The sequence below is a fragment of the Nitrosomonas sp. Is37 genome (genome assembly GCF_033063275.1).
GTDB lineage: Bacteria > Pseudomonadota > Gammaproteobacteria > Burkholderiales > Nitrosomonadaceae > Nitrosomonas.
In genome coordinates, this window is record NZ_JAWJYP010000012.1 from 1 (window position 1) to 57,671 (window position 57,671).

Consider the following 57,671-nt stretch of genomic DNA (forward strand, 5'->3'; position numbering starts at 1 on the left):
CTAACACAGCGACAATTACAACGCAATCGCTTGATCACGAAAGTCCGTTATGTGGTAGAGCGTACCTTTGGCAGTCAAGCGCGCTGGTTTGGAGTCAAAATCCTGCGATACCGTGGTCTAGCCAAAGCACATGCCTGGCATATTTTGCAAGCCATGGCATACAACCTAAAAAGACTACCAAAATTGTATGTCAATAGCCTATTTTCACGACTCTCACAGGAGAAATGTGCCTTTTGAACAAATAAAATGCGCTAAAGCAATCATTTCCCGGAAGAATTGGAAGTAATTCGCAAAAATATTGTCCAGTTGTTTATGAAAAATATGAAATTACAGACTTCCCTCAGAAAATAGGGAGTTTTGCAAAGGTCTCATATAATATAAAAATACAATTTTTCGTTGAAATGAAATGTATATAAAGCCAGTTATTTAGTCAAACTGGCTATTGATCGATCAACAAAATAACCAGTTTTTGCTTAAAGCAGTATTAACTTAAAAACCTCAACTAAGATTTTAAGAAGGCAATAACTGTAACTTCCTATTCCATATTGATGGTCGTTTTGACGTGGTCAACATGATACTTACAGTCCCATGTCGTATGCACCAAATTCTGATAATCTCTCATTTGATTCTCCTAGCTCTTGATCAAGCTAAAAAAATTAGGGTGACCGTATCACACGGTCAAACCTTTAATAATCCCCCGGCATAGCCGAGGGATTACCTTATTTATTGATTAATAAATTAAATGAATAGAACTGAAGATATTCTCCAGGCAGGCAGTAGCTCCGATCTAATTGAATGTGGTGTCATCCCGCATCAGGTACCTTTACAAGAACGTCCTATTCTCACTGTGTTGGCCAGTGTGCATTTCATTCATATCATGGATTTCATGATGATGCTGCCTTTGGGCCCGCAATTCATGAAGTTGTTCGATTTTACGCCGCAACAATTCAGTACGCTGATTTCAGCCTATGCATTCAGTGCGGGTGTCTGCAGTTTCTTTGCTTCGTTTGTTATTGATCGGTTTGATCGTAAGCACGTATTGATTTTTCTTTGTGCAGGTATGGGGATCGCCACACTGATCTGTGCGCTGGCAACAGATTACACAACGCTCCTACTAGGACGTATTGTGGCAGGTGGTTTTAGCGGGATGCTGAGTGCCATTATCTTTGCGGTTGTTGCAGATATCATTCCGGAGCATCGGCGGGGGGTAGCGACAGGTACTGTCATGTCTGCTTTCTCAATGGTGGCAGTGGTAGGCATGCCAGTAGGGATGTTGCTTGTTAATCTGATCGATTGGCGCGCACCGTTTTTTCTTCTGACAGCTGTAAGCAGCTTGATAATTTTCGTTGCATTACGAATACTTCCGTCTCTTTGTGGTCATCTGATTCATTATCAGGAGCGTCACCCGTTCCGGCAGTTGCGCACAATCTTTTGGGTGCGGAATCATCTCTATGCTTTTGCTTTAATTGCAATGCTGATGTTCGCTGGATTTTCTGTGAGTCCTTTCATTAGCACCTATATGGTGATCAATGTGGGTATGGCAGAAATCGATTTGCCTTATCTTTATTTTTTTGGCGGACTGGCAACATTTTTTGCGGCACGCATTCTTGGGAAGCTTGCTGACCTTCACGGCAAAAGAAAAATATTTGGTGTGACTGCCGCACTTTCTGTTTTCCCCATTCTGCTACTGACGCATTTATCACCGGTACCGACAGTCTTTGCAGTCGGGATTACAACATTATTCATGATGCTGGTTTCTGGTCGGTTTGTTCCTGCCATGGCGTTGGTGACTGCAAGCGTGACGCCTCGTTTGCGGGGCAGTTTTTTAAGTTTCAATATATCGGTTCAACAGTTGTCAGCAGGTTTGGCTTCGTTGCTTGCGGGTTCTATCATGGGAATTTCAGCGAATGGTGTGTTGACGCATTATGATTCGGTGGGAGTGATCGCTGCTATTGCAACCATACTCAGTATTTTACTGGCAGTTAAAGTCGATAGTTATCAGGAATGATGGTTCGTTCTTATTCAAATGAGTGGGTCTCAGGTTTTCTGCAAACCTCACCTATGTTCGAGCCGCTGCGTGAAGCAGGGAAATTATTCGAAAAACTTGATCATTGGCCGGAGATTGAAAGCCTGAATCAATTGAATACAGATCAACTTAGAGTAATTGCGACAAAATCTGGCAAACAGATACGCTTTGTTCCCCAAGCTAAAGCTAAGTGCGAATTCGTGCAACAATATGAGCCTAGGATCTATCTAACAGGAGAAATACATACCCGCGCACATAGTTGGCATGATCTATTCAATGCGCTGGTTTGGCTAACTTACCCCCGTGCTAAAGCAGCATTAAATCAGTTGCATTACCACGCCTTGTTAGAGGAAAGGGAGCATAATCAGGAAGTGCGTAGTCCGTTGCGTGATGCTGCCACACTCATTGATGAATCTGGGGTAATCGTCGTCAGTAGTAACGACTATTTGATTGAACTATTGAAAAATTTTGCATGGAAAACTTTGTTCTGGCAGCAACGTACTGCTATGCTGGTGCAAATGAAATTTTTTCTGTTTGGTCATGGGTTGTATGAAAAAGCACTGCATCCTTATCTCGGTATGACAGGAAAAGGTATCCTCTTTCATGTGAGTGAAACTTTCTTTAATCAGCGTCTGATTGATCAGATTGCCATGATTGATATTTGGCTGGAAGATTATTTAACACGGGAATACTTGACATCGGCTGATCTAGTGCCCGTACCTGTATTAGGGTACCCAGGCTGATCACCAGAGAATACCGATTCATCTTACTATGATAACCAGAGTTATTTTCGTCAGCGAAAGATGAAAAAAGCATCAAGATCAAGCGGTTTTTCTTGAATATGCCTTGTAATGATTCTTCTTGAGAACTTATAAAGGAGGTTGAAATGACAGATATTGCCGGATTATTAGGAGATGAAGCAGATAAACTTCTCAATTATGTATGTCAGGGTATTCCTAAGGCAGGATTACATGTTCCTGGGCCTGATTTTGTCGATCGAATAGTGGTAGGTAGTGATCGCAAACCTGGTGTGTTACGGAATCTTCAGGCTTTATTCAATCATGGTCGCTTGGCAGGAACAGGTTATTTATCGCTTTTACCAGTCGATCAGGGTGTGGAGCATTCAGGAGGCGCTTCGTTTGCGCCCAATCCTATGTTCTTCGATCCGGAAAATATCGTCAGGCTGGCGATTGAAGGTGGCTGTAATGGCGTTGCTTCCACGCTGGGTGTATTGGGAATGGTGGCACGTCGTTATGCGCATAAAATTCCGTTCATTCTTAAAATCAATCACAACGAATTACTGACTTACCCTAATAAGTACGATCAAACTTTGTTTGCCAGTGTAGATCAGGCATTTGACATGGGGGCATGTGCAGTTGGGGCGACAGTATTCTTTGGTTCCGAGGAATCGCGTCGACAGATACAGGAAATTTCCGAGGCATTCGCTCATGCGCATGATCTTGGGATGATAACGATCCTCTGGGCTTATACGCGCAATGCTGCTTTCAAGACTGCAGAAAAGGATTATCACGTTAGTGCTGATCTGACAGGTCAAGCTAATCATCTTGCCGTTACGATCGAAGCAGATATCGTTAAGCAGAAAATGGCAGAAAATAATGGTGGCTTCACAGCGCTTAAGTTCGGTAAAACGAATGCCAAAGTGTACAGTGAACTCACCAGCGATCATCCCATCGATCTGGTGCGTTATCAAGTAGCAAACTGCTATATGGGACGTGTCGGGATGATTAATTCAGGTGGAGAATCTGGCAAGGATGATTTGCATCAGGCAGTGCGTACCGCGGTAATAAATAAACGAGCGGGCGGGATGGGGCTTATTTCTGGGCGCAAGGCTTTCCAGAAGCCTTTTGATGAAGGTGTCAAATTATTGAATGCCATCCAGGATGTGTATCTTTCCAAAGAAGTGACTATTGCCTAAGAGGTTTTAAGGGATAAGACATGCCTGCTAACAATATTCAGGATCGTGCCATGGGGGCCATCATGGGTGCATTCATTGGTGATGCGCTAGGTCTGGGTCCCCATTGGTACTACGATCTCAACGAACTTCGTCGCGATTATGGTGACTGGATTGACGGCTATACTGACCCCAAACCTGATCGTTATCATGCTGGATGCAAAGCTGGTCAGTTATCCCAAGCGGGATTCATTCTGGCGCTTACTCTTCGTTCGCTCGTTGAGTGTGGTGGATATAATGAAGACGACTTCTGCCGGCGGATGGATGAAGAACTTTTTCCGCTGCTCGATGGCACACCCGTGAGCGGACCTGGGGGCTACACCAGTCAATCGATTCGTGAAGCATGGAGACGTCGCGTGCAGCAGAAACTACCGTGGGGACAAACCGGTAGTCATGCAGATACTACCGAGGCGATTGAGCGCACACTGGTGATAGCAGTTCGTTACGCGTTCCAGCCAGATCAGCTTGCTGCAGCCATCACCAATAATACCATGCTGACCCAGAGTGACCATACTGTTGTTTCAATGACGGTGGCCTATGGTGCAGTGTTGGCTCTTTTAGTTCAAGGACATACTCTTGACGCCGGGTTGTCAGGGAAGCTCATGGAATTGGTAAAAGATGGCAAATTGCCTTTTCATGCGGTAACACGCGGTGATTTGCGGCCCCCACGCCTTGGTGACCCCGATCCCTCGCGTGCCGGTCGCTTTGCTTCCCCAGATGCATTGCTTACACCTTCTTATATGGCGGCAGCTGTAACAGATTCAGAAATTCAGATAGAGCCGGCATGGAAAGTATCGATTGTCTATGGTATGCCGTGCGCTATCTATCATCAGTTACCGGCTGCTTACTACTTGGCAGCCCGGTTTCACAATGATTTTGAATCAGCCGTGCTCCATGCGATTAATGGTGGAGGACAAAATCAAGCGCGCGCGATTCTCACTGGGGCACTCACCGGTGCACAAACCGGTTTATCCGGAATTCCCCAGCGCTTTTTTGATGGGCTTGAAGAAGGCGCTGGTCTTCTAAAGTTGGCTGAAGAGCTGGCTTCAAAAGTAAGAGAGCTCTGAAATACGTGACGATAATGACTGCTTGGCCATTTAGTACAGAAACATAAGTCGGCCAATCAATTATTGCAGTTATGAACTCTCTGTAATATTTCTGCGTGGTTTCGTTATAATATCGCTTTGCAAAGGATCGTTAACATGCGACTGATTCAGAAAGCTCTTACCTTTGATGATGTTTTACTCATTCCTGCTCATTCAGCAGTTCTACCTCGAAATGTAGATTTAACTACACGCCTCACCCGCAATATTACACTCAAGATTCCACTGGTGTCAGCAGCCATGGATACTGTTACCGAAGCACGATTGGCTATTGCTATGGCTCAGGAAGGAGGCATTGGCTTTATTCATAAGAATATGCCGATAAAAATGCAAGCTGAACAGGTTTCTAAAGTCAAACGCTTTGAAAGCGGTGTGGTGACAGATCCTATAACAATCCCTCCCAATATGACAGTGCGAGGAGTGCTTGAGTTAATTCAACAACACAGGATATCTGGATTGCCTGTCGTTGAAGGTTCCAAAGTCGTGGGTATTGTGACTAACCGTGATCTCCGATTTGAAACTAATCTGGATCAACTGATCAAAAATATTATGACGCCTAAGAAACGCTTAGTAACAGTAAAAGAAGGCGCTCCCCGTGAAGAAGTCTTGGCTTTGCTACACAAGCATCGGTTGGAAAGAGTTTTGGTGATTAACGATGAGTTTGAGTTACGTGGACTGATTACCGTCAAAGACATTACTAAAACAACAGAGCACCCTAATGCCAGCAAAGATGATCAAGAACGGTTGCGGGTAGGTGCAGCAATAGGAGTCGGTGAGGGGAGTTATGAACGAGCAGAAGCACTCATAGAAGCTGGAGTGGATGTTTTGGTGGTCGATACTGCGCATGGGCATTCGCAGAGCGTGCTTGACCATGTACGGTGGGTTAAAAACCATTTTCCTAAAATCCAGGTTATTGGGGGTAATATTGCTACAGCGGCGGCAGCCAAAGCGCTGGTCGATAGCGGAGCGGATGCAGTGAAAGTTGGTATTGGTCCTGGCTCGATCTGTACCACTAGAATTGTTGCAGGAGTGGGCGTGCCACAGATCACAGCTATCGAGAACGTGGCTAGAGCATTGGAAGGAACAGGCGTGCCGGCAATAGCAGATGGTGGTATCCGTTATTCAGGCGATATCGCCAAGGCGATTGCAGCGGGAGCGAGCACTGTTATGTTAGGTGGATTATTTGCTGGCACGGAAGAAGCACCCGGTGAAATTGAATTATTTCAAGGAAGATCATATAAGAGCTATCGTGGCATGGGTTCACTTTCTGCCATGCAGCAAGGGTCAAGTGATCGCTATTTTCAGGATAGTGAGCTTCAAGATACAAATAAACTGGTTCCAGAAGGAGTGGAGGGACGCGTTCCCTATAAAGGGCCGATTACCTCTGTCATTCAACAGTTAGTGGGAGGAGTGCGTTCGAGTATGGGTTATCTGGGCTGTAGTACTATTGAAGAAATCCATGCTAAAGCAGAGTTTATTGAAATTACCTCGGCTGGCATACGTGAATCTCACGTTCATGATGTGCAGATTACCAAACAAGCACCTAATTATCAGGTCGAATAAAAGCAGATCTCTTTATGCACCAGAAAATTCTTATTCTGGATTTTGGTTCCCAATATACTCAGTTAATTGCTCGTCGTATTCGAGAAACTAATGTTTATTGTGAGCTACATCCCTATGATGTCACACCTCAGTTTATTAAAGATTTTTCTCCCATAGGCATTATTCTGTCAGGTGGACCTGCTTCTGCCTTTATTGAAGACACGCCGCGTGCGCCACAAATCGTTTTCGAGCTGGGCGTTCCGGTGTTGGGTATCTGCTATGGAATGCAGGTAATGGCTGCTCAGTTGGGCGGAAATGTAGAAAGCGCTAAGAAGCGTGAATTTGGCTATGCCGAATTATATCTGCAGAATTGTAAACTCTTTGATGAAATTTATGATCGTACAAGTCCAGAAGGGCAAGCGGTTCTCGATGTATGGATGAGTCATGGCGATAACGTGGTTGGATTGCCTCCCAGCTTTAGCATCATTGCGAGTAACGCTGCAACACCAATTGCAGCGATGGCCGATGAGGTGCGACAATTTTACGGTCTACAATTTCATCCGGAAGTAACGCATACCTTGCAAGGTAAGGTTATTATTAAGCAATTCGTTCATAACATTTGCGCAGCTGGTTATGATTGGAATATGCCAGATTATGTCGAAGAATCGATTAGCAGAATTCAAGCTAAGATTGGCAAGGACAAAGTAATCCTGGGTTTGTCAGGCGGTGTGGATTCTTCTGTTGCGGCTGTACTTATCCATCGGGCAATTGGTGATCAACTTACCTGTGTATTTGTAGATAACGGTTTATTACGTCAGCATGAAGCTGAGCAGGTTATGGAAGTATTTACCAAGAATCTCAATGTGAAGGTAATTCACATTGATGCAAGCAGGCAATTCTTGGAGCAATTACAGGGTGTTACTGATCCTGAGAAAAAGCGCCGTATTATAGGTCGGGAATTTGTCGAGGTATTCCAGCGTGAATCAGAAAAAATTACCGATGCCAAATGGTTAGCGCAAGGCACTATTTATCCTGATGTTATTGAATCTGCGGGCAGTCAAACCAAGAAAGCCCATACGATCAAATCTCATCATAATGTAGGCGGTCTCCCTGACACGCTGCACCTTAAATTACTCGAGCCCCTGCGTGAACTATTTAAGGATGAAGTTCGTGAACTAGGTTTAGTACTGGGTCTACCTCATGATATGGTCTTTCGTCACCCCTTTCCTGGACCTGGACTGGGAGTCAGAATTTTAGGGGAAGTAAAACATGAATATGCCGATCTTTTACGCCAGGCAGATGCGATTTTTATCGAGGAACTCAAAGCTTCCGGCTGGTATGAACGAACCTCTCAGGCCTTTGCTGTATTTTTACCGATAAAGTCAGTAGGCGTAATGGGTGATGGTCGGAGCTATGAGTATGTAATCGCATTGCGTGCCATCCAAACTCAGGATTTCATGACCGCTCACTGGGCAGAATTACCTTATACATTGCTAGGCAAGGTTTCTAACCGAATTATTAATGAGGTGCGTGGCATCAATCGGGTTGTATATGATATCTCTGGCAAACCACCTGCGACGATTGAGTGGGAGTGATATCGGGTTTTTTTAGGATTATCACCAGCTATTGCGGGCAGGGTTTGGCGCTGGTCACCGTCGGTGTGCGTGATTGATGTTGCCGAGCTCAATACCCTGGATGACGGCCGTTTGTGCGACTGTGTTGGTGCGGCGGCGATGCTGAGGCCGTAGGCCGAAGCGGGTTCTAACGCGTAAGGGGGAGCAATGATCCTGACCGACAATGAGACCAAAGTCGATCTGTTGAACAACGAAGCCATTGCGACCACGATCATTGGCCTGCTGTATGCGAAACCAGATCACCCGATAACGATTGGCGTGCATGGCGATTGGGGTGCGGGCAAGTCCAGTGTGCTCGAAATGATCGAGGCTGGGTTTGCCGGCAAGGATGAGGTGCTGTGCCTCAAGTTCAACGGATGGCGCTTCCAAGGCTTCGAGGACGCGAAGATCGCCCTGATTGAAGGAATTGTCACTGGCTTGGTCGAGAGGTGTCCGGTGCCAACCAAGGTTGCAGAAGCCGTCAAGGATGTGTTCCATCGCATCAACTGGCTGAAGGTTGCCAAGCGAGCAGGGGGTTTAGCTGTCACGGCCTTCACCGGGATTCCGACACCTGAGCAGGTGGGTGCCATCATCGGCTCGCTCGAAGGGGTGTTGGGAGATCCAGCCAAACTCGCCACAAGGGAGAACCTCTCGGCGGCTATCGACGAGGTAAAAGCCGTACTGAAGCCCAGCGAGACCAAGAACGTACCTGAGGAGGTGGAAGCCTTCCGGAAAGCGTTCGACCAACTCCTGAAAGATGCGGGCATCAAGCAACTCATCGTCTTGATCGATGACCTAGATCGCTGCTTACCTGATACGGCCATCGAGACACTCGAGGCGATTAGACTGTTCGTATTTACCGCTCGAACCGCATTCGTTGTCGCGGCTGACGAAGCTATGATCGAATATGCGGTGCGCAAGCACTTTCCCGATCTGCCCGACAGTACCGGACCGCGGGATTACGCCCGCAACTACCTTGAAAAGCTCATCCAGGTTCCGTTTCGCATCCCAGCCCTGGGGGAGACCGAGACGCGGATCTACGTCACGTTGTTGCTGACTGGCGCCGAAATCGGCGAGGACAACGCGGATTACGCGAAGCTGATCGCCGTGGCGCGGGAGAAGCTGAAACGTCCTTGGACCAGCGGCGGTCTGGACGCCGCGACCGTCAAAGCGGCGCTCGGCAAGCAGGCCGAGAAGGCGAACAACGCGCTCGCACTCAGCGACCAAATCGGTCCCATCCTGGCGAGCGGCGCGAAGGGCAACCCGCGTCAGATCAAACGCTTCCTCAACACACTGCTGTTGCGCGAGCGCACTGCGACCGCACGCGGATTCGGCGACGACATCAAGCTGCCCGTGCTCGCGAAGCTCATGCTCGCGGAACGCTTCATACCAAGGTTGTTCGAGCAAATCGCGTTCGTGGCAGCGGTCCATCCACAGGGATTGTGCGAAGACCTCGAAGCGCTGGAACAGGGTTTGGCGACGGCTGATGGTAAGGAGTCTCAGGCCGGTGAGCGGAAAGGGCAGAAGGCCGCCGATCCGGCACCCGCATCCGACAACGCCGTGTTGGCAGAGTGGAAGTCGCTGGAGACGGTGTGCGACTGGACGCGCCTGTCGCCGAAGCTGTCGGGGCTCGATCTGCGACCCTACTTGTTCGTGACGAAGGACAAGAAGGACTACTTCGGCCCGGTGTCGGTGCTGGGTCACCTAGCCGGTGTGGTGGAAAAGCTGTTCGGCGGCAAGATGACCGTCCAAGGCTATGAAGCCGAGTTGAAGCAGCTCGTCCAGCCCGAAGCGGAAAAAGTATTCGAGGCCGTGCGGACCAAGATCATCAGCACGGGCACCTTCGACACTAAGCCGGCGGGTGTCGAAGGCCTCGTAGTCCTCGTGAAGGCGCAGCCCGGCCTGCAGAGCCGGTTGATGGACTTCTTGGAGGCACTGCCGAGCTGCAAGTGCGGTCCCTGGGCTGTTAGTGGCTGGCAGGGGGTCATCAAAGATACCGAATGCGCCGCTCGCCTGACAAAGCTGCTGGGAGATTGGAGCAAAGTGACCAATAACCCTGGCCTCAAGGCAAGCGCCGAAGCGGCTCTCAAGGACGTGAAGGGAGGACGTTGATGGGAACCTCGACGGCTTACGGCGGTCCTGGCGGCGGAACACCGCTTGTTCCGTCATGGCTGGGCGGGGCCGATGACGGTGACGCTTCTCCTGCCTCTGCGGATACGGGCGCAGGGCCGGACGGCCAGCCTCCTGCGGATGGCGCTGCGCCGCCGGTGCCGACGAACCGTCCGCCCATTCCTAAAACAGCGGACCCGCAACGCTTTTCAGGCGCGCGCAACAGCTTCACGCGATTCGCCGGTTCTGGCGGCAGCGACCGGTCCAGCCTGGGCCGTGCCATCTCAAGATACGTCTCCAGATCTGCCGGCGGCGCGCGCCAGGCTGCCCAACGCATGGGCGCCTCTCGCGGAGCCGGCGCGCGGTTTTTCGGCTTTCTGGCCGACGCGCAAGCGAGGGGCGTGCGCGAGGCGTTGCGCACGCTGGACTTGGAATCTTTGGCCGGTCGTCCGATCGCCGAGATTTTTGTGGGCTTGGCCGACTACATTTGCCCGGGCGCAGGTACTGTTGATGAAGGCATCGCCCGCGAGGCATACATCGAGACTATCATTGAGCTGGCAAGCGAAGGGCTCACCGATCTGATCACCTTTACGCCGGATCAGATGCAGACGGTCTTCGAACTGTACGCCACTCACGCGATCGAAGCGCGGATATGCAATGACATCGGTACTAAGGCAGTCACCATGCCGGCAGATGCCCAAGCTGCGTACCGCGTTGAACAGCAGTTGCGCGACTTTATCCGTGGCGGGGTGAGCGATGCGCTGACGAGGGCCCGGACGGAGTCACCGAACCTCGCGCCCGAGCGTATTCAAAGCTTCGTGGACGCTGTGTACGAGTCGACATTTGCGATCTTGCAGATCCTGGGGGATGCGGAGGCCAACCAATGAAGCGACAACTCCTGGCGGGCCGCTTCGGCCCTGACGACCGCTTCGATGTTGCGGCTGGCGCCGATGAACAGAGGACTTACTTGCAACTCGTCGCTGGCGAGAAGTCCTTGAATCATGGCATCGGTGGAGCGCTGACCAGCCTGAAGAAGATCGGCGTGTTCCCCTCGGAGATTGGCATCGACCTGCTGGTGCTTGCTGCTCATGTCCATGCGGCGGACACACGCCTTTCTCGCGCCGAGCAGTCGCAGGACTCGTGGACGCGCGAGATACGCCTGGTCGTTCCGGTCAGCGACTCGGCTCGCTGGGAGGCTGCAGCGCCGACGCTGAAAAAATCGCTGGACTTCTTGACGGGCGATCGCTGGACGATCGGGTTCAGGGCGCGTCCGGCACGGTTCGCGACGATCGCCCAGGAAGCGCTTCCAAGCCTGATTGCTCCATCTTTCGATTTCCTCAGCCTGTTCTCAGGGGGACTGGACAGTCTGATCGGCGCCATAAACCTGCTGGAAGAGGGCGCCACGCCGTTGTTGGTTAGCCATTTTGGCGAAGGCGCGACCAGCGACGCGCAGGGCAAGTTGTTCGCGGGTTTGAAGAAGCACTTCGATAAGTCGTCCTTTGAGCGGCTGCGTGTCGGCATGACCTTCAAGAAAGGCCTTGTAGAACGCGTCGGTTCGGAGAACAGCACGCGCGGCAGGTCATTCCTGTTCTTTGCGCTCGGGGTGTTCGCCGGTACTGGGCTGGGGCGCCGCTTCATCCTGCGCGTCCCTGAGAACGGATTCATCGCTCTGAATGTTCCCTTGGACCCTCTGCGGTTGGGTTCCAACAGCACCCGCACGACGCATCCGTACTACATAGCAAGGTGGAACGACCTGCTCGGTGCACTCGGCATAGACGGCGAAATTCAGAATCCCTACTGGAACAAGACGAAGGGCGAGATGGCCGCAGGCTGCCGAAACCTTGCGCTGTTGAAGAAGTTGGCGACGGACTCGTTGTCGTGCTCATCCCCGACCAAGGGCCGATGGCAGGGACTCGGCATCGAGCACTGCGGATATTGCTTGCCATGCCTGATTCGCCGCGCTGCGCTGGTGGCGGCTTGGGGGATTGGAAACGATGCGACGATATACACCGTGCCAGACCTCCGCGCACAGCCATTGGACACGCGTGAATCGACGGGAAAGCAGGTCAGATCTTTCCAGTATGCGATCGAGCGTCTGCGCGGGAAACCGCAGCTTGCAAACCTTCTGATCCACAAGCCGGGCTCCCTCGCCGACGAAGTCGCACACCTCGATGAACTCGCCGATGTCTACCGGCGTGGCCTTGGTGAAGTTGCGCACCTGATCGATGGCGTCGAGGCGAGACCGAGTTGACGAGGAGGCGAGCATGATTGCCACAGCCGGTCTTGTGGACCTCCACTGCCACCTCGATCTCTATCCCGATTTCCCGGCTGCGGTGCAGCAGGCCGAGGAGGCTGGCGTATTCACGCTGGCGGTGACGACAACGCCGCAGGCATGGCCCCGGAACCACGAGCTGGCACAGCGTACGAAGCATGTGCGGGCGGCGCTGGGACTGCATCCGCAGTTGGTTGCCGAGCGGGAGTGTGAACTTGATCTGTGGGATCGTTATCTGCCCGAGGCGCGCTACATCGGTGAAGTTGGCCTTGACGCTGGCCCACGTTTTTTCAAGTCATTGGAAGCTCAGAAGCGGGTATTTCAGCATGTCCTGCAGCGCTGCGCTGAAGCAGGCGATAAGATCATCACGGTCCACAGCGTTAGGTCGGTAAAAGCAGTTCTGGATCACCTTGAAGCTTTCCTACCCTCCGACAAGGGCAAGATCGTTCTCCACTGGTTCACGGGAACGAGGAGCGAGGCCAAGCGAGCCCTGGAATTGGGCTGTTACTTTTCGATCAATACAGCCATGTTGAATAACGAGCGGCATGCGTTGATGGTTCAGGCGATTCCATTAGACAGGTTGCTTACAGAGACGGACGGACCGTTCACGCGAACGGACGACAGACACTCGAAACCGTCCGATGTTGCATTGGTTGTCGAGGAACTTGGTCAGTTGCATCAAGTGTCGGCTGAGCAAATCGCCACCACTGTTCGCGACAACCTACGGAGCTTGGTGAGTGGACAGGGATGACTGTTTTCTTAAGAGGTGGTTGCTCGCTACGTTAGGCTATCAGAAGATCTGGAAAGAGTGAGTATGCTGGGCTCAACTTCGATATGCATGACTGCGATTACTATGGTATCGCTGTCGTCGCCCCGCAAATCGCTCTATCGCCAGCGCCAGTCAAAGCTCTGCGTGGCTGACGGTAAAAGCGACGGTAAGGCCCCATGTCGATCACAGCCATCCTCTTTAACCATGCGGGTTGGGACGGCCTATTGATGAATGGGAGTAATTCCATTTCCAAATCGAATATAACTGACGCAAGAGCGAGCCGCAGACAGTATAAGTAATACGGCAAAGAGAAGCCGACAAAGTCAGATTTGATTTAGAAATAGAATAAGAAAAAAATTACAATTTTATTTTGATAACTGATACCACTTGCTTGATTTTATTGAGACTAATAATTTCATTTTTTGAGCTTTTCTTTTAAGCGTATTCTTCTTTTTTCTTTTGGATCAAGCAGAAGAGGGCGATAGATTTCTACTCGATCGCCATTTTGTAAAATAGTCCCTGGTTGGGTGAGTTTACTGAAAATACCCATTTTTTGCTTTTCCAAATCAATTTCTGTAAATATCTCTCTTATTCCAGATAAGGTAATGGCCTGTTCGATCGTTGTGCCGCTGGGAACATGAAAACGTTTAAGAAACTGACATTGTGGAAGTGCATATGCCACTTCTACCTCGATATGTTCAGTCGCGTGATCCATAAATTGCTTCAGCGCGTTCTACGAAAGCTTCTACTAAACTATTAGCAATAACATAAAACACGGGTCCTACCAGTTTCTCTAACAGCTTGTGAGAGAATGTATAATGCAGGTGAAATTCTATTTTGCAAGCATTCTCCGATAAAGGAATAAAGCGCCATAGGCCATCCAGATGCTCAAACGGTCCATCTAATAAATTCATTTTGATCTGCCCAGGAGTCATGTCGGTCGGTCCTGGTGGTTGACGTTTATTTTCTGTGGTAAAGCTATGCTTGATGTGATGATAATTAATATGGACGGTTGCATGCGCAATTTCGTCACTTTGAAGCTTAACCGATGCGCCATCACACCAAGGCAGAAATTTTGGATAATTTTCAACGGTGTCAACCAAGTTAAACATTTGGCACGCTGAGTAGCCAACTAGTACTGATTTTTCTATTTCTGCCATAAGATTGTTAACCTTTTGTTTTCATCTGAGCCGAAGCTGGAAAAACTGATAAACTAATATAAAAATTTTAGAGTTATTGCCTTTATTCCTGTCATATTTCCAGATGAGTATTGCTCAAAATAAAAAAGCGTTCCATGATTATTTTATCGAGGAAAAATACGAAGCAGGTATTGTACTGGAAGGTTGGGAAGTCAAAGCGATTCGTGCGGGACGAATTCAATTAAAAGAAGCCTATGTTATCATTCGCAATGGTGAATTATATCTTATTGGTAGTCACGTGAGTCCTTTGCCTACAGCTTCAACCCACATTAATCCTGATCCAGTACGTACGCGCAAACTACTACTCCATGCAGAGGAGATAGGACGACTAATTGGTAAAGTTGAGCGTGCTGGATACACACTGGTACCTCTCGATATGCATTATAAAGCAGGTAGAATTAAAGTTGAAATAGGTCTTGCCAAAGGTAAAAAACAATACGATAAACGGGAAACTGAGAAACGTAAAGAATGGGAGCGTGCAAAACAACGTTTGCTACGCGCCCGCTAATATTTTTCTTTGTTCTATCTAGCACACACTGAATTTAAACAATTTTTGATTTAGTCATTATGCAAAAACCCATTGCGATTTGGTTATTTATTTGTTGCGCTCTTATATTTGCCATGGTAGTTGTTGGAGGTGTGACTCGTCTCACCGGTTCGGGATTGTCCATTGTCGAGTGGCAACCTCTCATTGGCGCGATTCCACCACTTAACCAGGAAGACTGGGCAGTACTTTTTGAAAAATATCGCCAAATCCCGCAATACGAAGAAGTTAATAAGGGGATGACATTGGAAGAATTCAAGGGAATCTTCTGGTGGGAATATTTTCATCGCTTATTAGGGCGTGCTATAGGGCTAGTGTATTTTGTTCCTTTTATTTATTTTGTTATCCGTAAGCAAGTTGATCGTATACTCGGTCTCAAATTACTGGGTATTTTTGTATTAGGTGGCCTGCAAGGCCTAATGGGCTGGTATATGGTGATGAGCGGTTTAGTGAATAATATTTATGTCAGCCAATATCGTCTAACCGCTCACTTGGGGCTTGCCTTCATTATTTATGCAGCCATGTTCTGGGTAGCAACAGGGTTATTGTCATCTGGGGAAAATCGCCAGAATAATGGGGTAGGATTGCATGGTTTGCGTCGATTTTCTTTTTTAATTACAACGCTTATATTTATTATGGTATTGTCAGGTGGTCTCGTTGCTGGGATTCATGCTGGCTTAGCTTACAATACCTTCCCTCTAATGAACGGTTTCTTAATTCCACCAGACTTATTCGTATTGGAACCATGGTATCGTAATTTCTTTGAGAACATGACAACTGTGCAGTTTGATCATCGCATGATCGCATGGTTATTAGCATTTCTTGTGCCTATTTTCTGGTTTAAAGCAAGAAAATACTCACTTTCCTGCTCTCAACAATTGGCATGTCATCTTTTTTTGATGGTGTTGATAATACAAATTAGCTTAGGAATTACCACGTTATTATTAGTCGTGCCATTACCTTTAGCTGCAGCTCATCAGGCGGGTGCTATACTATTGTTTACTGCGGCACTCTGGGTTAATCGTAAATTGTCTTAGATTATCTGATTCAGGTGATTGGGCTTCGATATATCAAGGAATAATGAACATACTAAAAAATCTGATAATAGAAAAATAAGCCCAGGAGAACTGTAAAGCTATTGTGATGATTTTAAATATAATTGCTGGTGATCGATGCTGCAAAAATATTTTTTATTTGCAGTAATACTTTCACTTCTTGGAATATGTAAGCCACAATGTGCGCAACAAACCATATCTTCGATTTCATTTTTTGATTTCGTAGATTGCTTTTTTGCTCGTTGAAGATTTCTAAGGCCCCAATAAATTAAAAGTACAACAATAATCAAGATTACCCATTTAGCTATCACAATCTATCCTTACATATAAAGATATGTTGATTTCAACTATCACAAATTTTAATTATATTAAATTAAATTAGAAACTTTATGCCGAGCAGACTGCAGGATGTAAAATTAGTTTACTAACTCAGGCAAAATTATGTAAAAAAGATTGGTTCATAATCAATTAGACGATTTGACGACTATCACTATTTATGATTCATCGATTTTTAAGGGAGGAAGAAGTAAGAATTGTGAGGAGGTGTTAAAAATGAATGGGGCAACTGCGGTGCCTGAAAATGGAACTGCTTGTATAAAATGTACTCAACGCTAAGCGTAAATTGGGGCTTTTTTATTTGTCGTGATTTCCTATTCCTTTATAGCCGATATCATGCCTCATCTGGCATCCTTTAAAATGAATTTTGCTTGCGATATCGTAAGCACGTTGATGAGCCAGTTTGATATTTTCACCTAACGCAGTTACGCACAGTATGCGTCCTCCAGCTGTTAAGATTTCATTCTTACCTTGATTACCAAACACAGTACCTGAATGAAATATATGAAAATCATCTGTAGATGATTGATTGATCATTATTTCAGCTAAACCAGTGATCGCATCATTTTTTCGTGGTTCACCTGGATACCCTTCGGCAGCCATAACAACACCCAATGCTGCACGCCGATCCCATTCAATTTCAACCTTGTCCAGTGTTCTATTCATTGCGTGTTCCAGTAATATAGTGAGATCACTTTTCAATCGCAGCATAATAGGTTGTGTTTCTGGATCACCCAAACGACAGTTAAATTCCAGCACCTTAACTTCTCCCTTTGGAGTAATCATTAATCCAGCATAAAGAAATCCGGTGTAGAGCTCGCCATCACGTGCCATCCCTTGTATGGTCGGTGTGATAATTTCACGCATAATCTTAGCATGTAGCGTGGGGGATACTATTTGAGCAGGTGAATAAGCGCCCATGCCGCCTGTATTTGGCCCTTTATCGTTATCTAGCAAACGTTTGTGATCCTGACTGGTAGCAAGAGGTAACACATTTCGACCATCCGACATAACAATAAAGCTGGCTTCTTCCCCCTCAAGATAATCTTCAATTAGGATTCGAGCGCCTGCTTCACCCAATTTATTTTCTATCAACATAGTATCAATTGCTTCATGGGCGTCTGCGAGTGTCATTGCAATTACAACACCTTTTCCTGCTGCCAGACCATCCGCTTTGATTACAATTGGGCCTTCTTTCTGTTCAATATAATGATGCGCTTCAGATGGGTTGTCAAAGCTTGCAGATGCAGCGGTTGGAATACCGTGGCGTTGCATGAACGCTTTAGCAAAGGTCTTTGATGCTTCTAGTTGCGCAGCCTTTTTAGTTGGCCCAAAGATTTTAAGACCTGCAGCATCGAAAACATCGACAATACCATCAGCTAAAGGAGATTCGGGGCCAACGACAGTTAATGCAATTTTTTCTTTCTGAGCAAATGCCACAAGATCGGATATTGCAGTGAAAGGAATATTCTCTAGTCCTGGTTCGAGTGCAGTACCTGCATTGCCTGGTGCGACATAAACTTTGCGGATACGTGAAGATTGACTCAATTTCCAGGCCAATGCATGCTCTCTACCGCCGCTTCCGATTACGAGTAAATTCATATTCTAAGAAATAGCAACTTAATGAATATTAAAAAATTGGGAAAAAGTAAGGGGGGGTTTGAGGTGTAATTTTAGGATATTCCCATTTAGTGCCTGAAATGCCGCACCCCTGTACAGATCATCACGATACCGTGTTCATCAGCTGCTTGAATTACTTCTTCATCTCGAATACTGCCCCCTGGTTGAATAACGGCTCTAGCACCTGCCTGAACGACAACATCCAATCCATCTCGGAAAGGAAAAAAGGCATCTGAGGCAACAACAGAATCAACTAAACTCAGCCCAGCTTGACTAGCTTTAATTGAAGCGATGCGGGCGCTATCTATTCGACTCATTTGGCCTGCGCCAATACCTAGTGTTTGCCCTTGGGCACAAAATACGATGGCATTAGATTTGACAAATTTTGCGACACGCCAGGCAAATAGGCAATCTTCAATTTGTTGTCGTGTCGGCTGGGCTTTGGAAACTACTTTTAACTGATTTTCTGTGATATTAAGGCTATCCGGTGTCTGTACCAATAATCCCCCGCCTACCCGTTTTAATTCATAGCGGTTGGGCTGTATCTGTAATGGTACCGTTAGTACACGCACATTAGGCTTTTGATTTAGGATACTGCTAGCTTCAAGTGAAATTTCAGGTGCAATAATGACTTCTACAAACTGCTGCGAAATTGCCTTGGCTAATTCAACATCGACGGAGCGGTTAAAGGCAATAATACCTCCAAATGCGGAGGTTGGATCAGTTGCAAAGGCTAGTTTATAAGCGGCGAGGGGAGTATCAGCAATGGCAACTCCGCATGGATTGGCATGTTTGACAATGACACAAGCAGGATGATCAAAGGTTTTTACACATTCCCAAGCTGCATCTGTATCCGCAATATTGTTATAAGATAATTCTTTACCTTGTAACTGTGTATAGTTTGCCAGACTTCCAGGTAGATTTATAGCATCACGATAAAAAGCAGCTTCCTGGTGCGGGTTTTCACCATAGCGCAAAGATTGAATGATACTGAAATTAAGATTGAGACAATCTGGAAATAACCGTCGTTGTTTATTGGAGTCAATTGATGTGAGGTAGTTACTGATAGCGCTATCATAATGAGCAGTATGTGAAAAGGCCTTTTGTGCAAACTGAAAACGGCGCGTTAATGCTACTGCACCATTACCTGATTCGATTTCAGCCAATAAAACTGGGTAATCCTCCGGATCAGTAATGACTGTAACATGCTGATAATTTTTTGCAGCTGCTCGAATTAAGGTGGGTCCACCGATATCAATATTTTCAATTGCTTCATCAAGCGTACAGTCAGCGCGTGCGATAGTCTCAACAAATGGGTATAAATTGACAATAACTAATTCAATAGGAGGTATTCCAGCTCTTTGTATGGCTTGCTGATGCTCGGGCAGATCCATTCTAGCCAAAATACCAGCGTGAATTTTAGGATGTAGTGTTTTTACTCGCCCATCAAGCATTTCAGGAAAATTTGTGTACTCACTAACTTCTGTCACAGCTATGCCTGCTTCTTGCAGTAACTTAGCAGTGCCTCCAGAAGAAATAATATTGATTCCAAATTGATGTAGTTTCTTAGCCAGCTCAACAATGCCTGTTTTATTTGAAACGCTGATTAACGCTTGTTTTATTATCATTTCACAAAATTTATTTGATTCGGTGTTTAGCTAATTTATTACGGAGTGTATTTCGATTGATACCAAGGAGCTCCGCTGCTTTTGTTTGATTTCCTTCAGCATAATTCATAGCCAATTCAAATAATGGCTTTTCCACGCTCCGGATGACCATTTCATAGATTGAACAAGGTCTCTCCCCATCCAAATCCTTGAGATAGATTTCAATTGATTTACGTATACAGCAGGCAATTTCATTTTCATTGAAGGTACTCATACACCCGTTATTACCTCATCCTCGATATAAGTGAGTCTTTGTCCATAATTAGCAAGTTGATAGAAAAAAGTATTAGTTGCTGCTAGTTGCTCATCCGTTGTTTGTAACTGATTCATGGTGTGTCGAAAGGCAGCAGAACCGATAAGCCCTTTGGTATACCAGGATATATGTTTACGGGCGATACGTACGCCCGAATATTCTCCATAAAAATTGTAAAGATCATGGAGATGACTAATCAGCACCTGGTGAATTTCGGCAACTTCTGGCGGTGGCAGGTATTTACCCGTCCTAAAATAATAATCGATTTCTCGAAAAATCCATGGCCTTCCTTGCGCAGCACGACCGATCATGACAGCATCTGCACCGGTATAATCAATCACCTGTTTAGCTTTCTCTGGTGTCGTGATATCACCGTTGGCAATAATCGGTATCTTCTTAGTAGAAGCTTTTACTTCTGCTATGGTGTCATATTCAGCCTCACCCCGATAAGCACAAGCACGTGTACGGCCATGAATAGCCAATGCTTGTATTCCAGCATTTTCGGCAATACGCGCTACGGTCACAGCATTTTTATGTTGTGTGTCCCAGCCAGTACGTATTTTTAAGGTTACTGGAATATCAACAGCATGGGTAACGGCATCAAGAATTTTTCCAACCAATGTTTCATTCTGCAATAATGCAGAACCTGCCATGACATTACAGATTTTCTTGGCAGGACAACCCATGTTGATATCGATGATCTGCGCGCCTTGATCAACATTGTAGCGGGCTGCATCAGCCATCATTTTAGGGTCAGCTCCAGCAATCTGTACAGAAATAGGCGCCACTTCACCCTCATGGCTCGCGCGTCGGCGAGTTTTTTCTGATCCCCATAATAGAGAATTGCTTGATACCATTTCCGATACTGCCATGCCAGCACCCATGTGCTTACAAAGCTGCCGAAAAGGACGATCTGTCACGCCAGCCATTGGTGCAACAATCAGCTTGTTCTTGAGAGCATAAGGACCAATTTGCATGGTGTGACTCAAATTCGATACAGGAATAATTAGAAATTAATACTAATTCTGCTAGCTTTTTTAAAAGCAAAAGATTGAAAAACAGCAGGTCATAATATTATCCGACAAATTAGCCTCTTGCGCCAAATATCATGCGCCGTGCGACAAAACGTTTTAGGGGTGGTAAACAATCCAATACACTCAGCCCCATACCACAGAAAGTCTGTAAGAGAGGGAGATCGCTTACAAATATTTTTGCTAGAGAATGGGTAAATAATTTTCCTGCATCTCTATCTACCTGACGCTTATTAGCATACGTTCTGAGCATTCGGGATGATCCTATTTCAGAAGTTAGCGCTGAAGACTGAACAATTTCATTAGCCAACTCCCAAGCATCACGTAACCCCAGATTAAAGCCTTGCCCAGCAACTGGATGCAGAGTTTGAGCAGCATTACCCACAAGAGCTATTCTTAAAGCTATGGTAGGTGAAGCATACGTGAGTGCGAGAGGAAATCCTGAGCGTTTTCCAGTGCTAATAAATTCTCCTAATCGATCGCCAAAATGGTGATGGAGCTGAGTAAGGAAAGTGTTGTCATCTAAACTCAGTATTGCCTCAGCTGTTGCAAATGGAACAGTCCATACCAGTGCAAAACCGTCGCCTGATGGAAGTAAAGCTATTGGTCCCTCCGAGGTGAAGCGTTCATACGCTATTCCGTTTTGAGGAACAGATGTCTGGATATTAGCAACGATCGCCCACTGGTGATATTTATGTGTGTGGTAATTAATACCTTCAATTTGTGTCGCTAGACGTCCCCCATCCGCTAACACGAGCAGCTTTGCAATGGCTTGCTTATTTTCTCCAGCGTGTTGGTATTCGACCTGCGCTTGCTTGGGAGTCGTTTTTATTGTTGTTACCGTTGCACCAACTCGATAATTTGCGCTATGGATTTGCAGCAGTTGATGCATAGATCGATACAAATCATAGTAATTCACCACATATCCTAATGTCGGTACGCCCGCATCTTTTGAAGTCAATACCGTGCGGCCAAAGTGATCGCGATTGGAAATATGTATAGTCGTGATGGGAGTTATTTGTGGTAATGTTGACCAGACACCTAATCTTTGCAAAATCAGATGACTTCCATAAGAAAGTGCTAATGGGCGAGGATCCTTAACTTGTTCAGGTAGTCCTTGAGCCTCCAGCAGCAAACTTGATATCTCCCTTTCATGCAAGCTAATGGCTAGCGCCATGCCAACCGGTCCGCCACCTACGATGATAACGTCAAAGTGATCAGTAACCATGGATATAGCAAATTAAGAGAGATTTCATAAGTAATTATTTTGGAGTAGCGCTTGCAGAACAATTTAGTGCTTTATTTATAATCTAATTTTAAGCTAAACCTGCGAGGATAACACAGGTAATAAATAGAGAGAAATAACTTGTATTGAGTGGTTGAAATAAACCAATTGACAGTTGTAGTTTTTTTATATGGCTTGTCACTAATTTTGGTGACAAGTGTAAAACATGGGTCACTCATCACGATGGATTATTGAAGCTAGCCATCATGTAAGCTTTTTAAAAAACAAATAATTTTCCAGCAAACAGCAAGATTATTTATTTTCTTCAATACTTTTTAGACCTGCCTCTGCACAGACTTCGTCACGATGTTCACCCGGTGCACCGCCCACACCAATTCCCCCAACTACTTCACCGTTGATTTTGATTGGTAAACCACCACCTAATAGAAGAATATTATTGGCCATATGATGCAAGCCTTGTAATTCGGGATCCTTGGCAGCAATCTGTGCTATTTTCAGCGTTGATAATTTCAGGCTAGCAGAAGTATAAGCCTTGCGAAAACTGCTTTCAATAGTATGTGCACCAGCACCATCCATTCTTACTTGTGCTCGTATTACACCACTTTGATCAACAACTGCTACGGAAACTTGAAAACCATTTTGCTCACATTGTTGTACCGCTGCTGCTACTATTTTATTTGCTAATGATAAAGGTAAGAAAGGTTTTTGTATTTGGGTTGCATGTGTAGTAATAGAAAATACGCTAAACAGCAATAAAAATAACAATGATAAATTTATTTTATACATAGTATTTTCAAGAAGATTTTTATTTAATTATAAATATCGTAAAGTTTAAAACTTGAAAGCATTAAAAATTTGTTTATATATTAATAAGTTATTATCAGAACGATAATATCGATATTGGTGGCATTGTACCATTGGATATTAAGAAAATTTATCTGATGGATCAAGTAAGATAGTCTCTTATCCCAAATGTATTTTTGTCGAGTTATATCAATCTCGGGTCAGTATAATTTTTAAATTATTTTTATCCGTTTTGTATCCTTTTTGCTTAGGAGATGATTATGCAGAAGCTGCTATTTTACCTGATAATGCTCTATATGCTGGCTCTAAGTGGCTGCGGATACAATACGTTGCAATCAATGGATGAACAGGTTAAAGCAAGTTGGTCTGAGGTAATCAATCAATATCAGCGTCGGGCGGATCTGATCCCAAATTTGGTCAATACGGTAAAAGGTTATGCTGCCCAGGAAAAAGAGGTGTTGCTGGGTGTGACCAATGCTCGCTCGAAAGTGAGTGGTATCCAAGCTACACCGGAATTGATCGAGAATCCTGAAGCCTTTGCAAAATTTCAGAGTGCTCAGGCAGAATTATCGAGTGCGCTCGCACGTTTACTGGTTGTGGTAGAGAACTATCCGCAACTCAAATCTAATGTTAATTTCCGTGACTTGCAGGCACAATTGGAAGGCACGGAGAATCGCATAACTGTAGCTCGTAATCGTTATATTAAGGCAGTTCAGGAATACAACGTGACCGTGCGTTCGTTTCCGAGCAACCTAACAGCAATGCTATTTGATTTTCAGGTAAAACCCAATTTTATGGTTGAAAATGAAAAAGAAATCTCCATTGCACCAAAGGTTGATTTTAATGTACCTGCGCAAGCCAAGTAGTAAGAGCATTATTAAGTTTCTTAAATCACAGCAAGACAAGATAACATGATATTTCACGGAATGACTGGAGTCAGTGCTAAGTTACTGATGATGGTCATATTGTGTATTTTCGCTACGCTTTCTTTGGCCGAAGTAGCGATCCCCCCACTTAAAACTCGCGTAACCGATTTAACCCACACGCTATCAAAGAGTGAAATTGCTCAACTGGAGCAAAAGTTGGCAGATTATGAAATTAAAAAAGGGGTTCAAGTGGCCATATTGATCGTACCAACGACACAACCCGAAACTATCGAACAATACTCGATGCGTGTGGTTGAGGCCTGGAAGCTTGGGCGCAAAGGAGTGGATGATGCTGTCCTTCTTCTTGTTGCCAAAAATGATAGAGCGCTGCGAATCGAAGTGGGCTATGGATTGGAAGGTGTGTTACCAGATGCTGTAGCAAAGCGAATTATCGATGAGATCATCGTACCAGCGTTTAGGGAAGAAGATTTTGCCAGCGGGCTCCGGGCAGGTATTGAACATATTTTAAAAATCATCGAGGGTGAACCGCTGCCTTCACCTGCTATCAGGCGTGACACAGACGTATCAAGTGGTCCAAGTATTATTCTGGATAACATTATTCCTATTTTGCTGCTATTTCTCGTACTTGGCAGAATATTGCAGGTTATGTTTGGGCGCCTGATTGGTGCTACCGTAGCAGGAACTATTGCTGGTTCAATCGTATGGTTGATTTTTTCCTCGTTGGCAATCGCTATTTTTATTGCAATTGTTATTTTTATTATCAGCTTATTTGAGAGCACAAATCGAGGTGTTTACCGCAGCGGACGCAGTAGCTGGCCCGGCGGTGGCAGTTTTGGAGGAGGCGGATTCCGCGGGGGAGGTGGCAGTTTTGGTGGTGGTGGTGCTTCGGGGAGATGGTAAATGAATTTTCTGCGGATAATCAGACATCTTTTTATGGGTCAAATGACAATAAAGCGCGCACTTCCTGCTGCTTCATTAGCAAGGATTGAACAAGCTATCAAACAGTCTGAGATGAATCATGATGGTGAAATTCTGTTTGCGGTAGAAGCTTCACTAAATTTGGTATCTCTGCTGAAAAAACAATCTGCACGAGAGAGAGCGATAGATATTTTTTCATTGCTGCGGGTGTGGGACACACCGCATAACAATGGTGTGTTGATTTATTTATTACTTGCTGATCATGATATAGAGATTGTAGCTGATCGCGGGATAGACGCTAAAGTGAATAACAAAGAGTGGGAAAAGATTTGTCAGGAGATGGAAGCAGCTTTCCGAAAAGGACGATTTGAAAAAGGTGTGCTGGCTGCAATAAACACAATTGATTATCAATTGAAAAAATATTTTTCCCGAGCATCAGAAAGAGGAGAAGGAGGAGAAAATGCACTCCCGGATAGACCGGTTGTTTTATAGTAATAGTGCTGCTCTCACTAAGAAATCAAGCAGATAACATTTTCCTAGCCATAAATAAAATACGCGAAAATGATGCTGTGTGATTTCAAATATTTCTTTATGAGAAAAGCTTAGCAAAATCTCGAATGGATAATGAGAGCCTCCATTTCCAGATTTTACTAAGCTTTTCTATATGCTCGAATAAGAGTAAGACGCTTACTCAAGCTAATTAATGGATTATTGATGCTGGAGTTGAGGGAGGGGGATGCTGATTCTGCGCTCAGAATAATTGATGTAATTTTCTGAAATATTAAGATTAATCAGTTTTTAAATATTAATTATTAGATTCTGACTGATTTCCAATATCTGGATTTCCAATAATTATTATCTAATCTGGATATCGTTACCCCTCTAGATCTAGAAGCATGAATAAATTTTCTATTTTCAAGATAAATACCTACATGATTTAATCTTTTACTAGTTCTGAAAAAAATCAAATCACCTGATTTTAGATCATTTTTACTTATTATTTTTCCTAATCTTGATTGTTGGGATGCTGTTCTTGGTAATTCTTTACCTAATCCTTTTTTATAAACAACATGAACAAGCCCTGAGCAATCAATTCCGTCTTGACTTAAACCTCCAAGCCGGTAGCGGACACCTTGCCACTTTCTATAGTTTTCATATAAAATATTTTTTATAGAATGTGAACTTGTTTTATCATCATTTTGGATATTAGGTTGTTCACTAAAATTTGTTTCCTTTTTCCCTATTGATCCACAACCAGTTATTAGACATGCGTAAATAAATAAAATGACAATGTTCTTAGTAGACATGCTTTTAATTTATGCTTACATGATAAATCAATATAAAGTATATCAAGGATATGATATAAATGTAAAGCATTGTTTATATTAAAATTTCATAAAACTTTTTTTATCTAAAAATTTGCACGAATAGATTAGTTCTAGAGTTTAAATACTTTTTGCATAATGATATATAATAAAAAAAGCTATATTTCTATTTTAATCTTTTGATTTGATTAAGAACTAAGTGAGTTAAATAAGGGAATATTAGAATTTGATGCAGATGACATAAAATGATAATACTATGTAGTATTTATCTGCAATGGAGGAGGAGAAATATAATTTTTTGGGAAATTGCTTGGCTACTTTGTAAGATGTTGCATGGATGGGTTGGCAGCCACAAAAAGCAATCATGTGATTGCGTAAAATAAAAAAATAGTAACTTTGAGCTCTTTGGGGAGCTAGTAGAAAGAAATCTTCGCTTTGACGGAGTAATCTTTATTTCTTCTCATTATTGTTGGATTGTTTCAATCTCATGGTTTAATTGCTGAAGCATTAAGAGAGGGTTGGGGGATTGAGTAATTGGTCTGCCAATTACCAAATAATCAGCACCACTTTGTATAGCCTCTTGGGGTGTTGCTACGCGTGTCTGATCATTTTTATTACAATTGAGAGGACGAATCCCTGGCGTTACTAAGCAAAAATCTTTTGGAATGATTTTACGAAGTTGTGGTGCTTCCATGGCTGAGCAAACTACACCATCAAGACTGCAATCGCTAGCAAGTAAAGCAAGGCGCTGCACAATATTGATTGGCTCTTCATTCAAGCCTATTTCATGGAGATCACTTTTATTTAAACTAGTAAGTAGAGTTACCGCGATTAGTTTTGTTTTTTTTGTGGAGAGTGCTTCTTGAGCAGCAATAAGCATTTTTCTCCCTCCCAACGCGTGAACATTAACCATCCACACGCCCAGATCTGACGCAGCTCTACAAGCGCTAGCTACAGTATTCGGGATATCATGATATTTTAAATCAAGAAAAATATCAAAACCGTAGCCCATCAATTGTTCTATTAATTGTGGGCCACCAATAGTGAAAAGTTCTTTACCAACTTTTATTCTGCATAAATTCTTATCCAATTTACATGTAAATTCAAGTGCCTGTTTTTTATTAGAGAAATCAAGAGCAACAATAATGCGCGGATTATTCATGCAATAATATTATAATTTTTTTCTTAATCTTTTGATAAAACAAATAAAATATCCAAAAGCAATACCTGATGCAAAAAAAGTCAATAAAACTACTATTATCGGAACCTGCCATTCAAAATCAAAATAATAATTAATAGTTATTATTTCAGTATTTTTTGCAGCAAAGCTAAATAGGAATAAAAAAAGTATTATGTTTAGGAACCAAATAAAAAAATACATAAACTTTACATTATATAAAATATAAAGATGCTCTTCCCGACCAATAATTGTTATCAGATCAAAAAGAGCATCCTTTCCATTTTGAATGGATTAATTACGCTTCATCTTTTGTTTGAAAATCAACGCGTTCACGCATTTTTTTTCCTGCTTTAAAATGCGGAACGTATTTTTCAGGTACATGAACCTTTTCTCCAGACTTTGGATTACGGCCAATACGGGCTGGTCTGTAATTTAAATCAAAACTGCCAAATCCACGAATTTCGATACGCTCTCCTCTAGAGAGACTACTAGCCATCGCATCAAGTATCATTTTGACGGCTAATTCAGTATCTTTTGCCAAGAGCTGGGGGTATCGAGCAGCAAGCTTGGAAATCAATTCAGATTTCGTCATCGATGTCCTTTATTGTTCTTCAGAGTTTTTGCTATCCATTTTAGCTTTGAGCAATGCTCCTAGATTAGTAGTACCTGTACTGGCAGGAGTTTTAGTAGTTACCATCTGTAATGCACTATTTTCCTCGTATTGATCTTTTGCTTTGATGGAAAGATTGATATTGCGATTCTTACGATCAATATTGATGATCATTGCTTCAATTTGATCCCCTTCTTTGAGCAGGGTCCGTACATCTTCAATTTTGTCACGAGATACTTCGGAAGCACGCAAATAGCCTTCTACTTCGTCAGTCAAAGTAATTACTGCACCTTTGGCATCGATTGATTTTACAGTACCTTTGACGATACTATTTTTATCGTGTGCTGCCACATATATAGTAAAAGGATCCCCTTCTAACTGTTTTATTCCGAGTGAAATACGTTCTTTCTCAACATCAATCGATAATACAACAGCTTCTACCTCGTCACCTTTTTTATAATTTAATATTGCTTCTTCACCGGGTTGGGTCCAAGAGAGATCGGATAAATGAACTAAGCCGTCAATATTACCGGGTAAGCCGATGAATACACCGAAATCGGTGATAGATTTTATTTGGCCCTTGACTTTATCGCCTTTCTCATGAGTTATTGCGAACTCTTCCCATGGATTAGGTTTGCATTGTTTCATTCCGAGGGAGATGCGGCGACGCTCCTCGTCTATCTCAATAATCATGACCTCTACTTCATCACCTAATTGTACTATTTTCGATGGATAGACATTTTTGTTGGTCCAGTCCATTTCAGAAACATGCACTAATCCTTCAATTCCCTGTTCAATTTCTACAAAGGCACCGTAGTCTGTGAGATTAGTTACTTTACCAAACAGTCGTGTGCCTGGAGGATAACGCCTCGAGAGGCCTACCCAAGGATCCTCGGTTAATTGCTTCATCCCTAAAGAAACTCGATTTTTTTCTTGATCAAATTTAAGTACTTTGGCTGTTACTTCGTCGCCAACATTAATGATCTCTGAAGGATGTTTTACGCGACGCCAAGCTAAATCGGTGATATGAAGGAGTCCATCTATCCCGCCTAAATCAACAAATGCACCATAATCGGTAATATTTTTAACAATACCGCGCACGATGGCGCCTTCTTGCAAGTTTGCCAATAAAGATTCTCGATCTGCTCCTTGAGTTTCTTCTAACACTGCGCGTCGAGAAATGACAACATTATTACGTTTGCGATCCAGTTTGATGACTTTGAATTCCATTTCCTTATTTTCATAAGGAGTAGTGTCCTTGACGGGGCGTATATCCACTAGTGAGCCTGGTAAAAAAGCACGAATACCGTTGACCATGGCGGTTAATCCACCCTTTACCTTACCATTGACCATGCCACTCACTATAGAACCTTTTTCCATAGCTTCTTCTAGATCATGCCAGGCATTTAACCGTCTAGCTTTATCTCTGGACAAACGCGTTTCACCATAACCGTCCTCAAGTGCATCAATGGCGACACTGACAAAATCTCCCGCCTTAGCCTCAATCTCGCCTCTGTCATTTTTAAATTCCTCAATAGGAATATAACTCTCGGATTTGAGGCCTGCATTGACCACTACAAAGTTATAGTCAATACGCACAACTTCTGCGGTGATTACCTCTCCCACACGCATTTCTTTGCGTGAAAGGCTTTCTTCGAAGAGTTTGGCAAAATTTTCTGAGGAAGGAGTTACGTTGGAAGCAATAGTCATTATAAAAAATTACCCGATTTTAATTTCATCCCATAAATGAGATGGTTGGTTAGTTAATCAAAAGTTACTTGAATTATATGGTCTTATTTAAAAATAAAATCACTTTTCATTAAACCTAGTTCTTGCAGGTTTTATTGTACAACCGCAGTACCGCATTAACAGCTTCCTCAATACTAAGGGAAGTTGTATCTAGCAATTTCGCATCTACTTCTTGCTTTAGAGGAGCAGCGTCGCGATTGCTATCTCGTGTATCGCGTTCATAAATATCCTGCAATAAGGATTGAATATTAGCATTTATTCCTTTCTCTATCAACTGCTTATAGCGTCGTAGTGCTCGCTCTTCAGCACTGGCAGTGAGAAAAATTTTGAGAGAAGCATCTGGAAACACAACTGATCCCATATCTCTGCCATCTGTTACTAGTCCAGGAAGTTGGCGAAAGGCACGTTGACGCTGTAGTAATGCTGTTCTTACTTTAGGTTGACCGGCAATTACAGAGGCCAGTTTACTGCATTCTTCGCTACGTATTGCATCTGAAACATCCTCGTCATTTAATTGAACAGATGAGCCATCAAAATTTACATCTAAATGTAAAGCAATATTTGTTATGGCCGACTCATTAGCAGAATCAGTATTTGATCGTATTGCTATTAATGCCACCAGGCGATAAAGTGCCCCGCTATCGAGATAATGAAATGCAAGTTTTTGGGCAACGATTTGTGCAACTGTGCCTTTCCCGGAAGCTGAAGGGCCATCGATAGTAATGACTGGAATAGCGCCAGTTTCCATAAAAAAACCTCTTGAGTAGAAATATGAAGATTCGTAGCGTTAGGAACGCATAATCATCGCAAATTTTTCAAAATAATCTGGGAAAGTCTTAGTTACACAACCCGGATTATTGATGCGTAGGGGTGCACCTAGAGATACAAGCGAGAAACACATTGCCATCCGATGATCATCGTAGGTATCGATGATTGCATGAGGGGTTAGTAAGGTAGCAGGGGGCGTAATCCGTATAAAATCTTTTCCTTCCTCAATCAGAGCTCCAACTTTACGCAATTCCTTTGCCATTGCTGAAATACGATCAGTCTCCTTAACTCGCCAACTCGCAATATTTCTAAGTGTAGTCGTTCCTTTTGCAAACAAAGCCGTCGTGGCTAATGTCATGGCTGCATCGGGGATATGATTGCAATCGAGATCAATAGCTTTCAGTTGCTGACGAGAAGCGTTACTAATTGGCGAAGAGGATTCGATCCAATTTTTTCCTTTTCTGATCTGGGCGCCCATTTTTTCTAACGCATCAGCAAAATGAATATCACCTTGTAAACTCTCTGTGCCAACACCTTCAACGCGTACCGGCCCTCCACCAATAGCTCCAGCAGCCAAAAAGTAGGATGCTGAGGAAGCATCTCCTTCCACAATTATTTCACCTGGACTCTTGTAAGTTTGTGGGGCTGACAATGTAAAGCGTTGCCAATTTTCTTGTATGACTTGGACGCCAAATCGTGCCATTTGAGCCAGAGTAAGCTCAACGTATGGCCTTGAAATAAGTATGCCATTAACGATAATTGTGGCAGTTTTGCCTGTTAATGGTAACGCCATTAAGAGTCCACTGAGAAATTGACTGGAAACATCTCCCTTGATTGAAATGGTTTTGCTTTGTATTTCAGCAGGCTTGATCTCTAAGGGAGGAAAGCCTTCATTTCCACGATAAGTAATACTGGCATTCAATTGACGTAAAGCATTTACTAAATCTGCAATAGGGCGTTCATGCATGCGGGCTACGCCAGATAGTCGATAATGACCGCCCATTATGGCAAGCACAGCAACGAGAGGGCGAAAAGCAGTGCCAGCATTACCCAGAAACAAATCAGCTTGTTTGACTGGAAATTTTCCGCTAGCACCTTCTACGCTGTAATCATTCTCGCTAATTTGATTGATTTTAATTCCGAGCGCTCCAAGTGCATTTAGCATTTGTGCCGTATCATCGGAAATCAGCAGATTCCGAACGAGGGTTTTACCGTTTGCTAACGCTGCGAGTAAAAGGATCCGATTGGAGATGCTTTTTGAGCCTGGGAGTTCAATGATGCCACGTGCAGCATTAGCAACAGGAAGATCAAGCCAGTCCATAAATTTCTAGAAAGGTAAATATGCTATATGTCTTCATTTCTTTTTTTATAATGGCAGATTAGATTGACAGGTATAACTTAGGTATAAATTAAAAGATATAGAGTATAGAGGCAGAACGGAAATTTGTAGTGCCTGCTATAATAACTAATTTTCTAGCGACACTATATACTAGACTATATTAGATAAAACTCGATAGTTAGGATTCATTTAATTAAATTATAACTGATAGATAATGGGACTGTTCAATGGAAGATGATTCTTTAAATTCACTACTTATTTCTGTACTGGCTATTCCATTTGTCGTTGCAATACAAATTTGGATTAAAGAGCGCAAAGATCGTCGACGTAACAAAGATGGTGAAGAAGAATTTAAGACTACTCGTGAAGCAGTTATTTCTTTTTTAATAGAAGGATTAGCTGTAGTTGGAGGATTGGCCATCCTTATTGCTGCAATATCTGGAATTGCCAAGTATATTATTAATGTTTATGGTTAATTGAGTTTCTAAAAAAACTTATCCAAGCCACACAGAGTGAATACTGTGATTGAAAGAAAACTTCATTACAGTATTCATTTTTTGTTTTGAGAAATAAGAAATATTAAGGCGATAAAATGTAAGGGGTAATCAGCTTTATGACAATGTGGTTGGATTCCTATGCGCGTTTCTTCTTACTTGCAGACGGTGATGTTTTAGGTTCATTTGTATTTTCTGTTTTTTCTTTTGAAGCCTTTTTCTCAAATTCAAACTCTATTTTACCTTCTTTTCCGATTACCAAATAAGCCGAGAATGGTCGTCCTTTTTTAGAGATAAATTTAGTCAACAGATCAGTTTTTCCTGTTTGCAGTAATTTAACGATTTGCTCCTGTTCGATAGCTCGGTTGAGAATAATTTTTCCAGTTTTAAAGTCGCATGTGTGAGTGGCGCCGACTGCTTTTTCACAGACATAATATAATCCGTGCTCATAGACGGAATTGCTGCATTTGGGACATTTGCCGAGAGGTTGCTGGTTGGAGAAATCAATTGCATCAGCTTCTTCTGTATCATTGCCACCAAATTCAAATTTCATCTCGAACGTATCAGTAAGTTTGATGATAGCATTAAACAAACGTCCCATTTTGCTGCGAAACCCTTGCAATGGACCAATTTCACCTTTCGAAATGAGTGTTTCCATTTCTTCTATTTCAAATTGTCGTCCAGCCAGAATTTTCCATAGAGCAAAATCACATTGCTGGCATTGAAATTTCTTGTATGTTTCTTGTATAACTCCTCCGCATTTAGGGCAGGGAACTTTGAGTATCGCAAAATCGCCACTTATCGTTTTTCCTCGATGATTTTTCGCTTGTTCGACAATATGCTGCGTCATGTCAGCAATTTTAGCCATGAATGCTTCACGCTTTAATTTACCTTGCTCGATCTGGCGTAATTTGAATTCCCAATCACCCGTTAATTCTGGAGAGATCAACTCAGGTATTTTTAGTCCACGCAATAAGGTAATGAGCGAAAATGCTTTGGCAGTTGGATGTAATTCCCGCCCGACACGCTGTAAATAATTTTCAAAGACGAGACCTTCAATGATGGCCGCACGCGTTGCAGGTGTGCCAAGACCTTTTGCACTCATTGCTGCCCGTAATTCTTCATCTTCCACCAGTTTTCCCGCTCCTTCCATGGCAGATAAGAGAGTTGATTCATTGAATCTCGCTGGTGGCCGAGTTTGATTAGAAATGACCTTGATTTCTTCAGCGATAACTGATTTATCAGCGCTAATTGCAGGTAAAACTGTACCATCGCCATTATCATCATGTATTAGCGATTTGCCGTAAACGGCTTGCCATCCAGCATTGATCATGACTCTACCCTCTGTTTTAAAGGGCTCATCTTCAACACGCGTAATACGTGTTGTTACAAGAAATTCTGCAGCTGGATAGAAAATTGCAAGAAAACGTTTGGTTACCAGATCGTAAAGCTTTGTTTCTGCCTCATTTAATTTTTTTGGCTCGAGTGAAGTTGGAATAATGGCAAAGTGATCGGAAATTTTCGTGTTATTAAAAATACGCTTATTTGGTTTTACCCAATCAGAATCCAGAATTTGCTTTGCGAACTGGCCATATTGAGTGGTCGCAAGTGCATGCAGAGTATCTTTAACAGGCGCAATGTAATCTTCCGGAAGCGCGCGTGAATCAGTACGTGGATAGGTTAATACTTTATGTTTTTCGTAGAGCGCTTGCGCCAGTCCTAATGTTGTTTTAGCAGAAAAACCAAAGCGACTATTGGCATCTCGTTGTAAACTTGTGAGATCATACAGTAACGGGCAGGTTTCTTTAGCTGGCTTACTTTCTTCACTAACTATTCCTGGTTTGCCTTGACATTTGATCTTGATCGCTTTTGCTTTATCTTGCTCCCATATGCGTTCTGCTCTAGCTTCGATATTCTCCTTATCTTTTGAAAATTTTTCGTCAAACCATTTTCCTTTGTAGTGATCATTGTCACTAGAAAAAATAGCGTGTATCTCCCAGTAGTCTTTGGATACAAATTTTTTGATGACTTCTTCTCGTTCAACCAGTATGGCTAACGTTGGGGTCTGAACACGTCCAACAGTAGTTTTATGGAAACCACCTTCTTGAGAATTAAATGCCGTCATTGCACGTGTACCATTAATCCCCACTAGCCAATCTGATTCAGAACGACTAACAGCGGCTTCTGCTAATGGTTGTACTTCACTATTATCGAGTAGTTTGGAGAAAGCTTCTCGAATGGCAGCAGGTGTCATGGATTGTAACCACAGCCGTTTAATAGGTTTTTTTGCTTCCGCGTAGCGTGTGATGTAGCGAAAAATTAATTCTCCTTCTCGTCCAGCATCACAAGCATTGATCAGCGTATCCACATCTTTCCGCTTGATGAGTTTTGTTAATAATTTCAAGCGAGTAGATGTTTTTTCAATAGGAATAAGATCAAAATAAGGAGGGATGACAGGTAAATGATCAAAGCTCCATTTGCCGCGCTTAACCTCATAATCTTCTGGTGCAGTCAGCTCAAGCAAATGGCCAACTGCAGATGATAAAACGTATTCGTCACTTTCAAAATAATCATTTTCTTTAGTGAAATTACCTAATGCGCGGGCAATATCTGCTGCCACGGAAGGCTTCTCAGCGATGATCAATTTTTTGCTCATGAAATTTTTGGCTAGATGATTATATTTTTTGTCAATTACAAGATTGGAATGTTCAGATTATTGAGGAAAGGCACATTTTGTGTGCCTAACACACTTTATTTTAAGAGCATGTATTGCTCATTAAATGATGTGTTTATTTAAAGTCGAATTCAGAGTTGATTGTTTCTCAACAATTAATGCCGATGTCGTGGATTACTCGCTATGAACAATTTTTCCAGAATATTGGGATCAATTAATTGATTTTGTATCCATAGATCAAGCAAAACAACAAGCTTAATTTTTTCTAGACTGGAATTATTTCCATTCATTTTGAGAACACGATCAATTAATAATTCTCGCTGTAGTGAATTAAGAATACCCGCCTGCTCAAGAAAAAGAATAAATCCACGTCCTTCCTTATCAATTGCTTCCATTTCAGAAGGCGTATACCATCGTAATGAGTTACTTTGAGCAAATGTTGCCGGATAGTGATTATTATCACCTTTTGTAAGATCTGATAACCAATTAAGTGCTTGATTAATTTCATCCTCTCCAAAACCAGCTATAGTTAATTTATGCGTTAATGTTGCAGAATCTGGACAACCTCCTCTGTCGAAATAGTTTTCGAATAAGTAAATTAGGATTTCGTACATATAGATACTCTCTTTCACTGTATGCACATTAGTAGATTTTTATAGTATAAATTTTTATCAATGGCATTAACGAACTCTTTGATAACGGCCGCCAGGTAAACTGGCAACCATTCCGTTTAACTCTAGTGCCAATAGCATGGCGGATACTGCTTCGACCGTCAAGCCGCTTCGCGTGCATAGGGTATCGATGTCGGTCACGTCATAGCCCAAGTGGGGCAGCAATATTGAATTCCCTTGGGAATTACTAAAATCAAGCGTTACGTCAGTATTTCCATGGGGTAACGCAGTCTGACAATTAAACTCATCTAAGATATCCTGGATATTTTCTATCAATTTGGCCCCTTGCTTAATCAATGCATGACAGCCCTTTGACAAAGGTGAATGTATGGAGCCTGGTATAGCCATCACTTCCCGTCCCTGTTCTAATGCTTGTTTTGCAGTAATGAGTGAGCCGCTGTGCAAAGTTGCTTCAACGACTAAACAACCAAGACTCATACCGCTGATAATTCTGTTGCGACGAGGGAAATTTCTGCCCAATGCAGGCATTCCTAGCGGAAATTCCGAAATCAGTGCTCCTTCTTTTGCCAGCAGGTGGGCTAGTTCCCGATTTCTTGCAGGGTAGACAATATCGAGCCCCGTCCCTACCACAGCAATGCTTGCTGAAATACCGCGCAAGCCACCTTGATGGGCGGCGGTATCAATTCCTTGTGCCATCCCGCTAACAATGCAAAATCCTGCATTACTTGCAGCTTCAGCGAAAGCACCAGCATTGGCTATGCCTTGCGGCGTCGCATTACGACTACCAACGATAGCAAGGGTAGGTGAATTGAGAAGTTTGCGTTGCCCCTTTAAGTAAAACAAAGGAGGAGGATCGACAATATTGAGTAGTAGTTTGGGATAATCATGATCTGCAAGTGTAATGACGCAGTTAGAAGGGTCTTCCAACCATTTAAGTGCTGCATCGACTTTGCTCTTGTCTGCACCTCGAGTGATGTTATAAGCAGCCTGCTTTTTTACGATGCGTTCCAGTTGATATGTATCCGTTGAAAGAATTTCTCTTGGGTTACCAAAAGCAATCAGTAGCTTGCGAATGGATTCGTCACCTAAGCTATCTATTAGAGTGAGATTAAGCCAGGATTCAACATCTGGCGGAGCTTTCATGGTAAAGAATAATACTTATCGTGATTATAAAAAGGAATGTAAATACTATTTATTGCGGAAACAGGAAAGACTATTTTGCATAAAAAGTCTGTAAATAATTTCAATTCGATTTAGATATGAACAATTTTAGCCCTAGATATGGTCTAGTTAGGGTGTTTTTACCGCATCCAATACTTTTATTGCTTGAGAACTTTGCGTGACTAATGCATAAGATACTTTATCAAATACACGAAAAACAAGTACTAGGCCGATGCGTTCATCGGGGAGCATTACAGTTTCACCAGTAGGTGATTTTACTTCACTTTTCCGATAAACGGCGAGGACATGACCTTCCTTCAATCCGTCATGAATGCCTTTATTAAGCGTGATAATAGCATTTTCACCGATTTCAGCTACACCACCATAGACAGAGATAATACGCCCTTTAATAGCAAAATTTGGTGCATGAGGTCCATAATCTACGTCTCTATCAGGAGGGGAGGGAATTAAGCGATCGCCATTTAATATTTCTTGGACAGAATGTGTTACCGTTACGGAGCTAATCGTAGCAAAATTTTTAACTTCAACATCCCCCAAATAAATTGCTTCATATCCAAGGATGCGATTATTATCATCTGGGTCCATCAATGCCTTGCTAGTACGAAAAACTTGCCATAAGGAGCCTTTGTCATGAGGTAAATCACGTACATAGATTGTTTCTCCTGTGCTTAATATTACTCGATTGTCACTGGAGTCTAATACAAGGGGTGCTTTGTCAAGAGCATGCTTTTCAATGACCAATGGTTGGCTCAGAAATGGTTTGATTTTGTTGGCAGGAATAGTTGGGATACCACCCGCTCCTAATTTTTCTATTCGCATTTTAGGAGATAATTTTATGATTGCCTTTTCATCGGAAAGTTTTAATTGATTTCCTTTGGCTGTTTTTTCGAGGACGATGATATCGCCCGGATAAACTGTATGTGGATTCTTCATGGACTCCCGGTTTTGATTCCATATTTCTGGCCATCGCCAGGGATCTTTCAAAAAGCGAGAGGCAATGCTCCATAGTGTGTCACCCTGAACAACAATATAGTGATCTGGCGCATTATGATGTAGCTCAATTTCTGCTGCCTTAATAGCCTCATTAGAAAAAACGAATATAAGTAAAATCGCGGATATAATTACACGCATAGATTTAACCTAGATTTCTCAGTTGGACGGAATGGAGTGTGTCATTTTGCGAGTGTAAAGCAAGGCGTAACGACATGGAATAGTTGTTCCATTCAAAGGAGTTGCAACGCAGCCATGTGTTTGCAAAATCGCGCAATCCGTACCGGAGCGAAAATACCCAGAAGGTAAGAATGAAATTTATAGAAAAGGTCTTTATACTCATAATGTTAACACCAGAACGAGCGATTAGCTGAGGGTTCTAGGTTTAATTTTTAATAGTGAGAGGCCTTCATTTAGATGCTATTCTTTAAGCTTGAATTGAACAGCATCCAAAGCTTACGATCTAACAGCAGAATCTATTAAACCGAATTACGCTAGTTTGCTATGGCAATTCTGAAAATATTACAATATCCAAATGAAAGACTGCATAAGGTTGCAGCTCCCGTACCAGCGATTACCGATGAAATTCGTGTGCTGGTTCAAGATATGACGGAAACTATGTATTCCGCAACTGGAATTGGTTTGGCAGCAACTCAGGTTGATGTGCACCAACGTGTGATCGTTATTGATGTTTCCGAAACTCGTGATCAGCTCCATGTATTCATTAATCCAGAAATTATTGCAAGCAGTGGAGAATCTGATTATGAGGAGGGATGCTTATCAGTGCCCGGAATTTTCGAGAAAGTAAAACGAGCTGAAAATATCTCAATCAGGGCAATGAATCTAGATGGTGATCTGTTTGAACTGAATGTTAGTGGTTTATTTGCAATATGTATCCAGCATGAGATGGATCATTTGATGGGTAAGGTATTTATTGAATACCTGTCACAACTAAAGCAGTCACGAATTCGATCAAAATTAAAAAAGTTACAACGTGATGCTAAATCCTAATTTACCTTGCCTTGCCTAAATCTGTTTCTTTACAAGAAATGAATATGTTGATCTGAAGTTTTCTATGAGAATTATTTTTGCTGGTACACCAGCTTTTGCAGCCAGGGCATTGATTTCTTTGCTAAGTGCTGAATATCAGATCGTATTAGTGTTGACTCAACCAGATCGTCCAGCAGGGCGTGGGATGAAAACCCAGATAAGTGATGTAAAAAAAGTTGCGCAGGCTTATGATATTCCTTTGTTGCAACCGCTTACATTAAAATCGAAAGCTATTCATACGCAACTAAAGGCATTTGATGCGGATGTAATGATTGTTGCAGCATACGGATTAATCCTACCAGAAGAAGTTTTAAAAATTCCACGTTATGGTTGCTTGAATATTCATGCCTCTCTCTTACCTCGTTGGCGAGGTGCGGCGCCCATTCAACGAGCCATATTGGCAGGTGACCAGGAAACTGGTATTACCATCATGCAAATGGATGAGGGGCTTGATACTGGTGATATGCTACTGCAACGTCACATTCCTATTGACTCTGAGGATACGGCACAAACTCTTCACGATAAGCTTGCTGATTTAGGCGCACAGAGTATTGTCGAGGCATTAGGATTAATGCAGCTTGATAAATTGACAGTGATTCCCCAGGATGAAATACAGGCATGCTACGCTTCAAAAATCCAAAAAAAAGAAGCAGAAATTGACTGGCGAGTGGATGCGGACCAAATTGATCGAAGTATTCGTGCTTTTAATCCTTATCCGGGAGCTTATACGTACCTGCAAGGTAATTTATTGAAAATATGGCAAGCTAAGGCTGTAAAAAATAATTCTGGCAAAGTGGGAGAAATTATTACGACTGGCAGTGAGGGGGTCGTAGTGGCTTGTGGAAAAGGAGCGCTGATTTTAGAGGTTGTGCAAAAACCTGGGGGGAAAAAAATGCCTATCGCAGAATTTCTGGCGGGACATTGTTTACAATCAGGTCAGTTTTTTTCTACAGCGATGAACTGCCAGCTCGGGAAATGATTAAAGCTCAGCACCTCGCTGTAATCGCTATAGGGCGTGTTCTTGCAGGCAAAAATCTAACGGAAGTTTTACAGGAGATATGGCAATCGAATCTGCCTCTTTCTCATCAACAGCAGGGTGCCATTCAGGATCTGACCTATGGAGTGCTGCGTTATTACGGGCAACTTAACGCATTGCTCAATTTATTGTTAGATAAAACGCTACAAGATCTTAAACTGCGTTATTTACTATTGGTAAGTTTATATCAGCTGCAATACAGCAAAGCGCCTTCCTATGCAATTGTTGATCATGCCGTTTCTACTGCCCGCCTCGTAAGTGATAAACGCGGTGCACCAGGATTGGTTAACGCCGTCTTGCGGAATTTTATACGGAATAGCTCTGCATTATGGGAGCAAATTAATAATGATGTTGGGAGATATTCCCATCCTCAGTGGTGGGTCAATATGCTTCGTAAACAATACCCCCACCATTATAAAGCTATTCTGAGTGCAAGCAATCAGCATCCTTCAATGACATTACGAGTTAACGTCCGGAAAATCGGGGTTAAAGCCTATCAAAAAATGCTTGAGGAGCACGGTATTAAAGCCGATTTAATATGGTATGCTGCATTGAAGTTGGCGCAGCCATTGCCAGTAGAGAAACTACCAGGATTTAAGGAAGGTTTTGTATCAATACAAGATGCAGGAGCCCAGTTGGCAGCGACCTTACTGGATGTGTATGATGGTATGCACGTGTTAGATGCTTGTGCTGCGCCCGGGGGGAAAAGCACGCATTTAATGGAATTAGCGCAAATAAAATTAACTGTGCTTGATAGTAATGCGCAGAGACTTATGCGTGTAGCAGAAAATTTTGAGCGACTCGGGAATGAACCTCATCGTGTGGTATGTGGTGATGCACTTTATCCTTCAGAATGGTGGGATGGTCAAGCATTTGACCGAATTCTGGCTGACGTCCCCTGTAGTGCATCGGGCGTAGTCAGCCGTCATCCTGATATCAAATGGTTGCGGCGACAAACTGATCTATCTATTTTTGCAAGCAACCAAGAGAATATTCTCAACGCTTTGTGGAAAATTCTGAAACGAGAAGGAAAGTTGCTGTATATAACTTGCTCTGTTTTTCATGAAGAAAATTCGATTTTAATTAAGAAATTTCTACAATCGCATCAAGATGCTCGTTTATTACCTCTTTCGCATTCTGATATGGTTAATGGGCAATTGCTGCCAAGTTCCTTACATGACGGCTTTTTCTATGCCTTGTTTTGTAAGACTTGATAGAACGCTACGATTTAAAGTATTGTTGCAGATCATAGCGACAATGCTGCTGATTTTGCTGCTATTGTTAGCAGCACCAGCTCGGGGCGAAGGTGGTATAGAGATAAAATCATTTGCTCTGGAAGCAGTAGGCAAAGGTTACCAAATAAGTCTTGATGCTGATATCACACTAAACAATACTTTAGAGCAGGCCTTAGAAAAAGGCATCATACTTTATTTTGTATCAAAATTCACTCTCATAGAGAGTCGTTGGTATTGGCTGGATGAAGAGGTGGCTCGCAGTAAGCGACGTATAGGATTGAGTTATCATGCGCTTACCCGACAATACCGCTTGAATGATAGTCGAATGATGCCACAAGGCTTTGATACGTTGCAGGAAGCACTTCAGACGTTGGGAAGGCAGCATAATATCCCTGTTGAGATAAAGTCCACGCTGAAGCAGGGTGCAGAATATGTCGCAACTTTGCAAGTATGGCTGGATATTTCTCGATTAGCCAAACCATTTCAACTGGAGTGGTTTAGTTCAAAAGATTGGAACTTAAGTTCAGAAAAAAAAGAATGGCGTATTAAATTGCCTGCGCCCCATAAAGAGAATCTATGAAGTACGTCATTATCATAGTTACGGGGCTTAGCGTGGTCATGCTGTTTTTGCTAGCAACAGCGGGCGCTAATACTGAATTTTTTGAGCGTCTTTACCGCTGGCTGATTGGTTTCAATGTAATTTTTGTATTATTTTTGCTAGTGGTAGTAGGGCTCTTGTTATGGAGGCTAAACAGGAGACTAAAAGCAGGGGTATTTGGCTCTAAACTAGCACTTCGCTTACTGATGATTTTTTCACTGATGGCCGTTCTTCCTGGAGTTTTGGTGTATGGCATTTCGGTCCAGTTTTTGGGAAAAAGTATCGAATCCTGGTTTGATGTCAAAGTTGATCAGGCATTAGAGGGGGGATTAAATTTAGGGCAAACTATGCTTGATAATTTACTCGAAGAGCTCGAGAAAAAAGCTAAAGCCACTGCATTAACATTATCTGAATCGCCTGTGTTGCCATTATCAGCATTGAATCAGTTATTGGTTCACTCGCAGATACAGGAAGCAACATTGTTTAACCAAGATGGTCAAGCGATTGCCTTTTCAAGCATAGATGACATGGCGCTGTTTCCAGAAATACCCAATGCTGCCGCCATGCGGCATATCCGAATGCAGAAGAGCTATAGTGCAGTGGAATCTATTCCTGGTAAAGGACTGTATTTGCGAGTGCTCGTTCCCGTGAATGTATTAAATCTTGATGATGATATCCGTGTATTGCAAGTTTTGCAGCAAGTGCCCAGATTACTTGCGGAGAATGCTGAGATTGTTCAAGCAGGATATCGCAATTACCAAGAATTAACATTATCCCGTCATGGGTTGACTAGACTTTATGGCATAACATTAACATTGGCATTGTTTTTAGCACTTTTCTCTGCCCTTGCTGCCGCTTTTCTTATTAGTGAAAAATTAAGCGCACCGTTGGGTATGTTAGCTGAGGGAACAAGAGCCGTAGCACAAGGAGATTTTAGTAGACGCCATTCTGTGCAAAGTAACGACGAACTAGGAATACTGACAGAGTCTTTCAATCTCATGACTGAGCAGCTTGAAGTGGCACGTGCTACCGCGCAACGGAATCAGCAGGAGATCGAAAATGCCCGGGCTTATCTTGAAAGTATACTGGCTAACCTTTCTTCTGGCGTGATGGTGTTTGATGAAAAGTTACGCATAAGTACTGTCAATCATAGTGCTGAGCAAATTTTACAGACTCCGTTGACCAATCTGGTAGGGTTAACGATTGAAGAGTGTGCAGAAAAAGAATCGAAATTGCGTATGCTCGCAACAGAAATACGGATAGGATTCAATTCCGCGGAAATGGGAGAGTGGCAACGTCAAGTATTACATTTTAGTGAAAATAAAGATCAAGTTTTGCTTCTTCGAGGGTCACACCTGCCTCAAGTGACTGGAGGAGGCGTTGTGGTATTTGATGATATTACCAGCTTACTGCAAGTTCAGCGCACAGTTGCATGGGGTGAGGTTGCGCGTCGACTTGCTCATGAAATCAAAAATCCTTTGACACCTATCCAACTTTCTGCAGAACGTATGCAGCATAAATTGATGGAAAAATTAACTGGGCAGGATGCAAAAATTCTACAGCGCTCTACTGAAACAATCGTCAATCAGGTCGAGTCACTTAAGAAGATGGTCAATGAATTTAGCGAATATGCACGCATACCTGAACTGGAATTATATCAACTCGATTTTAATAGGCTGATACGTGAAGTGCTTGCGTTATATGAGACTGCAAACACTCAATCAGGTCGCAATCATGGTCCAAAAATTAATTTAGAATTGAGCGCAGATCCTTCATTGATTCGCGGAGATCCAACAAGATTACGGCAAGTTATTCATAATTTGCTGCAAAATGCTCAGGATGCTTTGGTTGATGTAGTAGAACCCACGATTACAGTGCGAACCGAAACACTCCCTAATAGTGTTCAGTTCAGCGTAAGTGATAATGGCAAGGGGTTTGCAGAGCAGATTAAAGCGCAGGCATTTGAACCTTATGTAACGACCAAGGTAAAAGGCACGGGTCTCGGACTGCCGATTGTCAAGAAAATTATTAATGAACATAATGGTACAATCCAAATCGAAAATATCCACCCACAAGGAGCTAAGATCATGATTGTATTACCAAGATTATTATCTGATCGCCCTATATCGATTCCTCTTCAAGTAACATAACTATAGAAAATAGTGTTTGAGTTGTTGACTCGATAATATTGCTACAAAGGGTTAGTTGCATTCCAGTTCTGGGAGGTAAATTACAATATAATGGCCAACAATACGATTCTTGTTGTTGATGATGAGGTTGGCATACGCGAGCTCTTATCCGAAATCTTAAATGATGAAGGATATCAAGTAGCTTTGGCAGAAAATGCAGAACAAGCTCGCAACTGGCGTAATCAAACTCGCCCCGACTTGGTACTTTTGGATATCTGGATGCCAGATACAGATGGTATAACATTACTTAAAGATTGGGCCAATAGTGGATTGCTTACCATGCCAGTTATAATGATGTCTGGACACGGCACCATTGATACTGCAGTAGAGGCAACACGTATTGGAGCTGTGGGTTACCTTGAAAAACCCATACCTTTGCAAAAATTACTAAGCACTGTTGGGCAAGCTTTGCGCGGCGGGCAAAGTAAGCCGATTCCGACTCTTTCCCTGGTGAGTCTGGGTCGAGGAACTTTAATTGCAGAATTAAAAAAGAAACTCGAACAGATATCTAATTTGAAAGTGCCCGTACTGTTCATGGGTGAGCCGGGTGTGGGAATAGAGCATTGTGCTCATTTTCTACATCATATCAATACTCCATGGGTTGAACCGGAATCACTTTCATTTCTTGCGGAAAACCCAGTGAATTTACTCGAGCAAGCAAAGGACGGTTTATTATTTCTTAGAGAAATTGGCGACCTCAATAAATTGGAACAAAAAGGATTGCTTCTGCTCCTGAGTAAATTAGAAAAATATAATGTGCGTTTAGTATGCGCTACGACTTTTCCCTTGGCAGAATTAACCGCGCAAGGTATTTATAATCCTAAGTTATACGAGATATTAAGCAGTCTTTGTATCAGTGTCCCATCTCTTAGAATGCATCGTGAAGACATTCCTGAACTAGCCAATCAAATACTCTCAAATTGTATTGAATCGGGTGAAGCGCCATTCATTCATTTTAGTACGGCTGCATTAAACACGTTACGCAACTACGATTGGCCGGGTAATCTGGCTCAACTGACGAGTGTGGTACATTCGTTAGCTTTAACTTGTACCAGTACTGAAATTTCAGTGGAGCTTGTGCAGCAGACTTTAGCACCTCCTTTAACGACAGCTATATCAATTGCGCCGGATATACCTTTGAATGCGTCTTTGCGTGAAGCGCGAGATTTATTTGAGAAAAATTATTTCGAAAAATTGATTGACCAAGAAGGCGGTAATATGACGCGTGTTGCCGAACGTGCAGGGCTGGAGCGCACACATCTTTATCGTAAAATAAAAGCACTGGGCATTAAGTTACGTAACCAGAATAGCTGAAATAACATCAAAAAAGTGTGTTTGAGTGTATTAATAAATCAATGTTGTAGAGCACTTCGTCTTAGGTGATAATATCGGTTTTTGCCAACTTTTGTTGTCATGCGGCGCGGAAGATGGATATTCTGTTTTTTGAATTTTTTGAGGGATAGTAAAAATGGGAGCATTTGAGGACTTTAACGCGCCAGTATTCAAGAATTTGACGAGCGCGATTCGCGCCTTGGCTATGGACGCAGTAGAAAAAGCTAAATCTGGCCACCCTGGCATGCCTATGGGTATGGCAGAAATTGCGGAGGTGCTTTGGATTCATCATTTGCGTCATAATCCAAGTAACCCCAAATGGGTTGACCGTGACCGCTTCGTTTTGTCCAATGGGCACGGTTCTATGTTGCTTTATGCGCTCTTACATTTGACTGGTTATGATGTGTCAATTGAAGATATTAAGAATTTTCGGCAACTTCATTCCAAAACACCCGGACATCCAGAATATGGCTATACACCGGGAGTAGAAACAACGACAGGGCCTTTAGGACAGGGTATTACCAATGCCGTAGGTATGGCATTAGCAGAAAGAATTCTCGCACAAGAATTTAATCGTCCTGGCTTTGATATTGTTAATCACTATACCTATGCGTTTCTTGGTGATGGATGCTTGATGGAAGGTATTTCACATGAGGCATTTTCTCTGGCGGGCACATTAGGGCTGGGTAAACTCATTTGTTTTTATGACGATAACGGTATTTCAATTGATGGACATGTAGAGGGTTGGTTTACTGACGATACGCCTAAGCGCTTTGAAGCATATGGATGGCATGTTGTGTCAAATGTAAATGGTCATGATCCAGATGCAATTGAGGCCGCTATCGAGGCTGCCAAAAAGATTCCAAACAAACCCTCTATGATTTGCTGTAAGACGGTTATTGGGATGGGGTCACCCAATAAAGCCGATACCCATGCAGTTCATGGCGCGGCATTAGGGGAAGAAGAAATCGCGGCTGCACGCCCTCACATTGGATGGCATTATCTTCCCTTTGAGATTCCTCAAGAAGTCTACGATGCATGGGATGCACGTGCAAAAGGTAATGAGCTGGAAAGTGAATGGAATCATAAGTTTACAGAGTATGAAAAGAAATATCCTGTAGAAGCAACCGAATTCAAGCGTCGTATGACTGGGGAATTACCAGCTAATTGGTCTGAGCATGTTGACAGTTTTATAAGTCGCGTTAACGCAAAAGAAGAGACTATTGCCACTAGAAAAGCATCGCAGAATGCAATCGAGGGATTAGCACCCATTTTGCCGGAACTGGTCGGAGGGTCGGCTGATTTAGCGGGTTCTAATCTGACGCTATGGTCTGGTTCTAAAGGAGTGAGTGCAGAATCCGGCGGGAATTATATTTATTATGGTGTACGTGAATTTGGTATGAGTGCCATTATGAACGGCTTATCATTACATGGCGGTATCATTCCTTACGGGGGCACATTTCTGATGTTCTCAGAATATGCGCGCAATGCTTTGCGCATGGCGGCTTTAATGAAAATCCGTAACATTTTTGTATTTACTCATGATTCGATTGGCTTAGGTGAAGATGGTCCAACACACCAACCGATAGAGCAAACAGCAACATTACGCCTGATACCCAATATGGATGTATGGCGACCCTGTGATACAGTTGAATCAACTATAGCTTGGGCGCGTGCAATTGAGCGCAAGAATGGACCGACGACCCTTATTTTTAGTCGACAAAATCTGCCTTTCCAGAAAAGAGATGCGGCAACCATCAAGCTAATCGATAAAGGAGCCTATATCTTATCTGAAGCTGCTGATGGAAACCCGCAAGCAATTATTATTGCAACCGGATCAGAAGTGGCGCTGGCCATGGCTGCGCAGAAAGCATTGTCTGCCGAAGGTGTTCAGGTGCGCGTGGTATCCATGCCATGTACTAGCTTGTTTGATCGCCAAGACCAAACATATCAGGAAAGTGTGTTGCCAAAAGGCATTAAACGTGTTGCGGTAGAAGCTGGTGTGACAGATTACTGGTATAAGTATGTCGGATTTGAGGGAGAAATCATTGGCATCGATACTTTCGGAGAATCGGCTCCAGCCGAAGTACTATTTAAATACTTTGGTATCACTGTCGAGAACGTCGTAGAGGCAGTGAAGAGAATTATATAAATTGTGTCCCTATTTAGGCAGAAGAGGCATACTTAGTTACGGTTTTTTTTTGTTTTGAGGAGTTTTTATAATGACAATAAAAGTAGGAATCAATGGGTTTGGTCGTATTGGGCGGATGGTATTTCGTGCATCTGTTGAAAAATTCAACGATATCGAAGTAGTTGCTATCAATGATTTGCTTGAGCCAGACTATTTGGCTTATATGCTGACGCATGATTCTGTGCATGGTCGTTTTAACGGTGATGTTTCAGTGGAAGGAAATACTTTAGTAGTACATGGTAAGCGAATACGCTTAACCGCTATTAAAGATCCTGCTGAGTTAAAATGGAATGAGATGGGTGTTGATGTGGTAGTGGAGTCAACAGGACTTTTCCTTACTAAAGAAACTTGCGAAAAGCATCTTGCAGCAGGCGCCAAGAAAGTTATTATGACCGCACCATCTAAAGATGATACGCCAATGTTTGTATATGGTGTTAATGATAAATCTTATAATGGACAAACTATTGTTTCCAATGCTTCTTGTACAACCAACTGTCTTGCACCAATCGCGAAAGTGTTGAATGATACTTGGGGAATCAAACGTGGATTAATGACCACTGTTCATGCTGCAACTGCTACCCAAAAAACAGTAGATGGTCCTTCTAATAAAGATTGGCGAGGAGGGCGAGGAATTCTTGAAAATATTATTCCTTCTTCTACAGGTGCGGCAAAGGCAGTTGGTGCTGTTATTCCCGAGCTGAACAAGAAGCTCACCGGGATGGCTTTTAGAGTACCGACTTCTGATGTTTCTGTTGTAGATCTTACTGTGGAATTGAATAAAGAAGCTACTTATGATGAAATCTGCAATGTCATGAAAGCTGCCTCAGAAGGTCAACTGAAAGGTGTGCTTGGCTATACTGCCGACAAAGTGGTTTCTACTGATTTCCGTGGTGAAAGCTGTACCTCCGTTTTCGATGCTGAAGCAGGAATATCATTAGACAAAAACTTTGTTAAAGTCGTTGCCTGGTACGATAATGAATGGGGATATTCCTGTAAAGTATTAGAGATGGCTCGCGTTATTGCTAACAAATAAGCCCTCAAAGAATCAAGATAAGCATACGATTTACTCCGAGTAGAAAACTTAAAAGTTTAAACTTCTTAATCAGATGTTAATAGAACAAGGTTATGATTTTACTCGGAGTTATTTATTTTGTTGCTTATTTCATAATGATTAGTTTATCCCTTTGAGTTAGTAAGCAGTCAATCAATACTGCAAGCTATTCTTATTAATATTTATATTGGAGTTAATGTGTCTGTTATCAAGCTCACCGATCTCGATTTGAAAGACAAGCGCGTTTTTATTCGCGCTGATCTTAATGTACCCATCAAAGATGGCAAAGTTACATCAGATGCGCGCATTACAGCATCGATGGCTACTATAAAATATTGTTTAGATCGTGGCGCAAGAGTTATGGTAACCTCCCACTTGGGGCGCCCGGAAGAAGGAGTATGGAGTGAGGAGAATTCGCTAAAGCCTGTTGCTGATAATATTGCAGAACGCCTGGGTAAACCGGTACGTTTGATCAAGGATTGGGTGAATGGTGGATTTGAAGTTGCGCTGGGTGAGTTGGTTGTTCTAGAAAATTGCCGTTTTAATAAAGGCGAGAAAAAAAGCGATGATGTAACTGCCCAGAGCTATGCTAAGTTATGTGACATATTTGTGATGGACGCTTTTGGTACTGCGCATCGAGCTGAAGCATCAACTCATGGGATTGCAAAATATGCTCCCGTTGCCTGTGCTGGCATACTTTTGACAGAAGAATTAGAAGCGTTGACTAAAGCTTTACACAATCCAGCACGACCTATGGTTGCGATTGTTGGAGGTTCAAAAGTATCAACCAAACTGACAGTGCTTGAATCACTTTCTGAAAAAGTAGATCAACTGGTGGTAGGTGGTGGGATTGCCAATACATTTCTTAAAGCTGCAGGAAAAAATATTGGTAAATCCTTGTGCGAAGATGATTTGATTCCAACTGCAAAAATGTTGATAGATAAAATGAAACAGCGAAATGCGACGATTCCAATCGCTGTGGATGTTGTGGTTGGCAAGAAATTTGATGCTAATGAGCCAGCTGTGATGAAAGATGCAGATGCCGTATCGGATGATGACATGATTTTCGATATAGGACCCAAAAGCGCTAAAGAATTGGCTGATATTATAATGAAGGCAGGTACTGTCGTCTGGAATGGACCTGTAGGTGTATTTGAGTTTGATCAGTTCGGTGCAGGCACACATACCATTGCAAAAGCGATTGCTGATACCAAGGCTTTTACATTGGCTGGGGGTGGCGATACTATTGCTGCAATTCAGAAATATGATATATACGATAAAGTGTCATATATTTCGACAGCTGGGGGGGCTTTTCTTGAATTCCTGGAAGGGAAAAAACTCCCGGCGGTTGAAATTCTCGAATTGCGAGCACGTTAAAATTTGATCTGAAAATTCTTTTTGGAATGATTAGAAGAACGAAAATCGTTGCTACGCTGGGGCCTGCTTGTAGCGACTCTACTATTCTGCGGCGCATGATTCTTGCAGGCGTTGATGTCGTGAGAATAAATTTTTCACACGGTACTCGCGAAGAACAAATTGCTTACGCTGACCTTACTCGTAACCTTGCGCGTTCCACCGGTTATAAGGTTGGAATATTAGCTGATTTGCAAGGACCCAAAATTCGCATTGGTAAATTTGATCACGGGAAAATCTGGCTCAAAGTAGGCGATGAATTCATACTTGATGCTGACTGCGAATTAGGTAATGAGGAAAGAGTAGGGCTTGACTACAAAGAGTTACCTAACGACGTGGAAGCTGGTGCGATATTGCTATTAGATGATGGTCGTATTGTTCTTAACGTTGCTAAGGTGGTTGGAAATGAAATATATTGTCAAGTCAAGCAAGGGGGCGTGCTGTCAAACAATAAAGGCATTAATCGAAAAGGTGGTGGACTGAGCGCGCCAGCTCTGACTAATAAGGACAAGCAGGATATCCAGACTGCCGCAGCATTGAAAGCGGATTATTTGGCGGTATCTTTTCCTCGGACAGGTGAAGACATACGTCAGGCACGTACTTTAATGCAAGAGGCTGGAGGCAATAGCCTGATTATGGCAAAAATCGAGCGCTCTGAAGCTATCTTGGCGTTAGATGATATCTTGGATGCATCGGATGCGATCATGGTTGCCCGGGGCGATCTGGCTGTTGAAGTGGGAGACGCTGCCGTACCAGCATTGCAAAAGCGGATGATACGCTCAGCTCGTGCTAAAAATAAACTCGTCGTAACTGCAACGCAGATGATGGAATCCATGATCATTAATCCGATTCCCACTCGTGCTGAAGTATCAGATGTGGCCAATGCAGTATTGGATGGGACTGATGCCGTTATGTTGTCTGCTGAATCTGCTGCAGGGCAGTATCCGATCGAGGCAGTAGAAGCCATGGCAAGAGTTTGTCTGGAAGCAGAAAAAGAGTACATAGTAAACCAGACATTACAGCGTTCACCCGAAACCCAGCCAAGTAGCATTGAAGAGGCTATTGCCCGTGCAACGATGTATACTGCTACGGGTCTCAAAATTCGTGCCATCGCAGCGCTTACCCAGAGTGGTGTAACTGCATTGTTAATGTCCCGAAGAAGCTCAAAAGTGCCCATATTTGCCCTAAGTCCCCAGGAGGATACGCTTGGTAAAATGACTCTGTTTCGAGGGGTTTATCCCATAAAATTTGGGCAGGACATATTTGATCCAGAAATTGTTTTAGGTTTGGCGGAAGATGAGCTATTTAAGCGTGGGGCGGTGCGTGATGGTGATCTGATAGTGATGACCATAGGTGAGCCTGTTGGCAAAGCAGGGGGTACCAATACCATGAAAATCGTTCGTGTAGGTGATCACAGAAAATTGAGAAATCTAGAAAACACTGAAGCAAATCCAGTATCAATAAGTTCTTAATTTTTCTTATCGCAAGTTGATTTAATAAATTAAGAACGCCCTTTATCGAGATACGAATTCCTATCAACTAATTTTTATGATAAATCTGATACAAAATTTCAAATGAAGGAGACCTAAATGGCACTTGTATCATTGCGACAACTCTTAGATCATGCAGCAGAAAATGGATATGGATTGCCTGCATTTAACGTGAATAATCTCGAGCAAATTCATGCGATTATGCAGGCAGCGGATGAATGCAATAGCCCAGTGATCATGCAAGGCTCAGCCGGTGCGCGTAAATATGCTGGAGAGGCTTTTTTGCGTCATTTGATTGCAGCGGCAGTGGAAGCCTATCCACATATTCCTATTGTGATGCATCAAGACCATGGTGCTTCACCTGCAGTATGTGTAAATGCAATTCGTAGTGGCTTTTCTAGCGTCATGATGGATGGCTCTCTTAAAGAAGATGCCAAAACACCTTCATCCTATGAATATAATGTTGATGTTACCGCAAAAGTTGTCGCTATGGCGCATGCAGTCGGCGTTTCTGTTGAAGGTGAATTGGGTTGTCTTGGATCACTTGAATCCGGGATGGGAGAAGCAGAGGATGGTCATGGTGCTGAAGGCGTGCTATCTCATGATCAACTGCTGACCGATCCTGAACAAGCTGCCGATTTTGTGAAAAAAACAGGCGTGGATGCACTTGCTATTGCTATTGGCACGTCGCATGGTGCCTACAAATTTACACGAAAACCAACAGGCGATATCCTGGCTATTGAGCGTATCAAAGAAATCCACAAGCGGATTCCCAATACCCATTTAGTGATGCATGGCTCAAGCTCTGTCCCTCAAGAATGGCTTGAAATCATTCGTGAATATGGTGGCGAAATGAAAGAAACTTACGGTGTGCCTGTTGAGGAAATTCAAGAAGGTATTAAAAATGGCGTGCGTAAGGTAAATATCGATACAGACATTCGATTAGCTATGACTGGGGCAATTCGTCGGCACTTGGCTAAGAACAAAAGCGAATTTGATCCAAGAAAATTCTTGAAGGATGCGACTGCTGCTGCTAAAGAAATTTGTAAAGCACGATTCGAAGCATTTGGTAGCGCAGGGCAGGCAAGTAAAATCAAGCCTATCGGGCTAGAAGAAATGGCTAACAGATATGCAAAAGGAGAACTAAAACCTATCGTTACTTAAATAAGTACGGATAGGGTATAAAAAAGGCTGCTGGAGATTGGTTGATTATCTTGCCAAATACCAGCAGCCTTAATTTTTTGCTACGCTTTTTAATATTTATATAAAAGCAAAATGCGGTGTGTCGGCTCCGTATCTCAATAAGTTTCCCAGAAAAGGGGAGTACGGTAGAAAAGTTGCAAGGTATCCTTTAGCTCTATATTCTTTCGCTGTAATCGCTGCATATTCCATCCCAGAATGATTCCGGTAGCTTCTCGTGATATTAATGTCTTTGTTTTCGAAGCGGGGATTTCTTTAAGCAGTTTTTGGGTATTTATGCTGTCATTAATGGCACCAAGTGCATCTTGTAGTCCAGATAATGAATGGATATATTTTCTAACCTCTTTAGGAGAAAAAAGAGTTTGAAAAAATTCCACAGTATAACGTTGTTTTTTTATGCTAATACGGAGTGAGTGGAGTGATATTGCATCAAGTTTTTCAATTTCTTTCACAATATCAATGATTTGTTGATGACGATCTGTCAAAAAAGTCTTCGTGAAAGTAATTAGCACCATCTTAGTAGCGGCTGCGTTCTTCAAGGCTTGTGGTCGATCTGGGTATTTAAATATTTCTTCTAGCCATAAATTCAGTTGCAGAATCAATTTTGTATAACGCTTCGATCTGATACTATTGTGTGCAGTTTTATTGTGTTTCTTGCGTAATATTTCACTCGTTTTTATGAGCACAGCTATCCCTGCATGCTCAGCAAAATTCTTCTGAATTTTAGGAAGCTGTTCCGTAACAAAAACATCCCAGTCACGAGCTGGATTTAATTGGCGCGTTAACCATTTAAGCTCTTGTGTGAGTGATACTTCGTTTGAAGTGGCGGTGACAAAAACATCAAATGCGGTGCGGAGCCGACGCAGCGCAAGGCGCATCTGATGGAGGTATTCAACATCGCTACTTGCCAACATGCCATGCTCATTTCTGGTCAATTGATCAAGACAATTTTGCGCGATCAGAGTAAAAGCTGTAGTTAAATCCATATCAGCTTTGAGCTCGACAGGTAAGGCCTTAATTGGAGGATCTTTATGTCCTGTATAAAGCATATAGCCTCGTTCAGCCTTACTTATATTTTCCAATCTGAGTGGGAATGGAAGTATCTGGACAAGCATAAGGGCAAGTCGGAATAGTTGAACTGGCTTGCCCGACTTTAATTCAAGCTCGATTTCAGTAAATGATTCCTTTGTGTGGTCTACAATAATTTTGCCATGGTCAAGACAGAGCTCGATTTGACTACCTTCATCCATTTGCAGAATATGCGTATGGCGAGTAAATTGTGTAATGAATATCTGCCGTAGTTGTTTCCTCAACTCAGAATTGCTCAGTAATTTGATTATTCTGGGATCGCTTAATTGAGTGAAATCAAGATGATTTCTGGGAACGGGCACTTCCCATTCATTGCGCTGATGCAATCCAGAGGCGACACTACCTTCTGTTTTGATGGTTTGCACCCAGTTTTTTCCTATTTGACGTAGGCGTAGCGCGCAATGCTGCCTTTTTAAGGCTAAATCAGGTGTGTCGTAATAAATCGTATAAAGCTTTAGTTTATTAATTGGTTGGGAAATACCCAAAGTTTTAAGTAGGGGTAAATTCTGCAAATGTTTAATGCAGCTTGCGGGTAGCGATAGCTTGAGCTCGATTTCTTTAGGCATAGATCCGCGTCTTATAAATTTAGCCTTGTTTTGCTGCCGCTAGTTTTGTAAGCAATGCCTCTTGAGCAGTAAAACGCCTGCTAGAGCGGACAGATTTACGTTTGTAATGGCCGTTGGCATCCATTTCCCACGCGTGGGTGTTATCTCTAAGATAAGGTTTTAATCCTTCTGAGATTACACGCTTTTTCAGGCGTGGCTCCAGAATTGGGAAGCAGATTTCAATTCGGCGAAAGAAATTGCGATCCATCCAATCAGCACTGGATAAATAAATATTGTGCTTATTATTGTTACGAAAATAAAAAATTCGCGTGTGCTCAAGAAAGCGCCCAATGATGGAGCGCACTGTAATATTCTCTGACATGCCGGGTACACCAGGGCACAAAGCACATGCGCCTCGTATAATGAGTTGAATTTTTACCCCAGCTTGCGAAGCAGCGTATAATGCTTGAATGATATTGGGTTCCAGTAATGCATTCATTTTGGCAATGATGTTTGCAGGTTTACCTGCTTTGGCATTTTCCATTTCATTTCTAATGGCATTTAGTATTTGGCTATGAAGGGTAAAGGGGGACTGCCAGAGATGCTTCAATTTGCTAGCCTTACCCAGGCTAGTCAGTTGCAGAAAAACTTCATTGACATCGGAGCAAATTTCTTCATGGCAAGTAAGTAATCCAAAATCAGTATAGAGCCGTGCGGTTTCTGGATGATAATTACCCGTACTAAGATGCGCATAGCGACGAAGCTTGCCTTCTTCACGCCGGACTATCATTGCCATCTTGCAGTGGGTTTTGTGACCTACAACACCGTAAACAACATGAGCTCCCACTTCTTCGAGACGACTAGCCCAATTGATATTAGCTTCTTCATCAAATCGCGCCAGCAGTTCAACTACCACGGTAACTTCTTTTCCTCGGCTGGCTGCAGCGATGAGCGCTTCCATTACGTTAGAGTCTGAGCCGGTACGATAAACCGTTTGTTTGACAGCTACAACATCTGGATCCAGCGATGCTTGCTGGATAAACTGTATGACTGGCTGAAATGACTGATAAGGATGATGTAATAAAATATCGCTTTTGCGAAGCATCTGGAAAATATTTGAGATTTTCTTTTTCTGAGTGGAAAAAGGCAAACCCGGAATAAATAGAGGAAATTTCAAGTCGGGACGATCTATTTGTCCAGGAACTTGCATGAGACGTACTAGATTGACCGGTCCATTTACTTGATATAAATCATCTGCAGTTAAACTAAACTGCTCCAGTAGAAATTGGGAAATATGCTGTGGACAGTTATCCGCTACTTCGAGTCGTACCGCATTACCAAGATGCCGTTGAGGTAATTCACCTTGCAAAGCAATCCGCAAATCTTTGATTTCTTCTTCATCAACAAACAGATCACTGTTGCGGGTGACGCGAAATTGGAAACAACCTATCGGTTGCATGCCAGCAAACAGTTCACCTACGTGGGCATGGAGAATCGAGGATAAGAATATAAAGTTATATTCTTCGGTACTTACCTCCTTGGGAAGCCGTATGATGCGAGGAAGAATACGTGGTGCTTGGACTATTGCCATACCAGAATTGCGCCCAAAAGCATCTTTTCCTTCTAGTTCTACCGCAAAATTAAGACTTTTGTTTAATACGCGCGGAAAGGGGTGGGAAGGATCTAGGCCAATCGGTGTTAGCATGGGCATAAGCTCACGAAAGAAAAAAGCTTTAATCCACTCACGTTGAAAGTCGTTCCAATTACTTCTGCGGAGGAAGCGAATACCATGGTGCGCTAATTCTGGCAGGATATTTTCGTTGAGTAACTGATATTGTCGGGCAACAATTTGATGTATTTCTTCCGAAACCAATTTGAAAGTTTGGCGAGGCAGCATGCCATCTGGTCCAAAACCTGGTGTATTTAATTTGATTTGTTCTTTTAGTCCCGCGACACGAACTTCAAAAAATTCATCGAAGTTGCTACTGACAATGCAGAGAAAACGTAATCTTTCCAATAATGGTGTATCTTTGGATTCGGCCTGAGCAAGTACACGTCGGTTAAACTCGATTTGACTAAGCTCTCGGTTAAGAAATGGAATGGAGGTAGTCAAATTACTTATAACGGCTGAATCTAGCATTTTTCGGCTTATCTTGTTTTTTAGTTGTAATCTATAATCTATTAAGACAGTGGGCTATCCCTCTTGTTTCAAGCTTACTTGTCAGGTGGGATATATCCTGCTGGCTGATCAGCACCATCACCAAAAAAATAGGCCTCCATTTGTGTTGTGAGATATTTACGTGCTTTGATATCAGCAAGATTCAGACGATATTCGTTAACGAGCATAGTCTGGTGCTGGATCCATTGGTGCCAAGCTTCTTTTGATACATTCTCATAGATTCGTTTTCCCAACTCACCTGGAAGGGGAGGAAAATCCAATCCTTCCGCTTCACGTTCCAGCTTGATACATTTCACTATTCTTGCCATTTTGTTACCCGAACAAGTTAATTGAAAAAGTTATATTTTCCTCAATTATAAGTCATATTAAAACAACTGCTTGTTAAAGCAATTATTTAACTGCAGCACTTTGTAATTACATTCATTTTCATATTGATGTAATGATGATGTAATGATCTTGATGTAATAAGTATTTCCTCATCTTAGCATTTCAACATTTAAAGTGAAGCATTTTGCACAGGGGGTGGCAAAGTTGAAATTGGATGTGAGATTAAGCAGCAGCTTTAGGCGTGCTGCGAAATTTTTCTTATATTTTGTTTTGGAGAAAAAATTAACTTACAGGAACATGCCAGTGGATGATAACTTAATCGCGCATATAAAGGATATTCTTAATGTCTGACAATAAGTCTAATAAAGGTCAATTGCAACAGCTGATGAGCGCTGGCTTGCTGAATTGCGTTTTTCAGCCTATAAGTGATTTACAAGCAGGCGTTGTATTCGCCCATGAAGCATTGATCCGTGGCCCCAAAGATACGAATTTCCATAATCCTGATAAATTGTTCAAGCTGGCTGAAGAAGAAGGTCTGATTCTTGAGTTTGAGCTTCACTGTCTGCACCAAGCGCTGAACCAATGGGGGCAGTTTCCTGAGCCTGGGCGATTATTTGTGAATCTTAGCGCCAATGCTCTCTTGCAGGCTAGTTCTATTCATGGTTCCGCCTCATTAGTAAACCTCATCCGTTCTTATGGTGTGTTGCCACGCATGTTAATATTGGAGATCACAGAGCATGAGCGAACAAGTGATATGGATCGCTTTCGTAAGGAAGCTCATTATCTTAACAGCGAAGGTATCTCTTTGGCGTTAGATGATTTTGGCGACGGGCGCTC

52 protein-coding genes (1 of these 52 running past the window's edge) are annotated in these 57,671 nt (G+C 42.9%); 29 read left to right on the forward strand and 23 right to left on the reverse strand.

Annotated elements, in window-relative coordinates:
• The 11 genes from R2Q26_RS07125 to qatD all read left to right on the forward strand — a co-directional run.
• Positions 1-237, forward strand: a 237-nt coding sequence (locus R2Q26_RS07125) for a transposase (protein WP_317535654.1), incomplete at its 5' end; no start/stop codon positions are given.
• Between the two features lie 505 nt (positions 238-742).
• Entirely contained in the window at positions 743-2,008 is a 1,266-nt protein-coding gene (locus R2Q26_RS07130) for an MFS transporter (RefSeq protein WP_317535655.1), read from the forward strand.
• A complete protein-coding gene (locus R2Q26_RS07135; protein ID WP_317535656.1) occupies positions 2,005-2,769 on the forward strand; it encodes a DUF3025 domain-containing protein in 765 nt (254 codons plus the stop codon). Before R2Q26_RS07130 ends, R2Q26_RS07135 begins: the two co-directional genes overlap by 4 nt.
• Positions 2,770-2,912: 143 nt before the next feature.
• Positions 2,913-3,962: a class I fructose-bisphosphate aldolase gene (locus R2Q26_RS07140; protein ID WP_317535657.1), complete on the forward strand. Its 1,050-nt coding sequence runs from the start codon at positions 2,913-2,915 to the stop codon at positions 3,960-3,962.
• 20 nt (positions 3,963-3,982) lie between these two features.
• The gene (locus tag R2Q26_RS07145) at positions 3,983-5,065 is read left to right on the forward strand and encodes an ADP-ribosylglycohydrolase family protein (RefSeq protein WP_317535658.1); all 1,083 of its coding nucleotides are present in this window, start codon (positions 3,983-3,985) and stop codon (positions 5,063-5,065) included.
• A gap of 135 nt (positions 5,066-5,200) precedes the next feature.
• Positions 5,201-6,664: an IMP dehydrogenase gene (gene guaB / locus R2Q26_RS07150; protein ID WP_317535659.1), complete on the forward strand. Its 1,464-nt coding sequence runs from the start codon at positions 5,201-5,203 to the stop codon at positions 6,662-6,664.
• Positions 6,665-6,678: 14 nt separating this feature from the next.
• Entirely contained in the window at positions 6,679-8,238 is a 1,560-nt protein-coding gene (gene guaA, locus R2Q26_RS07155; RefSeq protein WP_317535660.1) for a glutamine-hydrolyzing GMP synthase, read from the forward strand.
• Between the two features lie 186 nt (positions 8,239-8,424).
• Complete coding sequence (gene qatA / locus R2Q26_RS07160) at positions 8,425-10,368, forward strand: Qat anti-phage system ATPase QatA (RefSeq protein ID WP_317535661.1); 1,944 nt, start codon at positions 8,425-8,427, stop codon at positions 10,366-10,368.
• On the forward strand, positions 10,368-11,252 hold the full coding sequence (gene qatB / locus R2Q26_RS07165) for a Qat anti-phage system associated protein QatB (protein ID WP_317535662.1): 885 nt from the start codon (positions 10,368-10,370) through the stop codon (positions 11,250-11,252). The genes qatA and qatB overlap by 1 nt, the downstream gene beginning before the upstream one ends.
• Positions 11,249-12,616 carry a Qat anti-phage system QueC-like protein QatC gene (qatC, locus tag R2Q26_RS07170; RefSeq protein ID WP_317535663.1) on the forward strand — a complete coding sequence of 456 codons (1,368 nt, stop codon included), beginning with the start codon at positions 11,249-11,251 and terminating at the stop codon, positions 12,614-12,616. The genes qatB and qatC overlap by 4 nt, the downstream gene beginning before the upstream one ends.
• A 13-nt stretch (positions 12,617-12,629) precedes the next feature.
• A complete protein-coding gene (gene qatD, locus R2Q26_RS07175) occupies positions 12,630-13,388 on the forward strand; it encodes a Qat anti-phage system TatD family nuclease QatD (protein WP_317535664.1) in 759 nt (252 codons plus the stop codon).
• Between the two features lie 433 nt (positions 13,389-13,821).
• Here the strand turns inward: qatD and R2Q26_RS07180 are convergent, their stop codons facing one another.
• Together R2Q26_RS07180 and R2Q26_RS07185 are read right to left on the reverse strand one after the other, a co-directional pair.
• Entirely contained in the window at positions 13,822-14,121 is a 300-nt protein-coding gene (locus R2Q26_RS07180; RefSeq protein ID WP_317535665.1) for an RnfH family protein, read from the reverse strand.
• Positions 14,105-14,566, reverse strand: coding sequence for a type II toxin-antitoxin system RatA family toxin (locus tag R2Q26_RS07185; protein ID WP_317535666.1), 462 nt, complete (start codon positions 14,564-14,566; stop codon positions 14,105-14,107). The genes R2Q26_RS07180 and R2Q26_RS07185 overlap by 17 nt, the downstream gene beginning before the upstream one ends.
• A 103-nt stretch (positions 14,567-14,669) precedes the next feature.
• On the opposite strand from R2Q26_RS07185, the gene smpB reads away from it, so the two are divergent.
• Together smpB and R2Q26_RS07195 are read left to right on the forward strand one after the other, a co-directional pair.
• Complete coding sequence (gene smpB, locus R2Q26_RS07190) at positions 14,670-15,113, forward strand: SsrA-binding protein SmpB (RefSeq protein ID WP_317535667.1); 444 nt, start codon at positions 14,670-14,672, stop codon at positions 15,111-15,113.
• 59 nt (positions 15,114-15,172) lie between these two features.
• Positions 15,173-16,186 (forward strand): COX15/CtaA family protein, encoded by a 1,014-nt coding sequence (locus R2Q26_RS07195; RefSeq protein WP_317535668.1) that lies wholly within the window; start codon positions 15,173-15,175, stop codon positions 16,184-16,186.
• A 98-nt stretch (positions 16,187-16,284) separates the two neighbouring features.
• Here R2Q26_RS07195 and R2Q26_RS15520 read toward each other — a convergent pair whose 3' ends face one another.
• The 7 genes from R2Q26_RS15520 to R2Q26_RS07225 all read right to left on the reverse strand — a co-directional run bounded on the left by R2Q26_RS15520 (position 16,285) and on the right by R2Q26_RS07225 (position 23,143).
• On the reverse strand, positions 16,285-16,515 hold the full coding sequence (locus R2Q26_RS15520; protein ID WP_411182328.1) for a PP0621 family protein: 231 nt from the start codon (positions 16,513-16,515) through the stop codon (positions 16,285-16,287).
• Positions 16,516-16,837: 322 nt separating this feature from the next.
• The gene (gene purD / locus R2Q26_RS07200; RefSeq protein WP_317535669.1) at positions 16,838-18,142 is read right to left on the reverse strand and encodes a phosphoribosylamine--glycine ligase; all 1,305 of its coding nucleotides are present in this window, start codon (positions 18,140-18,142) and stop codon (positions 16,838-16,840) included.
• An 86-nt stretch (positions 18,143-18,228) separates the two neighbouring features.
• Entirely contained in the window at positions 18,229-19,788 is a 1,560-nt protein-coding gene (gene purH, locus R2Q26_RS07205; protein WP_317535670.1) for a bifunctional phosphoribosylaminoimidazolecarboxamide formyltransferase/IMP cyclohydrolase, read from the reverse strand.
• A gap of 10 nt (positions 19,789-19,798) precedes the next feature.
• A complete protein-coding gene (locus tag R2Q26_RS07210) occupies positions 19,799-20,041 on the reverse strand; it encodes a helix-turn-helix domain-containing protein (protein ID WP_090565999.1) in 243 nt (80 codons plus the stop codon).
• Entirely contained in the window at positions 20,038-21,057 is a 1,020-nt protein-coding gene (dusB, locus tag R2Q26_RS07215) for a tRNA dihydrouridine synthase DusB (protein WP_317535671.1), read from the reverse strand. The genes R2Q26_RS07210 and dusB overlap by 4 nt, the downstream gene beginning before the upstream one ends.
• Before the next feature lie 109 nt (positions 21,058-21,166).
• On the reverse strand, positions 21,167-22,339 hold the full coding sequence (locus tag R2Q26_RS07220) for an FAD-dependent monooxygenase (protein WP_317535672.1): 1,173 nt from the start codon (positions 22,337-22,339) through the stop codon (positions 21,167-21,169).
• Between the two features lie 309 nt (positions 22,340-22,648).
• Positions 22,649-23,143 carry a GlcG/HbpS family heme-binding protein gene (locus R2Q26_RS07225; protein WP_317535673.1) on the reverse strand — a complete coding sequence of 165 codons (495 nt, stop codon included), beginning with the start codon at positions 23,141-23,143 and terminating at the stop codon, positions 22,649-22,651.
• 278 nt (positions 23,144-23,421) lie between these two features.
• Here R2Q26_RS07225 and R2Q26_RS07230 point away from each other — a divergent pair, with 278 nt between their 5' ends.
• Genes R2Q26_RS07230 through R2Q26_RS07240 form a run of 3 tightly spaced genes read left to right on the forward strand, consistent with a single transcriptional unit; the run spans position 23,422 to position 25,458 of the window.
• Positions 23,422-24,027 carry a LemA family protein gene (locus R2Q26_RS07230; protein ID WP_317535674.1) on the forward strand — a complete coding sequence of 202 codons (606 nt, stop codon included), beginning with the start codon at positions 23,422-23,424 and terminating at the stop codon, positions 24,025-24,027.
• A 60-nt stretch (positions 24,028-24,087) separates the two neighbouring features.
• The gene (locus R2Q26_RS07235; RefSeq protein WP_317535675.1) at positions 24,088-24,948 is read left to right on the forward strand and encodes a YgcG family protein; all 861 of its coding nucleotides are present in this window, start codon (positions 24,088-24,090) and stop codon (positions 24,946-24,948) included.
• Positions 24,949-24,990: 42 nt separating this feature from the next.
• Positions 24,991-25,458: a TPM domain-containing protein gene (locus R2Q26_RS07240; protein WP_317535726.1), complete on the forward strand. Its 468-nt coding sequence runs from the start codon at positions 24,991-24,993 to the stop codon at positions 25,456-25,458.
• Positions 25,459-25,778: 320 nt separating this feature from the next.
• On the opposite strand, the gene R2Q26_RS07245 is transcribed toward R2Q26_RS07240, so the two are convergent.
• The 7 genes from R2Q26_RS07245 to aroA form a co-directional block, all read right to left on the reverse strand.
• Positions 25,779-26,273, reverse strand: coding sequence for a C40 family peptidase (locus R2Q26_RS07245; protein WP_317535676.1), 495 nt, complete (start codon positions 26,271-26,273; stop codon positions 25,779-25,781).
• Positions 26,274-26,754: 481 nt separating this feature from the next.
• Positions 26,755-27,453, reverse strand: coding sequence for an orotidine-5'-phosphate decarboxylase (gene pyrF, locus R2Q26_RS07250; RefSeq protein ID WP_317535677.1), 699 nt, complete (start codon positions 27,451-27,453; stop codon positions 26,755-26,757).
• Positions 27,454-27,462: 9 nt separating this feature from the next.
• Positions 27,463-27,672, reverse strand: coding sequence for a lipopolysaccharide assembly protein LapA domain-containing protein (locus R2Q26_RS15525; RefSeq protein WP_090566029.1), 210 nt, complete (start codon positions 27,670-27,672; stop codon positions 27,463-27,465).
• Between the two features lie 94 nt (positions 27,673-27,766).
• Positions 27,767-28,063 carry an integration host factor subunit beta gene (locus R2Q26_RS07255; RefSeq protein ID WP_317535678.1) on the reverse strand — a complete coding sequence of 99 codons (297 nt, stop codon included), beginning with the start codon at positions 28,061-28,063 and terminating at the stop codon, positions 27,767-27,769.
• Positions 28,064-28,072: 9 nt separating this feature from the next.
• Entirely contained in the window at positions 28,073-29,791 is a 1,719-nt protein-coding gene (gene rpsA, locus R2Q26_RS07260; protein ID WP_090566034.1) for a 30S ribosomal protein S1, read from the reverse strand.
• Between the two features lie 115 nt (positions 29,792-29,906).
• Positions 29,907-30,578 carry a (d)CMP kinase gene (gene cmk / locus R2Q26_RS07265; RefSeq protein ID WP_317535679.1) on the reverse strand — a complete coding sequence of 224 codons (672 nt, stop codon included), beginning with the start codon at positions 30,576-30,578 and terminating at the stop codon, positions 29,907-29,909.
• Positions 30,579-30,617: 39 nt separating this feature from the next.
• Positions 30,618-31,919 (reverse strand): 3-phosphoshikimate 1-carboxyvinyltransferase, encoded by a 1,302-nt coding sequence (gene aroA, locus R2Q26_RS07270; protein WP_317535680.1) that lies wholly within the window; start codon positions 31,917-31,919, stop codon positions 30,618-30,620.
• Between the two features lie 245 nt (positions 31,920-32,164).
• Here aroA and R2Q26_RS07275 point away from each other — a divergent pair, with 245 nt between their 5' ends.
• Positions 32,165-32,413: a hypothetical protein gene (locus R2Q26_RS07275; RefSeq protein WP_090566037.1), complete on the forward strand. Its 249-nt coding sequence runs from the start codon at positions 32,165-32,167 to the stop codon at positions 32,411-32,413.
• Positions 32,414-32,570: 157 nt separating this feature from the next.
• Here R2Q26_RS07275 and R2Q26_RS07280 read toward each other — a convergent pair whose 3' ends face one another.
• From R2Q26_RS07280 to R2Q26_RS07295, 4 genes are all read right to left on the reverse strand, one after another.
• Positions 32,571-35,087: a DNA topoisomerase III gene (locus R2Q26_RS07280; protein WP_317535681.1), complete on the reverse strand. Its 2,517-nt coding sequence runs from the start codon at positions 35,085-35,087 to the stop codon at positions 32,571-32,573.
• Between the two features lie 173 nt (positions 35,088-35,260).
• Positions 35,261-35,719: a DUF494 domain-containing protein gene (locus tag R2Q26_RS07285; RefSeq protein ID WP_317535682.1), complete on the reverse strand. Its 459-nt coding sequence runs from the start codon at positions 35,717-35,719 to the stop codon at positions 35,261-35,263.
• A gap of 66 nt (positions 35,720-35,785) precedes the next feature.
• The gene (gene dprA, locus R2Q26_RS07290; protein WP_090566045.1) at positions 35,786-36,880 is read right to left on the reverse strand and encodes a DNA-processing protein DprA; all 1,095 of its coding nucleotides are present in this window, start codon (positions 36,878-36,880) and stop codon (positions 35,786-35,788) included.
• A gap of 147 nt (positions 36,881-37,027) precedes the next feature.
• Positions 37,028-38,050, reverse strand: a complete 1,023-nt coding sequence (locus R2Q26_RS07295) for a LysM peptidoglycan-binding domain-containing protein (RefSeq protein ID WP_317535683.1) — start codon at positions 38,048-38,050, stop codon at positions 37,028-37,030.
• A 363-nt stretch (positions 38,051-38,413) separates the two neighbouring features.
• On the opposite strand from R2Q26_RS07295, the gene def reads away from it, so the two are divergent.
• The 11 genes from def (at position 38,414) to fba (ending at position 52,658) form a co-directional block, all read left to right on the forward strand.
• On the forward strand, positions 38,414-38,920 hold the full coding sequence (def, locus tag R2Q26_RS07300) for a peptide deformylase (RefSeq protein ID WP_317535684.1): 507 nt from the start codon (positions 38,414-38,416) through the stop codon (positions 38,918-38,920).
• A 64-nt stretch (positions 38,921-38,984) separates the two neighbouring features.
• Positions 38,985-39,938: a methionyl-tRNA formyltransferase gene (gene fmt, locus R2Q26_RS07305; protein ID WP_317535685.1), complete on the forward strand. Its 954-nt coding sequence runs from the start codon at positions 38,985-38,987 to the stop codon at positions 39,936-39,938.
• On the forward strand, positions 39,935-41,209 hold the full coding sequence (gene rsmB / locus R2Q26_RS07310; protein ID WP_317535686.1) for a 16S rRNA (cytosine(967)-C(5))-methyltransferase RsmB: 1,275 nt from the start codon (positions 39,935-39,937) through the stop codon (positions 41,207-41,209). The genes fmt and rsmB overlap by 4 nt, the downstream gene beginning before the upstream one ends.
• Entirely contained in the window at positions 41,187-41,810 is a 624-nt protein-coding gene (locus R2Q26_RS07315) for a DUF4390 domain-containing protein (protein WP_317535687.1), read from the forward strand. The genes rsmB and R2Q26_RS07315 overlap by 23 nt, the downstream gene beginning before the upstream one ends.
• Positions 41,807-43,978 (forward strand): sensor histidine kinase, encoded by a 2,172-nt coding sequence (locus R2Q26_RS07320; protein ID WP_317535688.1) that lies wholly within the window; start codon positions 41,807-41,809, stop codon positions 43,976-43,978. The genes R2Q26_RS07315 and R2Q26_RS07320 overlap by 4 nt, the downstream gene beginning before the upstream one ends.
• A gap of 90 nt (positions 43,979-44,068) precedes the next feature.
• On the forward strand, positions 44,069-45,331 hold the full coding sequence (locus tag R2Q26_RS07325; RefSeq protein ID WP_317535689.1) for a sigma-54 dependent transcriptional regulator: 1,263 nt from the start codon (positions 44,069-44,071) through the stop codon (positions 45,329-45,331).
• A gap of 154 nt (positions 45,332-45,485) precedes the next feature.
• Positions 45,486-47,501 carry a transketolase gene (gene tkt / locus R2Q26_RS07330; protein ID WP_317535690.1) on the forward strand — a complete coding sequence of 672 codons (2,016 nt, stop codon included), beginning with the start codon at positions 45,486-45,488 and terminating at the stop codon, positions 47,499-47,501.
• Positions 47,502-47,571: 70 nt separating this feature from the next.
• Positions 47,572-48,573 (forward strand): type I glyceraldehyde-3-phosphate dehydrogenase, encoded by a 1,002-nt coding sequence (gene gap / locus R2Q26_RS07335; protein ID WP_317535691.1) that lies wholly within the window; start codon positions 47,572-47,574, stop codon positions 48,571-48,573.
• Between the two features lie 216 nt (positions 48,574-48,789).
• Complete coding sequence (locus R2Q26_RS07340) at positions 48,790-49,968, forward strand: phosphoglycerate kinase (RefSeq protein ID WP_317535692.1); 1,179 nt, start codon at positions 48,790-48,792, stop codon at positions 49,966-49,968.
• Positions 49,969-49,994: 26 nt separating this feature from the next.
• Complete coding sequence (pyk, locus tag R2Q26_RS07345) at positions 49,995-51,476, forward strand: pyruvate kinase (protein ID WP_090566076.1); 1,482 nt, start codon at positions 49,995-49,997, stop codon at positions 51,474-51,476.
• Between the two features lie 117 nt (positions 51,477-51,593).
• Positions 51,594-52,658 (forward strand): class II fructose-bisphosphate aldolase, encoded by a 1,065-nt coding sequence (gene fba, locus R2Q26_RS07350; RefSeq protein WP_317535693.1) that lies wholly within the window; start codon positions 51,594-51,596, stop codon positions 52,656-52,658.
• A 134-nt stretch (positions 52,659-52,792) separates the two neighbouring features.
• Here the strand turns inward: fba and R2Q26_RS07355 are convergent, their stop codons facing one another.
• The 3 genes from R2Q26_RS07355 to R2Q26_RS07365 form a co-directional block, all read right to left on the reverse strand.
• On the reverse strand, positions 52,793-54,349 hold the full coding sequence (locus tag R2Q26_RS07355) for a CHAD domain-containing protein (RefSeq protein WP_317535694.1): 1,557 nt from the start codon (positions 54,347-54,349) through the stop codon (positions 52,793-52,795).
• Positions 54,350-54,368: 19 nt separating this feature from the next.
• Complete coding sequence (gene ppk1, locus R2Q26_RS07360; RefSeq protein WP_317535695.1) at positions 54,369-56,468, reverse strand: polyphosphate kinase 1; 2,100 nt, start codon at positions 56,466-56,468, stop codon at positions 54,369-54,371.
• Positions 56,469-56,542: 74 nt separating this feature from the next.
• Complete coding sequence (locus R2Q26_RS07365) at positions 56,543-56,815, reverse strand: oxidative damage protection protein (protein WP_090566086.1); 273 nt, start codon at positions 56,813-56,815, stop codon at positions 56,543-56,545.
• A 362-nt stretch (positions 56,816-57,177) separates the two neighbouring features.
• Here R2Q26_RS07365 and R2Q26_RS07370 point away from each other — a divergent pair, with 362 nt between their 5' ends.
• Positions 57,178-57,671, forward strand: partial view of a GGDEF domain-containing protein gene (locus tag R2Q26_RS07370; protein ID WP_317535696.1) — the beginning only. It continues 1,303 nt past the right edge of the window; the window shows 494 of its 1,797 coding nt (coding positions 1-494); it begins with the start codon at positions 57,178-57,180; its stop codon lies off the right edge, out of view.

What these genes read in the sequence shown, in the direction of transcription:
- R2Q26_RS07130 (WP_317535655.1), top strand. Translation starts at nt 743, where the DNA reads ATGAATAGAACTGAAGATATTCTCCAGGCAGGCAGTAGCTCCGATCTA.
- R2Q26_RS07135 (WP_317535656.1), top strand. Translation starts at nt 2,005, where the DNA reads ATGATGGTTCGTTCTTATTCAAATGAGTGGGTCTCAGGTTTTCTGCAA.
- R2Q26_RS07140 (WP_317535657.1), top strand. Translation starts at nt 2,913, where the DNA reads ATGACAGATATTGCCGGATTATTAGGAGATGAAGCAGATAAACTTCTC.
- R2Q26_RS07145 (WP_317535658.1), top strand. Translation starts at nt 3,983, where the DNA reads ATGCCTGCTAACAATATTCAGGATCGTGCCATGGGGGCCATCATGGGT.
- guaB (WP_317535659.1), top strand. Translation starts at nt 5,201, where the DNA reads ATGCGACTGATTCAGAAAGCTCTTACCTTTGATGATGTTTTACTCATT.
- guaA (WP_317535660.1), top strand. Translation starts at nt 6,679, where the DNA reads ATGCACCAGAAAATTCTTATTCTGGATTTTGGTTCCCAATATACTCAG.
- qatA (WP_317535661.1), top strand. Translation starts at nt 8,425, where the DNA reads ATGATCCTGACCGACAATGAGACCAAAGTCGATCTGTTGAACAACGAA.
- qatB (WP_317535662.1), top strand. Translation starts at nt 10,368, where the DNA reads ATGGGAACCTCGACGGCTTACGGCGGTCCTGGCGGCGGAACACCGCTT.
- qatC (WP_317535663.1), top strand. Translation starts at nt 11,249, where the DNA reads ATGAAGCGACAACTCCTGGCGGGCCGCTTCGGCCCTGACGACCGCTTC.
- qatD (WP_317535664.1), top strand. Translation starts at nt 12,630, where the DNA reads ATGATTGCCACAGCCGGTCTTGTGGACCTCCACTGCCACCTCGATCTC.
- R2Q26_RS07180 (WP_317535665.1), bottom strand. Translation starts at nt 14,121, where the DNA reads ATGGATCACGCGACTGAACATATCGAGGTAGAAGTGGCATATGCACTT.
- R2Q26_RS07185 (WP_317535666.1), bottom strand. Translation starts at nt 14,566, where the DNA reads ATGGCAGAAATAGAAAAATCAGTACTAGTTGGCTACTCAGCGTGCCAA.
- smpB (WP_317535667.1), top strand. Translation starts at nt 14,670, where the DNA reads ATGAGTATTGCTCAAAATAAAAAAGCGTTCCATGATTATTTTATCGAG.
- R2Q26_RS07195 (WP_317535668.1), top strand. Translation starts at nt 15,173, where the DNA reads ATGCAAAAACCCATTGCGATTTGGTTATTTATTTGTTGCGCTCTTATA.
- purD (WP_317535669.1), bottom strand. Translation starts at nt 18,142, where the DNA reads ATGAATTTACTCGTAATCGGAAGCGGCGGTAGAGAGCATGCATTGGCC.
- purH (WP_317535670.1), bottom strand. Translation starts at nt 19,788, where the DNA reads ATGATAATAAAACAAGCGTTAATCAGCGTTTCAAATAAAACAGGCATT.
- R2Q26_RS07210 (WP_090565999.1), bottom strand. Translation starts at nt 20,041, where the DNA reads ATGAGTACCTTCAATGAAAATGAAATTGCCTGCTGTATACGTAAATCA.
- dusB (WP_317535671.1), bottom strand. Translation starts at nt 21,057, where the DNA reads ATGCAAATTGGTCCTTATGCTCTCAAGAACAAGCTGATTGTTGCACCA.
- R2Q26_RS07220 (WP_317535672.1), bottom strand. Translation starts at nt 22,339, where the DNA reads ATGGTTACTGATCACTTTGACGTTATCATCGTAGGTGGCGGACCGGTT.
- R2Q26_RS07225 (WP_317535673.1), bottom strand. Translation starts at nt 23,143, where the DNA reads ATGTATAAAATAAATTTATCATTGTTATTTTTATTGCTGTTTAGCGTA.
- R2Q26_RS07230 (WP_317535674.1), top strand. Translation starts at nt 23,422, where the DNA reads ATGCAGAAGCTGCTATTTTACCTGATAATGCTCTATATGCTGGCTCTA.
- R2Q26_RS07235 (WP_317535675.1), top strand. Translation starts at nt 24,088, where the DNA reads ATGACTGGAGTCAGTGCTAAGTTACTGATGATGGTCATATTGTGTATT.
- R2Q26_RS07240 (WP_317535726.1), top strand. Translation starts at nt 24,991, where the DNA reads ATGACAATAAAGCGCGCACTTCCTGCTGCTTCATTAGCAAGGATTGAA.
- R2Q26_RS07245 (WP_317535676.1), bottom strand. Translation starts at nt 26,273, where the DNA reads ATGTCTACTAAGAACATTGTCATTTTATTTATTTACGCATGTCTAATA.
- pyrF (WP_317535677.1), bottom strand. Translation starts at nt 27,453, where the DNA reads ATGAATAATCCGCGCATTATTGTTGCTCTTGATTTCTCTAATAAAAAA.
- R2Q26_RS15525 (WP_090566029.1), bottom strand. Translation starts at nt 27,672, where the DNA reads ATGTATTTTTTTATTTGGTTCCTAAACATAATACTTTTTTTATTCCTA.
- R2Q26_RS07255 (WP_317535678.1), bottom strand. Translation starts at nt 28,063, where the DNA reads ATGACGAAATCTGAATTGATTTCCAAGCTTGCTGCTCGATACCCCCAG.
- rpsA (WP_090566034.1), bottom strand. Translation starts at nt 29,791, where the DNA reads ATGACTATTGCTTCCAACGTAACTCCTTCCTCAGAAAATTTTGCCAAA.
- cmk (WP_317535679.1), bottom strand. Translation starts at nt 30,578, where the DNA reads ATGGAAACTGGCGCTATTCCAGTCATTACTATCGATGGCCCTTCAGCT.
- aroA (WP_317535680.1), bottom strand. Translation starts at nt 31,919, where the DNA reads ATGGACTGGCTTGATCTTCCTGTTGCTAATGCTGCACGTGGCATCATT.
- R2Q26_RS07275 (WP_090566037.1), top strand. Translation starts at nt 32,165, where the DNA reads ATGGAAGATGATTCTTTAAATTCACTACTTATTTCTGTACTGGCTATT.
- R2Q26_RS07280 (WP_317535681.1), bottom strand. Translation starts at nt 35,087, where the DNA reads ATGAGCAAAAAATTGATCATCGCTGAGAAGCCTTCCGTGGCAGCAGAT.
- R2Q26_RS07285 (WP_317535682.1), bottom strand. Translation starts at nt 35,719, where the DNA reads ATGTACGAAATCCTAATTTACTTATTCGAAAACTATTTCGACAGAGGA.
- dprA (WP_090566045.1), bottom strand. Translation starts at nt 36,880, where the DNA reads ATGAAAGCTCCGCCAGATGTTGAATCCTGGCTTAATCTCACTCTAATA.
- R2Q26_RS07295 (WP_317535683.1), bottom strand. Translation starts at nt 38,050, where the DNA reads ATGCGTGTAATTATATCCGCGATTTTACTTATATTCGTTTTTTCTAAT.
- def (WP_317535684.1), top strand. Translation starts at nt 38,414, where the DNA reads ATGGCAATTCTGAAAATATTACAATATCCAAATGAAAGACTGCATAAG.
- fmt (WP_317535685.1), top strand. Translation starts at nt 38,985, where the DNA reads ATGAGAATTATTTTTGCTGGTACACCAGCTTTTGCAGCCAGGGCATTG.
- rsmB (WP_317535686.1), top strand. Translation starts at nt 39,935, where the DNA reads ATGATTAAAGCTCAGCACCTCGCTGTAATCGCTATAGGGCGTGTTCTT.
- R2Q26_RS07315 (WP_317535687.1), top strand. Translation starts at nt 41,187, where the DNA reads ATGCCTTGTTTTGTAAGACTTGATAGAACGCTACGATTTAAAGTATTG.
- R2Q26_RS07320 (WP_317535688.1), top strand. Translation starts at nt 41,807, where the DNA reads ATGAAGTACGTCATTATCATAGTTACGGGGCTTAGCGTGGTCATGCTG.
- R2Q26_RS07325 (WP_317535689.1), top strand. Translation starts at nt 44,069, where the DNA reads ATGGCCAACAATACGATTCTTGTTGTTGATGATGAGGTTGGCATACGC.
- tkt (WP_317535690.1), top strand. Translation starts at nt 45,486, where the DNA reads ATGGGAGCATTTGAGGACTTTAACGCGCCAGTATTCAAGAATTTGACG.
- gap (WP_317535691.1), top strand. Translation starts at nt 47,572, where the DNA reads ATGACAATAAAAGTAGGAATCAATGGGTTTGGTCGTATTGGGCGGATG.
- pyk (WP_090566076.1), top strand. Translation starts at nt 49,995, where the DNA reads ATGATTAGAAGAACGAAAATCGTTGCTACGCTGGGGCCTGCTTGTAGC.
- fba (WP_317535693.1), top strand. Translation starts at nt 51,594, where the DNA reads ATGGCACTTGTATCATTGCGACAACTCTTAGATCATGCAGCAGAAAAT.
- R2Q26_RS07355 (WP_317535694.1), bottom strand. Translation starts at nt 54,349, where the DNA reads ATGCCTAAAGAAATCGAGCTCAAGCTATCGCTACCCGCAAGCTGCATT.
- ppk1 (WP_317535695.1), bottom strand. Translation starts at nt 56,468, where the DNA reads ATGCTAGATTCAGCCGTTATAAGTAATTTGACTACCTCCATTCCATTT.
- R2Q26_RS07365 (WP_090566086.1), bottom strand. Translation starts at nt 56,815, where the DNA reads ATGGCAAGAATAGTGAAATGTATCAAGCTGGAACGTGAAGCGGAAGGA.